The organism is Streptomyces sp. NBC_01591 (assembly GCF_035918155.1).
Classification (GTDB): domain Bacteria; phylum Actinomycetota; class Actinomycetes; order Streptomycetales; family Streptomycetaceae; genus Streptomyces.
This window is the reverse complement of the sequence record NZ_CP109327.1, coordinates 5775700-5833370: the sequence shown is the minus strand read 5'-3', so window position 1 is coordinate 5833370 and position 57671 is coordinate 5775700. Positions and strand designations below refer to the sequence as shown.

General features: G+C 71.6%; 51 protein-coding genes (2 of these 51 only partly in view). 19 read left to right on the top strand and 32 right to left on the bottom strand.

The features are described from left to right. The 5 genes from nudC to OG978_RS27040 form a co-directional block, all read right to left on the bottom strand. Positions 1-299, bottom strand: partial view of an NAD(+) diphosphatase gene (gene nudC / locus OG978_RS27060; protein WP_326767703.1) — the start only. The gene continues 649 nt to the left of window position 1, outside the view; 299 of the gene's 948 nt are visible here — the first part of the coding sequence; its start codon is at positions 297-299; its stop codon lies off the left edge, out of view. Positions 300-343: 44 nt separating this feature from the next. Then, positions 344-1738 carry a dipeptidase gene (locus tag OG978_RS27055; protein ID WP_326767702.1) on the bottom strand — a complete coding sequence of 465 codons (1395 nt, stop codon included), beginning with the start codon at positions 1736-1738 and terminating at the stop codon, positions 344-346. An 87-nt stretch (positions 1739-1825) separates the two neighbouring features. Further along, positions 1826-5278: a UvrD-helicase domain-containing protein gene (locus OG978_RS27050; protein WP_326767701.1), complete on the bottom strand. Its 3453-nt coding sequence runs from the start codon at positions 5276-5278 to the stop codon at positions 1826-1828. A 122-nt stretch (positions 5279-5400) separates the two neighbouring features. Beyond that, positions 5401-8805 carry an ATP-dependent helicase gene (locus OG978_RS27045; protein ID WP_326767700.1) on the bottom strand — a complete coding sequence of 1135 codons (3405 nt, stop codon included), beginning with the start codon at positions 8803-8805 and terminating at the stop codon, positions 5401-5403. A 338-nt stretch (positions 8806-9143) separates the two neighbouring features. Continuing rightward, the gene (locus OG978_RS27040; RefSeq protein WP_326767699.1) at positions 9144-9563 is read right to left on the bottom strand and encodes an MGMT family protein; all 420 of its coding nucleotides are present in this window, start codon (positions 9561-9563) and stop codon (positions 9144-9146) included. Positions 9564-9784: 221 nt separating this feature from the next. Between OG978_RS27040 and OG978_RS27035 the strand changes: the two genes are divergently transcribed. The 3 genes from OG978_RS27035 to OG978_RS27025 all read left to right on the top strand — a co-directional run bounded on the left by OG978_RS27035 (position 9785) and on the right by OG978_RS27025 (position 16043). Then, a complete protein-coding gene (locus OG978_RS27035; protein ID WP_326767698.1) occupies positions 9785-12628 on the top strand; it encodes a lysylphosphatidylglycerol synthase transmembrane domain-containing protein in 2844 nt (947 codons plus the stop codon). Positions 12629-12749: 121 nt separating this feature from the next. Further along, positions 12750-14354 (top strand): alpha/beta hydrolase, encoded by a 1605-nt coding sequence (locus tag OG978_RS27030; protein ID WP_326767697.1) that lies wholly within the window; start codon positions 12750-12752, stop codon positions 14352-14354. Between the two features lie 108 nt (positions 14355-14462). Continuing rightward, positions 14463-16043 carry an alpha/beta hydrolase gene (locus OG978_RS27025; protein WP_326767696.1) on the top strand — a complete coding sequence of 527 codons (1581 nt, stop codon included), beginning with the start codon at positions 14463-14465 and terminating at the stop codon, positions 16041-16043. A gap of 84 nt (positions 16044-16127) precedes the next feature. On the opposite strand, the gene moeZ is transcribed toward OG978_RS27025, so the two are convergent. From moeZ to OG978_RS26965, 12 genes are all read right to left on the bottom strand, one after another. Then, entirely contained in the window at positions 16128-17306 is a 1179-nt protein-coding gene (gene moeZ / locus OG978_RS27020; RefSeq protein ID WP_326767695.1) for an adenylyltransferase/sulfurtransferase MoeZ, read from the bottom strand. A gap of 85 nt (positions 17307-17391) precedes the next feature. Continuing rightward, positions 17392-18222 (bottom strand): spherulation-specific family 4 protein, encoded by an 831-nt coding sequence (locus tag OG978_RS27015; RefSeq protein ID WP_326767694.1) that lies wholly within the window; start codon positions 18220-18222, stop codon positions 17392-17394. Then, positions 18210-19175 carry an NAD-dependent epimerase/dehydratase family protein gene (locus OG978_RS27010; protein WP_326767693.1) on the bottom strand — a complete coding sequence of 322 codons (966 nt, stop codon included), beginning with the start codon at positions 19173-19175 and terminating at the stop codon, positions 18210-18212. Before OG978_RS27010 ends, OG978_RS27015 begins: the two co-directional genes overlap by 13 nt. 151 nt (positions 19176-19326) lie before the next feature. Beyond that, complete coding sequence (locus OG978_RS27005) at positions 19327-20787, bottom strand: hypothetical protein (protein WP_326770177.1); 1461 nt, start codon at positions 20785-20787, stop codon at positions 19327-19329. Positions 20788-20893: 106 nt separating this feature from the next. After that, entirely contained in the window at positions 20894-22747 is a 1854-nt protein-coding gene (locus OG978_RS27000) for a DUF3492 domain-containing protein (RefSeq protein ID WP_326770176.1), read from the bottom strand. A 190-nt stretch (positions 22748-22937) separates the two neighbouring features. Then, entirely contained in the window at positions 22938-24515 is a 1578-nt protein-coding gene (locus OG978_RS26995; protein ID WP_326767692.1) for an ABC transporter ATP-binding protein, read from the bottom strand. Beyond that, positions 24512-25501 (bottom strand): ABC transporter permease, encoded by a 990-nt coding sequence (locus OG978_RS26990; RefSeq protein ID WP_266414625.1) that lies wholly within the window; start codon positions 25499-25501, stop codon positions 24512-24514. The genes OG978_RS26995 and OG978_RS26990 overlap by 4 nt, the downstream gene beginning before the upstream one ends. Further along, positions 25498-26481 carry an ABC transporter permease gene (locus tag OG978_RS26985; RefSeq protein ID WP_326767691.1) on the bottom strand — a complete coding sequence of 328 codons (984 nt, stop codon included), beginning with the start codon at positions 26479-26481 and terminating at the stop codon, positions 25498-25500. The genes OG978_RS26990 and OG978_RS26985 overlap by 4 nt, the downstream gene beginning before the upstream one ends. Positions 26482-26483: 2 nt before the next feature. Further along, on the bottom strand, positions 26484-28208 hold the full coding sequence (locus OG978_RS26980; RefSeq protein ID WP_326767690.1) for an ABC transporter substrate-binding protein: 1725 nt from the start codon (positions 28206-28208) through the stop codon (positions 26484-26486). Between the two features lie 229 nt (positions 28209-28437). Further along, positions 28438-28533 carry an Ms4533A family Cys-rich leader peptide gene (locus tag OG978_RS26975; protein ID WP_326767689.1) on the bottom strand — a complete coding sequence of 32 codons (96 nt, stop codon included), beginning with the start codon at positions 28531-28533 and terminating at the stop codon, positions 28438-28440. 168 nt (positions 28534-28701) lie between these two features. Continuing rightward, positions 28702-30006, bottom strand: a complete 1305-nt coding sequence (locus OG978_RS26970; RefSeq protein ID WP_326767688.1) for a DUF3152 domain-containing protein — start codon at positions 30004-30006, stop codon at positions 28702-28704. An 8-nt stretch (positions 30007-30014) separates the two neighbouring features. Further along, entirely contained in the window at positions 30015-30980 is a 966-nt protein-coding gene (locus tag OG978_RS26965; RefSeq protein ID WP_326767687.1) for an alpha/beta fold hydrolase, read from the bottom strand. Positions 30981-31089: 109 nt separating this feature from the next. Between OG978_RS26965 and OG978_RS26960 the strand changes: the two genes are divergently transcribed. From OG978_RS26960 to OG978_RS26945, 4 genes are all read left to right on the top strand, one after another. Further along, positions 31090-31305 (top strand): hypothetical protein, encoded by a 216-nt coding sequence (locus OG978_RS26960; protein ID WP_326767686.1) that lies wholly within the window; start codon positions 31090-31092, stop codon positions 31303-31305. 167 nt (positions 31306-31472) lie between these two features. Continuing rightward, on the top strand, positions 31473-32114 hold the full coding sequence (locus tag OG978_RS26955; protein WP_030915445.1) for a TetR/AcrR family transcriptional regulator: 642 nt from the start codon (positions 31473-31475) through the stop codon (positions 32112-32114). Positions 32115-32256: 142 nt separating this feature from the next. Next, entirely contained in the window at positions 32257-32484 is a 228-nt protein-coding gene (locus tag OG978_RS26950) for a DUF3107 domain-containing protein (protein WP_218105578.1), read from the top strand. A gap of 168 nt (positions 32485-32652) precedes the next feature. Then, a complete protein-coding gene (locus tag OG978_RS26945) occupies positions 32653-32922 on the top strand; it encodes a hypothetical protein (protein ID WP_326767685.1) in 270 nt (89 codons plus the stop codon). A 33-nt stretch (positions 32923-32955) separates the two neighbouring features. On the opposite strand, the gene OG978_RS26940 is transcribed toward OG978_RS26945, so the two are convergent. Beyond that, complete coding sequence (locus OG978_RS26940) at positions 32956-33690, bottom strand: ferritin-like fold-containing protein (RefSeq protein ID WP_266414635.1); 735 nt, start codon at positions 33688-33690, stop codon at positions 32956-32958. Positions 33691-34173: 483 nt separating this feature from the next. Between OG978_RS26940 and OG978_RS26935 the strand changes: the two genes are divergently transcribed. After that, the gene (locus OG978_RS26935; protein WP_326767684.1) at positions 34174-36048 is read left to right on the top strand and encodes a DEAD/DEAH box helicase; all 1875 of its coding nucleotides are present in this window, start codon (positions 34174-34176) and stop codon (positions 36046-36048) included. A gap of 138 nt (positions 36049-36186) precedes the next feature. After that, the gene (locus tag OG978_RS26930) at positions 36187-37035 is read left to right on the top strand and encodes an alpha/beta fold hydrolase (protein ID WP_326767683.1); all 849 of its coding nucleotides are present in this window, start codon (positions 36187-36189) and stop codon (positions 37033-37035) included. A gap of 20 nt (positions 37036-37055) precedes the next feature. Here the strand turns inward: OG978_RS26930 and OG978_RS26925 are convergent, their stop codons facing one another. After that, the gene (locus OG978_RS26925) at positions 37056-37943 is read right to left on the bottom strand and encodes an NYN domain-containing protein (RefSeq protein ID WP_326767682.1); all 888 of its coding nucleotides are present in this window, start codon (positions 37941-37943) and stop codon (positions 37056-37058) included. 221 nt (positions 37944-38164) lie between these two features. On the opposite strand from OG978_RS26925, the gene OG978_RS26920 reads away from it, so the two are divergent. Further along, the gene (locus tag OG978_RS26920; RefSeq protein WP_177328023.1) at positions 38165-38317 is read left to right on the top strand and encodes a hypothetical protein; all 153 of its coding nucleotides are present in this window, start codon (positions 38165-38167) and stop codon (positions 38315-38317) included. Positions 38318-38392: 75 nt separating this feature from the next. Here OG978_RS26920 and OG978_RS26915 read toward each other — a convergent pair whose 3' ends face one another. The 3 genes from OG978_RS26915 to OG978_RS26905 all read right to left on the bottom strand — a co-directional run bounded on the left by OG978_RS26915 (position 38393) and on the right by OG978_RS26905 (position 40757). Then, positions 38393-38998 (bottom strand): MarC family protein, encoded by a 606-nt coding sequence (locus OG978_RS26915; RefSeq protein ID WP_326767681.1) that lies wholly within the window; start codon positions 38996-38998, stop codon positions 38393-38395. A 155-nt stretch (positions 38999-39153) separates the two neighbouring features. After that, positions 39154-40020, bottom strand: coding sequence for a PHP domain-containing protein (locus tag OG978_RS26910; RefSeq protein ID WP_326767680.1), 867 nt, complete (start codon positions 40018-40020; stop codon positions 39154-39156). 98 nt (positions 40021-40118) lie between these two features. Next, positions 40119-40757: a DUF6758 family protein gene (locus OG978_RS26905; RefSeq protein ID WP_326767679.1), complete on the bottom strand. Its 639-nt coding sequence runs from the start codon at positions 40755-40757 to the stop codon at positions 40119-40121. A gap of 156 nt (positions 40758-40913) precedes the next feature. On the opposite strand from OG978_RS26905, the gene OG978_RS26900 reads away from it, so the two are divergent. Further along, positions 40914-42146 (top strand): MFS transporter, encoded by a 1233-nt coding sequence (locus OG978_RS26900; RefSeq protein ID WP_326767678.1) that lies wholly within the window; start codon positions 40914-40916, stop codon positions 42144-42146. 87 nt (positions 42147-42233) lie between these two features. Here the strand turns inward: OG978_RS26900 and OG978_RS26895 are convergent, their stop codons facing one another. After that, a complete protein-coding gene (locus tag OG978_RS26895) occupies positions 42234-42818 on the bottom strand; it encodes a suppressor of fused domain protein (protein WP_326767677.1) in 585 nt (194 codons plus the stop codon). 416 nt (positions 42819-43234) lie between these two features. Between OG978_RS26895 and OG978_RS26890 the strand changes: the two genes are divergently transcribed. Further along, positions 43235-44350 carry a magnesium and cobalt transport protein CorA gene (locus OG978_RS26890; RefSeq protein ID WP_326767676.1) on the top strand — a complete coding sequence of 372 codons (1116 nt, stop codon included), beginning with the start codon at positions 43235-43237 and terminating at the stop codon, positions 44348-44350. A gap of 33 nt (positions 44351-44383) precedes the next feature. Further along, a complete protein-coding gene (locus OG978_RS26885; protein WP_326767675.1) occupies positions 44384-44911 on the top strand; it encodes a hypothetical protein in 528 nt (175 codons plus the stop codon). A gap of 30 nt (positions 44912-44941) precedes the next feature. Here OG978_RS26885 and OG978_RS26880 read toward each other — a convergent pair whose 3' ends face one another. Beyond that, complete coding sequence (locus OG978_RS26880) at positions 44942-45706, bottom strand: hypothetical protein (RefSeq protein WP_326767674.1); 765 nt, start codon at positions 45704-45706, stop codon at positions 44942-44944. A 203-nt stretch (positions 45707-45909) separates the two neighbouring features. On the opposite strand from OG978_RS26880, the gene OG978_RS26875 reads away from it, so the two are divergent. The 3 genes from OG978_RS26875 to OG978_RS26865 are packed head-to-tail and all read left to right on the top strand — an operon-like array spanning position 45910 to position 48910. After that, positions 45910-47184 carry a magnesium transporter MgtE N-terminal domain-containing protein gene (locus OG978_RS26875; RefSeq protein WP_326767673.1) on the top strand — a complete coding sequence of 425 codons (1275 nt, stop codon included), beginning with the start codon at positions 45910-45912 and terminating at the stop codon, positions 47182-47184. Next, positions 47174-47731: a DUF1003 domain-containing protein gene (locus tag OG978_RS26870; RefSeq protein ID WP_326767672.1), complete on the top strand. Its 558-nt coding sequence runs from the start codon at positions 47174-47176 to the stop codon at positions 47729-47731. Before OG978_RS26875 ends, OG978_RS26870 begins: the two co-directional genes overlap by 11 nt. Before the next feature lie 45 nt (positions 47732-47776). Further along, on the top strand, positions 47777-48910 hold the full coding sequence (locus OG978_RS26865) for an Mrp/NBP35 family ATP-binding protein (protein WP_326767671.1): 1134 nt from the start codon (positions 47777-47779) through the stop codon (positions 48908-48910). Between the two features lie 82 nt (positions 48911-48992). Here the strand turns inward: OG978_RS26865 and OG978_RS26860 are convergent, their stop codons facing one another. The 5 genes from OG978_RS26860 to sigE all read right to left on the bottom strand — a co-directional run bounded on the left by OG978_RS26860 (position 48993) and on the right by sigE (position 54035). After that, entirely contained in the window at positions 48993-49652 is a 660-nt protein-coding gene (locus tag OG978_RS26860; RefSeq protein ID WP_326767670.1) for a hypothetical protein, read from the bottom strand. 120 nt (positions 49653-49772) lie between these two features. After that, a complete protein-coding gene (locus OG978_RS26855; RefSeq protein ID WP_326767669.1) occupies positions 49773-50258 on the bottom strand; it encodes a sec-independent translocase in 486 nt (161 codons plus the stop codon). A 99-nt stretch (positions 50259-50357) separates the two neighbouring features. Then, positions 50358-52124: a S1C family serine protease gene (locus tag OG978_RS26850; RefSeq protein ID WP_326767668.1), complete on the bottom strand. Its 1767-nt coding sequence runs from the start codon at positions 52122-52124 to the stop codon at positions 50358-50360. A 109-nt stretch (positions 52125-52233) separates the two neighbouring features. Beyond that, complete coding sequence (locus OG978_RS26845; RefSeq protein WP_326767667.1) at positions 52234-53277, bottom strand: zf-HC2 domain-containing protein; 1044 nt, start codon at positions 53275-53277, stop codon at positions 52234-52236. Next, complete coding sequence (gene sigE, locus OG978_RS26840; RefSeq protein WP_326770175.1) at positions 53274-54035, bottom strand: RNA polymerase sigma factor SigE; 762 nt, start codon at positions 54033-54035, stop codon at positions 53274-53276. Before sigE ends, OG978_RS26845 begins: the two co-directional genes overlap by 4 nt. Positions 54036-54217: 182 nt before the next feature. Here sigE and OG978_RS26835 point away from each other — a divergent pair, with 182 nt between their 5' ends. After that, entirely contained in the window at positions 54218-54883 is a 666-nt protein-coding gene (locus OG978_RS26835; RefSeq protein WP_326770174.1) for an O-methyltransferase, read from the top strand. A 125-nt stretch (positions 54884-55008) separates the two neighbouring features. On the opposite strand, the gene OG978_RS26830 is transcribed toward OG978_RS26835, so the two are convergent. Continuing rightward, entirely contained in the window at positions 55009-55176 is a 168-nt protein-coding gene (locus OG978_RS26830; protein ID WP_003966491.1) for a DUF3117 domain-containing protein, read from the bottom strand. A gap of 313 nt (positions 55177-55489) precedes the next feature. Between OG978_RS26830 and OG978_RS26825 the strand changes: the two genes are divergently transcribed. Continuing rightward, complete coding sequence (locus OG978_RS26825; protein WP_326767666.1) at positions 55490-56302, top strand: enoyl-CoA hydratase/isomerase family protein; 813 nt, start codon at positions 55490-55492, stop codon at positions 56300-56302. An 8-nt stretch (positions 56303-56310) separates the two neighbouring features. Here OG978_RS26825 and OG978_RS26820 read toward each other — a convergent pair whose 3' ends face one another. Together OG978_RS26820 and OG978_RS26815 are read right to left on the bottom strand one after the other, a co-directional pair. Further along, entirely contained in the window at positions 56311-56898 is a 588-nt protein-coding gene (locus OG978_RS26820) for a DNA-3-methyladenine glycosylase I (RefSeq protein WP_326767665.1), read from the bottom strand. Next, positions 56895-57344 (bottom strand): DivIVA domain-containing protein, encoded by a 450-nt coding sequence (locus OG978_RS26815; RefSeq protein WP_326767664.1) that lies wholly within the window; start codon positions 57342-57344, stop codon positions 56895-56897. Before OG978_RS26815 ends, OG978_RS26820 begins: the two co-directional genes overlap by 4 nt. A gap of 187 nt (positions 57345-57531) precedes the next feature. On the opposite strand from OG978_RS26815, the gene folP reads away from it, so the two are divergent. Continuing rightward, on the top strand, positions 57532-57671 hold the start of the coding sequence (gene folP / locus OG978_RS26810) for a dihydropteroate synthase (protein WP_326767663.1). 733 nt of this gene lie beyond the right edge of the window; 140 of the gene's 873 nt are visible here — the first part of the coding sequence; it begins with the start codon at positions 57532-57534; its stop codon lies off the right edge, out of view.

The following is a 57671-nucleotide window of genomic DNA, read 5'->3' as shown; positions in this document are numbered from 1 at the left end:
AGGGAGTCCTTCTGGAGCGCGAAGTAGCTCACGCCGTCCTCGTCGGTGCCGAGGAAGTAGCGGTGGGTCTCGGTGACCGGGGCCTCGAAGGCCGGGGTCATGACGATCTCCGTACCGCCGTCGGCGGTGTCGTCGATCAGCACCTGGCCGCCGGAGACGACGAACACGCGGGTGGTCGGGTGGCTCCACGCGGCGGACAGCCATGCCTCGTCGAGGCGGTGGTGCGCCGCGCGGTCGATGCCGCTGGGCGCGGTGAGACCGATGGGCCGGTCTGCGGTGGCGTTGTCGAAGGTGCTCACAGGTGCTTCCTACTCCCCCGGGATGGTTCGGGTGTTCAGAGGATTCAGCGAAGTGCGGCGGCCAGTTCGCCCCACAGGTGCGCTGTTGTCTCCACGCCCTTGAGCAGAAGGTCGAGCTCGACCTTCTCGTTGGGGGCGTGCCAGCCGTCGGACGGTACGGAGATGCCCAGGAAGAGAACGGGTACGCCGAGCGCGTCCTGGAGGTCGGCGGCGGGTCCCGAGCCCCCTTCGCGGGTGAAGAGGATCTTCTGGCCGAAGGCCCGTCCCATGGCGCGGGCCACGGCCTGCAGGGCGGGGTGGTCCAGCGGGGTCAGGCAGGGGCGGGTGGCCGGAGCGAAGGTGATCCGGTGCCGGACACCGGCCGGGACCTGCGCCTCGGCCCAGGCCCGGACCACCTGCTGGATGCGGTCGGGGTCCTGGCCCGCGACCAGCCGGAAGCTGATCTTCACCAGGGCGGAGGACGGGATGATCGTCTTGCTTCCGGCGCCCTGGTAGCCGCCGCCGATGCCGTTGACCTCCGCGGTGGGGCGGGCCCAGATGCGTTCGAGCGTGGAGTAGCCGGCCTCGCCCGATGCCGCGCGGGACCTGGCGGTGCGCAGCCAGGTGGCCTCGTCGAAGGGCAGCTCGGCGAAGAGCGCGCGCTCGGTGTCGGTGAGTTCGGCCACACCGTCGTAGAAACCGGGGATCGCGACCCGGCCGTCCGCGTCGTGCAGTGCGGCGACGAGCCGGGCGACGGCGGTCGCCGGGTTGGGGACCGCGCCGCCGAACGAACCGGAGTGGATGTCCTGCTCGGGGCCGTACAGCTCGATCTCGCACTCGGCGAGGCCGCGCATGCCGGTGCAGACCGTGGGGGTCGTCTCGTCCCACATGCCGGTGTCGGAGACGATCACCGCGTCGGCGGCGAGCCGGGCGGCCCGCTCCTCGACCAGAGCGCGGAAGTTCGGCGAGCCGGACTCCTCCTCACCCTCGATCAGGAGCTTGAGGTTGACGGCGGGGGCAGTGCGGCCGGTGGTCGCGAGGTGCGCCCGGACGCCGAGGGTGTGGAAGAACACCTGCCCCTTGTCGTCGGCGGCGCCCCTGCCGTACATGCGGCCGTCGCGGATCACCGGCTCGAACGGGTCGGTGTCCCAGCCGTCCTCGCGGGCGGCGGGCTGTACGTCGTGGTGCCCGTAGACGAGGACGGTCGGGGCGTCCGGGTCGTCGGACGGCCAGTGGGCGAAGACCGCGGGGGCTCCGGGCGTCTCCCAGATCTCGGTGACCGGGAAGCCGGTCTCCTCGAGCTTGGCGGACAGCCACTCGGCGCTGCGTCGTACGTCCCCGTCGTGCTCCGGCTGAGCGGAAACGGACGGGATGCGCAGCCAGGCGGCGAGGTCGTCCAGGAAGGCTGTGCGGTGCTGCTCGGTGTACGTACGGACGGCGCTGTCCGGGGTGTCGCTCATGGCCTTGAGCCTAGTGCCTCGCCCGGCGGGGTCTTCCCGCCCCATGGTGGCCGGGGGCGGGTCCGGGCCTGATCCGCCGTACGGGCCCTACACCGTGGGCGGTGGCTCGTCCAGCAGGATCCGTTCCAGTTCCGCCCGGCCCGGGAGGCGGGTGGGGTGGACGGTCTCGCCGCTGCGCACGTACAGGAACGTGGCGGTGACGTCGGTGAGCGGCAGATCGTGCAGTTCCGCCCAGGCCAGTCGGTAGACCGCGAGCTGGAGGGGGTCGGCGGTGTTGGTGCGGGTGGTCTTCCAGTCGACGATCTCGTACGTGTCCCCGGTGCGGTACACCGCGTCGATGCGGCCCCGGATGACCCGGCCGGCCAGGGTGATCTGGAACGGCGTCTCGACGCGGTACGGGGTGCGGCGGGCGTACGGGGTGCGCTCGAAGGCCTCCTTGAGTGCGGCGAGGTCGCGCTCGTCGGCGATCTCGGCGTCGCTCCCGTCTCCGCCGGGCAGCTCGTCGGGCCCGAGCATGGGCAGCGGCAGCTCCTCGAAGCGGGACTCCACCCAGGCGTGGAAGCGGGTGCCCCGGCGGGCCGCCGGCTGCGGCGGCCGCGGCATGGGCCGGGCCAGCTCCTGGGCGAAGCCGTCGGGGTCGTCGGCCAGGCGCAGCAGCTGGGTGGCGGAGAGCGACGCGGGTACGAGGACGTCGCGCACGGTGGCGCGGGCGCGACGCAGTTCGCCGGTGAGGGCGTCGAGGTCGCGGTCCCAGGAGGCGAGGGTGCGGGCTTCCTCGGGGGTGAGGCGGCGCTCCCCGGGGGGTTCGGGAGTGCGGGCCGCGGGGACGTGCGGCGTGGAGGCGGGGGTCGGAGGGGGCTCCGTCGCCAGCACGTTCCAGTCGTCGGCCTCGTCGGGGAACGGGGCCTCGTCGGGGTACGCCTCGTCGTCCGGGAACGGGGCGTCGTAAGGGGCGTCGTACCCGTCGGCGTACGGCTCCGGGGCCTCGGGCAGCGACTCGTACGCATCCGGCACGCCCCCTGCCGTGGCCAGGGCCTCCAGGTGCGCCATCACCGTGTCCGCGGCGGCCCTGCGGCGGGTCAGCGCGGTGTCGTCGAGGGGAAGCGGCCACGCCTGGTCGGCGGCCTTCCGGTCGAGCGCCGGGTTCTTCTCGTCCTCGGCCGGTTCGTCGGCCCAGGCCTCGATCTCGCCGTGTCCGGCCGCGCAGTGCTCGTACAAGGCGTGCAGGAAGTCTGACGGGCCGCGCGGCTTCTTCTGGGACGGGCCCCACCAGTGGCCGGAGCCGAGCAGCAGGGTGCGGGGTCTGGTGAAGGTGACGTAGCCCAGGCGGAGCTCCTCGGTGTGCTGGTGCTCCTTCATCTCCTCCTTGAACGCCTTGAGCCCCTTGGCGTCCCAGGAGTGGACATCGGGGAGGGTCGCCCGGTCCCCGCGCAGGGCGTGCGGGAGGACCTTGGACTGGGCGGTCCAGGCGTCGCGGGACTGGCCGCTGGGGAACTGGCCGGTGACCAGGCCGGGCACGGCGACGACGTCCCACTCCAGGCCCTTGGACTTGTGGGCGGTGAGGACCTTGACGGTGTTCTCGCCGCCGGGCAGGGCGTTGTCCAGGCCCTTCTCGTACTGGACGGCGGTGCGCAGGAAGCCGAGGAAGGCGAGGAGGGTGGCCTCGCCGTCGACGGCGGCGAAGCGGGCCGCGACATCGAGGAAGTTGGCGAGGGTCTCGCGGCGGCGGGCGGCCAGGGCCTGCGGCGACGCGGAGAGCTCAACCTCCAGGCCGGTGGTGGCGAGGACCCGGTGCAGCACGTCCATCAACGGGTCGGCCAGCGAGCGGCGCAGGTCGCGCAGCTCGGCGGCGAGGCGGGCGAAGCGGATGCGGGCCTCGGTGGAGAACGGAAGGCCGTCGTCCTCCTTGCCGCCCGATTCGAGGAAGGTGTCCAGCGCGTCGGCGAGCGAGATCACCTCGGCCGGGTCGATGCCCTCGACGGCCTCGGCGAGGCGGCGGTCGGGGTCGAAGTCCTCGTCGTCGCCATGGGCGGCGCGGTGGACGAGGAGCCGGGCCCGGCGGCCGAGCAGGGCCAGGTCGCGGGGGCCGATCCGCCAGCGGGGGCCGGTGAGCAACCTGACCAGGGAGGCGTTGGCGCCCGGGTCCTGGAGCACCTCGCAGACGGCGACGAGGTCGGCGACCTCGGGAAGGTGGAGCAGCCCGGACAGGCCGACGACCTCGACCGGGATGTCGCGGGCCACCAGCGCGGCCTGGATCTCCGGGAAGTCCCCCGCGGTGCGGCACAGGACGGCGATCTCGCCGGGTGCCTTGCCGGTCCGCACCAGGTGGGCGATCGAGTCGGCGAGCCAGTCGATCTCCTCGGCGTGGGTACGGAGCAGCGCGCAGCGGACGATGCCGTCGCGCTCGGCGCCGGGGGCGGGGCGCAGCGCCTCGACGCCCTCGTGCATGGCGCGCAGCGGTGCGGCGAGGCCGTTGGCGAGGTGCAGGAGTCGGCCGCCGCTGCGACGGTTCTCGCTGAGGGAGTAGCGGGTGGCGGGGGTGCCGTCGGCGTGCGGGAAGTGGAGCGGGAAGTCGTCGAGGTTGGCGACGGAGGCGCCGCGCCAGCCGTAGATCGCCTGGCAGGGGTCGCCGACGGCGGTGACGGCATGCCCGGTCGTTCCCTCGGGGCCGCTGCCGAAGAGGGCGGAGAGCAGCAGGCGCTGGGCGACGGAGGTGTCCTGGTACTCGTCGAGCAGCACGACCCGGAATTCGTCGCGCAGGATCGTGCCGACCTCGGGGCGGGTGAGCGCCAGCTCGGCGGAGAGGGCGATCTGGTCGCCGAAGTCGAGGAGGTCGCGGCTCTTCTTGACCTCGCGGTAGCGCCGGGTCAGCTGGAGCAGCTCGCGGCGGGACTCGGCGGTCTCGGGGATCCTGCGCAGCTCGGCGTTGCTGAGCTTGGCGGTCTCCAGCGTACGGAGCAGCTCCGTGTCGTACCCGGCGAGCTGTTCGGGGCGTACGAGGTGTTCGGCGAGCTCGGCGTCGAGGGCCAGCAGGTCGCTGACGAGGGTGGGGAACGACCTGGTCAGGGCCGGGTAGGGGCCGGGGGCCTCGCGCAGTACGCGGGCGGCGAGCTGGTAGCGGGTGGCGTCGGCGAGGAGGCGGGTGGTGGGTTCGAGTCCGATGCGCAGCCCGTGTTCGGTGAGGAGCCGGCCGGCGAACGCGTGGTACGTGGAGATGCTGGGCTCGCCCGGGGGGTTGTCCGGGTCGATGGCGTCCGGATCGGTGACCCCGGCCGCGATCAGGGCCTTGCGGACGCGCTCGGCGAGCTCACCGGCCGCCTTGTTGGTGAACGTGAGCCCGAGGACCTGCTCCGGGGCGACCTGGCCGGTGCCCACCAGCCACACCACGCGGGCCGCCATCACCGTGGTCTTCCCGGACCCGGCTCCGGCCACGATCACCTGCGGGGCGGGCGGCGCGGTGATGCAGGCCGTCTGCTCCGGGGTGAACGGGATCCCGAGGAGCTCCTTGAGCTGCTCGGGATCGGTGATACGTGAGGACACCCCAGAAAGGCTAACCGGACGCACTGACAACGCATGGACGACGACGTGCGGGCCACCGGAACGGCGACGATGTGCGGGCCACCGGATGCCCGGCGCCCCGCTCGCTCCAGGAGGTGCCCCGCTCACTCCAGGATGTGGCGGCCCTCCGGCTGTGCGCTGCACGAGGCCCGGAAGGCGCAGTGCGTGCAGTGCTGGCCGGTCGTGGGGGTGAAGCGCTCGTCCAGGACCCGGCCGGCGGCGGTGGCCAGCAGGTCGGAGACCCATTCACCGGCAAGCGGTTCCTGCGCCTGCACCTTGGGGTGGGCATCGCCGCCCTCCTTCTTGGCGGCGGGCTGGCGCAGCTGTACGAGTTCGGCGCCGCCGGACTCGGGACGGCGGCCGTCGAAGACCTCGTCGACGGCGCCTTCCCGGACGGCCAGCTGGTACACGGCGAGCTGGGGGTGGCGGGCGACCTCGTCCTTGGTCGGGGACTGCTTGCCGGTCTTGAAGTCGACGACGTACGCCCGGCCCTCGGCGTCCTGTTCGACCCGGTCCATGGAGCCCCGGATGCGCACCTCGTACTCCCCCGCCTCCAGCGTCACGTCGAAGTCGTGCTCGCTCGCGGCGGGGGTGCGGCCGGTGCGGTCCATGACGTGCCAGCGCAGGAAGCGTTCGAGGGCGGCCCGTGCCTGTTCCTTCTCCTGCCGGGACTTCCAGGGGGCGTCGAAGACGAGCCCGTCCCAGACCGAGTCCAGCCGCTCCATCAGGACGGCGAGATCGGCGGGGGTACGTCCGGAGGCCACCTCGTCGGCGAGTACGTGGACGACGTTGCCGAAGCCCTGGGCCGCCGTCGCCGGGGCGTCCGCCTTCACCTCGCGGCCGAGGAACCACTGGAGCGCGCAGGTGTTGGCGAGCTGGTCGAGCGCGCTGCCGGAGAGGGTCACGGGCTGGTCCCGGTCGCGGAGCGGGACGGCGGAGCGGGTCGGTTCGTACAGGCCCCACCAGCGGTAGGGGTGGGCCGCGGGGACGAGCGGCTGGCCCTCGTCGTCGGTGAGCGCGGCGAGGCGGGCGAGGCGGCGGGCGGCCTCCTCGCGCAGGGCGTCGGAGGCTTCGGGGTCGACGGTGGTGGCGCGGAGTTCGGCGACGAGCGCGGCGACGGCGAGGGGACGGCGCGGCCGGCCGGTGACATCGCGCGGTTCGGCGCCGAGCTCGGTGAGGAAGCGGGACGGCTGGTCGCCGTCGTCGGCGGGCGCCTTCACCGCGGTGACGACCAGGTGTTCGCGGGCACGGGTCGCCGCGACGTAGAAGAGCCGGCGCTCCTCGGCGAGGAGGGCGCCGGGGGTGAGCGGTTCGGCCAGACCGTCGCGGCCGATCCGGTCCGCCTCCAGCAGCGAACCGCGGCGGCGCAGGTCCGGCCAGAGCCCCTCCTGCACACCTGCGACGACGACGAGGCGCCACTCCAGGCCCTTGGAACGGTGCGCGGTCATCAGCCGTACGGCGTCGGGGCGCACCGCCCGCCGGGAGAGGGTGTCGGCGGCGATGTCCTGGGCGTCGACCTCCTCCAGGAAGTTGAGCGCGCCGCGCCCGCCGGTGCGTTCCTCGGCGCGGGCCGCGGTGTCGAAGAGCGCGCAGACGGCGTCGAGGTCGCGGTCGGCGTTGCGTCCGCCCGCGCCGCCGCGCAGCGCGGCACGCTCCAGCCGGCCCGGCCACGGGGTGCCCGACCACAGCGCCCACAGCGCCTCCTCCGCGGTGCCGCCGCCTTCGAGCAGCTCGCGCGCCTTGCGCAGGAGCGCGCCGAGGCGCTGGGCACCGCGGGCGTACGCCGGATCGTGCGCGACGAGCCGTTCGGGCTCGGCGAGCGCTCGGGCCAGCAGGTCGCCGGAGGGTGCCGGTACGCGGTTCCCGGCGGCCCGCTCCTCGTCGCGCAGGGCGCGGCCGAGGCGGCGCAGGTCGGCCGCGTCCATGGAGCCGAGGGGGGAGGCGAGAAGGGCCAGGGCGGTCTCGGTGTCCAGCCAGGAGGGCGCCTCCGCGCCCTCGCCCGCCGCTTCCACACCTTCCGCCGCCTCCGGAGCCTCCCCCGCGCACGGCGTCTCCGGAGCCTCCTCCGCGCCCGGCGCACCCCGGCGCAGGGCCGCCGTGGCGACCGCGCGCAGAGCTGTCAGGAGCGGGGCCACCGCCGGTTCATGGCGCAGGGGAAGGTCGTCCCCGTCGACCTCCAGGGGCACGCCCGCCGACGTCAGGGCGCGGCGCAGCGAGGGGATCGTGCGGCCTCCGGCTCGTACGAGCACCGCCATCTCGTTCCACGGGACGCCGTCCTCCAGATGTGCCCGGCGCAGCAGATCGGCGATGTTGTCCAGCTCGGTGGAGGCGGTCGGGTAGGTGTACGCCTCCACGCTGCCGCCCTCGCGGACCGCGGCGAGCTCGCGGTGGGCGCGAACCTTCGCCGCGGGCAGCCGGGTCAGCGGCATCCGGCGGGTGAGCAGCCGGGTGGCGGCCAGCAGCTGTCCGCCGGAACGCCGCGAGGTGGTGAGCACGCCGACCGGGGCCGGAGCACCGTCCGCCCGCCGGAACGTCTCCGGGAAGTCGAGGATGCCGTTCACATCGGCGCCCCGGAACGCGTAGATCGACTGGTCCGGGTCGCCGAAGGCGATCAGGTCCCGGCCGCCCCCGGCGCCCGGGGCGCTCCCCCGGTTGCCGGCCAGCGCGTGCAGCAGCCGTACCTGCGCCGGGTCCGTGTCCTGGTACTCGTCCACGAACACCGCGTCGTACTGCCCCGCGAGCAGCGCCGACACCTCGGGGCGCTCCGCGAGCAGCACGGCCCGGTGCACCAGCTCCGCGTAGTCCAGCACTCCCTGCGCGTCCAGCACGTCCAGGTACTCGGCCAGGAACTCGGCGGCGGCGCCCCAGTCCGGCCGGCCGGTGCGGCGGGCGAAGGCGGCCAGCGCGTCCGGCCCCAGGCCCAGCTCACGGCTGCGGGCCAGCACCGCCCGTACCTCGTCGGCGAAGCCACGGGTGGTCAGGCAGGCCCGCAGCTCGTCGGGCCAGCGGATGTGCGCAAAGCCGTCCCGCTCCAGTTCGAGCTGGCCGGCGAGCAAATCGCGGACGGTGACGTCCTGCTCCGGCCCGGAGAGCAGCCGCATCGGTTCGGCGAAGAGGTCGGCGTCCTGGTGGGCGCGGACCAGTGCGTAACAGAAGGAGTGGAACGTGGTGGCCTGCGGGCCGCGGGCGGCGCCGAGGCGGGCGGCCATCCGGTCGCGCAGCTCCACGGCGGCCTGGCGGCTGAAGGTGAGCACCAGGACGCGGGCCGGGTCGCCGCCCCGCGCGATGCATGCGGCGACCGCCTCGACGAGGGTGGTCGTCTTGCCGGTGCCGGGTCCGGCGAGCACCAGGAGCGGGCCGCCGGGGTGATCAACCACCGCGCGTTGCGCTGCGTCCAGGAGAGGAGGGTCCACGGAGCCCGGCGGGGTGCGCACCAGTCGGTACGCGCCCGCGGCCCGCTGCCGTGTCTGACGGTGCGGACTGTGCCGGGTGAAGGAGGAGGAGCTCACGTGGATCGCCGGTCCTGGTGGGTGTACTGATGCTGAGGATGCGGTGCGTGCCGCGAACTTACGAAGCTACGCCAGCGGCGGCGCGATACGGGACGGGTGCGCTGCGTGCCTCGTCACGTTCCGGGGCGCGGACGCCGTTGCGTGTCTGGCCCGGCGCACGGCCGTGCTTTCCGTCACTCCGCGCGGCCACGATCCCGTCGCGTCACAGGCCACAGACCTGGTGGGTCACTTTCCGTGCACGCTTGATCACTTCCCGTAAGCCCTGGGTCTCTTCCCGGAAGTCGGGTACGTCGTACGGCCCCGGCGCCGCCCGCCGTGCCGCCGGATGGCGGAAGCTGTCAGTTGTGAGCACCTCCGCCCTTGTCCCGGTCCGCGCCCCTGCCCGCGGTGACGCCGTCCCACCGTGCCCGCTTCATGTCGAGGCGCGGCAGATGGCCCTCCGCGCCGCGCGACGCCTCGCGCAGCGGGGTGCTCTCCGCGCGGTAGTGGTCCAGCGCCCGCAGTTCGTGGCCGGGGAGCAGCGCCCCGTCCGCGCGCACCACGCGCCACCACGGCACCGCGGCCCCGTACAGCGACATGACCCGGCCGACCTGACGCGGGCCGCCGTCGCCCAGCCACTCGGCGACATCGCCGTACGTCATGACGCGGCCGGGCGGGATCAGCTCGGCGACATCGAGGACCCGCTCCGCGTACTCCGGCAGTGCGTGGCTCGTCGGGTCGCCGCTCGTCCCGTCGCCGCCCGTGCGGTGTTGGCTCATCCGGCCCATCCTGCCGTACGCCACCGACATCCCGGCCCGGTCCGTGTGCGTCCGGTCACAGAGCCTGCGGGCCGAAGCGAAGCGGCGTATCTTGCGCTTCCCATGTCCGTGCAGTGCACCCTGATGCCCCCCTGCGTCGCCGGGCCGTGCCACCATCGTGCGGGCGGTGACCGGTGATACGAGAACACGAAGACCAATCAGAGGCGACGAAGGAGCAGGGCGTGCAGCCACCGAAGGCGGCGGACGCCCCTGACGCCGAGCCGCAGCCGGACGCGTCCCACGCGCCCGCCGGAAAGCCCGGGAAGCCCGAAAAGCCCGGGAAGCCCGGGGAGCCTGGAAAGCCCGGTGCCGAGCGCGGCGAAGAAGTCCCCGGGCATCTGGCCGGCTCGACGCTCTCGACCGCCGCGGAGGAGCAGGCCGAGCGCGTCTCGGGCGACGAACCGCTGCTCCCCGCCCGGGTGCACCGCCCCTCCGACCTCATGCGGCTCCTCATCGGGGTCCTGGCGATCGTCGTCCTGTTCTCGATCGCCGCGTTCGCCCACGGCACGACCACCGGTCTCGAACAGGACATCAGCAAGGGCACCGGCCAGGCTCCCGACATCCTGATCAAGATCGCCGGTCTGGTCTCCAGCATCGCGGTGCTGCTCGTCCCGGTCGCCTTCGCCATCGAGCGGCTGATCAAACGCGACGGTCTGCGGATCGCCGACGGGGTGCTCGCCGCCGTGCTGGCACACGGCGTCACGCTCGCCGCCGACCTCTGGGTGGCCAATTCCGCCCCCGGCACCATCCAGGACGCCCTGACCCAGCCGCAGCCCGGTGACGCGCTCACCGATCCCGTACACGGCTATCTCGCGCCGGTGATCGCCTACATGACGGCGGTCGGCATGGCGAGACGGCCGCGCTGGCGGGTCGTGCTGTGGGTGGTGCTGCTGCTCGACGCGTTCGCCATGCTGGTGGGCGGCTACACGACCCCGTTCTCGATCGTCCTCACCGTGCTGATCGGCTGGACCGTCGCCTACGGCACGCTGTACGCGGTCGGCTCGCCGAACGTACGGCCGACCGGTCAGCACCTGATGGCCGGTCTGCGCCATGTCGGCTTCCGCCCGGTCAGCGCGATGCGCGCCGACGACGCCCCCGACTCGGGCGACCAGAGCGACCGGGGGCGCCGCTATCTGGTCTCCCTGGAGGACGGGCCACCGCTCGACGTCACGGTCGTCGACCGCGAGCAGCAGGCCCAGGGCTTCTTCTACCGGGTGTGGCGCAGGCTCACCCTGCGCGGCATCACCCAGCGCCGCTCCATCCAGTCGCTGCGCCAGGCCCTGGAACAGGAGGCGCTGCTCGCCTACGCGGCGATCGCCGCCGGGGCCAACGCGCCCAAGCTGATCGCCACGTCCGAGCTCGGACCCGACGCCGTGATGCTGGTCTACGAGCACATCGGCGGCTGTTCCCTGGACGCGCTGGAGGACTCGGAGATCACCGACGAGCTGCTGCACGGCGCCTGGCGTCAGGTGAAGGCGCTCCAGTCACGGCGGATCGCGCACCGCAGGCTCACCGGCGACGCCATCCTGGTAGATCGTTCCGGCAAGGTGTTCGTCACCGATCTGCGCGGCGGCGAGATCGCGGCCGGCGATCTGGTCCTGCGGATGGATGTCGCCCAGCTGCTGACCACGACGGGTCTGCGGGTGGGCGCCGAGCGGGCCGTCGCCGGGGCGCTGGAGGTGCTCGGTCCCGACGCCGTCGCCGACTGTCTGCCGCTGCTCCAGCCGATCGCGCTGAGCCGCTCCACCCGGGCGACCCTGCGCCGGCTCGCCCGGGAGCGCTCGCAGCGGGAGCGCGAGGCGGTGCTGGAGGCGTCGGACGCGGCCAAGCAAGCCAGGGCGCACGAACACGGAACGGAGTCCGAGGCGCCGGACGGAACGGCCGCCACCGGTGCAATCGCCGACCACAGGACCAGCGGCAAGACCGACCACAGGACCGGCCGCAAGGCGCTCCGCAACCAGAAGCAGGCCGAGAAGCGCGCCCTGGACGACGCCCTGGACGAGGCCCGTGAGGAGGATCTGCTCTCCCAGATGCGGCAGCAGGTGCTGCTGATCCGGCCGCAGGCACCGGTCGAGCCGGTACGTCTCGAACGCATCAAGGCCCGCACCCTGCTCAGCTGCATCGCCGGTGCGATCGCCGCGTACTTCCTCATCTCGCAGGTCACCCAGGCCGACTTCGGAGCCGTCATCGAGCAGGCGGAATGGGGCTGGGTGGCGGCCGCGGTCGCCTTCTCCGCCCTCAGCTACGTGGCGGCGGCGATGAGCCTGCTGGGCTTCGTGCCGGAGCGGGTGTCGTTCGGCAAGACGGTACTGGCCCAGGTCGCCGGCTCCTTCGTGAAGATCGTCGCCCCGGCAGCGGTCGGCGGTGTGGCGCTGAACACCCGCTTCCTGCAGCGGGCCGGGGTACGTCCGGGGCTCGCCGTGGCGAGCGTCGGCGCCTCGCAGCTGTTCGGCCTCGGCTGCCACATCCTGCTGCTGGCGGCCTTCGGCTATCTGACCGGTACCGAGAGGACGCCGTCCTCGCTCACCCCGTCCAGGACGGTGATCGCCGGACTGCTCACCGTTGCCGTGCTGGTGCTGGTGGTGACGGCGGTCCCGTTCCTGCGGAAGTTCGTGGTGACGCGGGTGCGGTCGCTGTTCGCCGGAGTCGTACCGCGCATGCTCGACGTGGTGCAGCGGCCGCAGAAGCTGCTGACCGGCATCGGCGGAATGCTGCTGCTGACCGGCCTGTTCGTGATGTGTCTGGACGCTTCGGTCCGGGCGTTCAGCGGTCCGGACGTGCCCCATCTCAGCTACGCCAGCATCGCGGTGGTCTTCCTCGCCGGCAACGCGCTGGGGTCGGCGGCGCCCACACCGGGCGGAATGGGAGCGGTCGAAGGCGCGCTGACGCTCGGTCTGATCGCGGTCGGCCTGCCGAAGGAGGTCGCGGCACCCGCCGTGCTGCTGTACCGCCTGCTGACGCTGTGGCTGCCGGTGCTTCCCGGCTGGCTCTGCTTCAACCATCTGACCCGCAAGGGCGAGCTCTGACGCCCCCTCAGCCGCCGGACGGGACTGCCCGCAAGGCCAGTCGGGCGACGGCGGGGCCGTCCGCCACCCGCTTGGACCGGTGTCCCGTGCAGCGGTCGGGTTCCCGCCGCACCATGGGCCCATGAGGACCTCCCCTGCCCTGCGTGCCGCCGCACTGGCCGCCGCCGTGACCGTGCTCCTGCCCATCACCGCCTGCTCGGACAGCGGCAACAAGGACGGCCCGGACGGGCCGCAGAGCTCGCCGCTCGCGGCGAACGCCGCCGAGGCGACCAGTTCCGGCGACCTCGCTTCCCAGAAGCTGACGTGGAAGCCGTGCCCCGCCCCGTCCCCGGCACAGGGCAGCGGAAAGGCGCCGTCCCCGCTGCCCGGCGGCACCCCCTGGGAGTGTGCGTTCATGAGGGCTCCGCTCGACTACGCGAAGCCCGAGGGCGCGACGATCCGGCTGGAACTGATCCGGGCCAGGGCCAAGAACCAGGACAAGCGGATCGGCTCCCTCATCTTCAACTTCGGCGGCCCCGGCGCCTCCGGTGTCGCCACCCTGCCCGCCTTCGGCGCCGACTACGACAAGCTCCGCGCCCGCTACGACCTGGTCAGCTTCGACCCGCGCGGCGTGGGCCGCAGCGACGGTGTGAAGTGCGAGACCGACAAACAGCTCGACGCACGCTACGAGAACGACGGCACCCCGGACACCAGCGCGGAGGTGAACACCTTCGTCAAGGACACCAAGGCGTTCGCGGCGGCCTGCGAGGAGAACTCCGGCAAGCAGCTCCCCTACGTCGGCACCACCGACGCCGCCCGCGACATGGATCTGATGCGTCAGGTGCTCGGCGACAAGAAGCTGTACTACTTCGGCATTTCGTACGGCACCGAACTGGGCGGCGTCTACGCCCACTTGTTCCCGAAGAACGTCGGCAGGTCGGTACTGGACGCGGTGGTCGACCCGACGCAGGACTCCGAACAGTCCTCGCTCGGCCAGGCCAAGGGCTTCCAGCTCGCGCTGGACAACTTCACCAAGGACTGTGCCGACCGCGGCGACGAATGCAAGCTTCCCGGCGCCTCCGCGCAGGAGGTCGAGCAGGGGATCGCCGATCTTCTCGCGAAGCTGGAGAAGCAGCCGATCCCGGGGATCGGTTCGCGCCGGCTGACGCAGACCCTGGCGACCACCGGCATCGCGGCCGCCCTCTACTCCAAGCAGACCTGGACGCTGCTGGAGCAGGGCCTCGACGAGGCCGACGGCGGCGACGGCGCGCTGCTCCTCGCCCTCGCCGACTCGCTGAACGGCCGTTCCGACAACGGCCACTACGACAACTCGATGGCCGCCAACACCGCCATCAACTGCGCCGACTCCAAGCAGCGGTTCACCGCGGACCAGACCGAGGCCAAGCTCCCCGAGTTCCGGTCCGCCTCGAAGATCTTCGGTGACTACCTGGGCTGGTCCCTGATGGCCTGCACCGGCTGGCCGGTGGCGGGCGCCTGGGACACCCCGGACGTCAGCGCCCCGGGCTCGGCCCCCATCCTCGTCGTCGGCAACACCGGCGACCCCGCGACGCCGTACAAGGGCGCGAAGGCGATGGCCGATGCGCTGGGCGAGGACGTCGGCGTGGAGATGACGTACGAGGGCCAGGGGCACGGCGCGTACAACAGCGGCAACGCCTGCGTGCAGCAGGAAGTGGGCGGCTACCTGCTGGACGGCAAGGTTCCGGCGGCCGGGACCGTCTGCAAGTAGGGCACGTGTCCCGGGCGGTCACCCCCTAGCATGGGCGGACTTTCTGTACGCCGTAGGTACAGGCACATCTGTACACCGCGAGTACAGGCACATCGGGAGGACGCACACGTGGTCGCACACGCACGCGCCGGGGCTCTGGCCGGCGCCGCACTTCTGCTGACGGGGCTGCTCGCGGGCTGCGGCGGGGGTACGGACGACAAGCCGGACGACCGGACGGACCGCGACGCCGCGTCCTCGGCCGGCCGGCCGTCCACCGAGCCGGGCGGGCAGCCGGGCACCCCCCGGCTGCCCGCGACCCTCACCTCCCAGCGGCTCGACTGGAAGCGCTGCGAGGCCCGTGCGGGCGAGAGCGCGCCCGGGTCCGAGTGGCGTTGTTCGACGGTCCGGGTACCGCTGGACTACACGAAGCCCGACGGCGAGACGATCGGGATCGCCCTGATCCGCAAGAAGGCCGGGAACTCGGGCCGGCGCCTCGGCTCGATGCTGTTCAACTTCGGTGGCCCCGGCGGTTCGGGGGTCTCGATACTGCCGCGCGCCGCCGGCTCGTACGACAACCTCAACTCCCGCTACGACCTGGTGGGCTTCGACCCGCGCGGGGTCGCGGGCAGCGAAGGGGTGAGCTGCCGCACCGACAAGGAGCAGGAGGACGCCTACCGCAAGACGGACATGACTCCGGACACGACGGCGGAGGAGGCGGCGTTCCTGAAGGACGGCGCGGACTTCGGCGCCGGCTGCGAGCGCCGCTCCGGCACGGTCCTGCCGTACGTCGGTACGACGAACGCCGCCCGGGACATGGACCTGATCCGTGAGGTGCTCGGCGACAAGAAGCTCACGTACTTCGGCATGTCGTACGGCACCGAGCTCGGCGGCACCTACGCGCACCTCTTCCCCGCGAACGTCGGACGCACCGTCCTGGACGCCGTCGTCGACCCGACCGCGGACGCGATCGGGCACGCCCGCAACCAGGCGACCGGCTTCCAGCGGGCGCTGGAGAACTACCTCAAGGACCGGGGCCAGGACCCGAAGACCGGCACGCAGCGGATCGCGCGGCTGCTGGAGCGGATCGACAAGAAGCCGCTGCCGACCCGTTCGGGCCGCGAGCTCAACGATTCGCTGGCCGTCACCGGCATCGTCATGCCGCTCTACTCCAAGAGCAACTGGCCGTTCCTGACGCAGGCGCTGGACGAGGCCGAGAAGACCGGCACCGGAAACATGCTGCTCCAGCTGGCCGACTCGTACAACGGCCGCGACGAGAAGGGGCACTACGACACCCAGAACCACTCGCAGCGCGCCATCTCCTGCGCGGACAGCAAGCTCCGGCCGACGGCGGACGAGGCCAGGGCGCTCCTGCCGGAGTTCCGGAAGCTGTCCCCGGTGTTCGGTCCGTTCCTGGCGTGGGACACGGCGGGCTGGTGCTCGCAGTGGCCGGTGGACGGTGAGCACGACAACCCGGAGGCGAGCGCTCCGGGCGCCGGTCCGGTCCTGGTCGTCGGCACGACCGGTGACCCGGCGACGCCGTACGAGGGTGCCCGGAAGATGGCGGACGAGCTGGGCAAGGGCGTGGGCATCCTGCTCACCAACAAGGGCGAGGGGCACGGCGCGTACGGCGGGAACGCCTGTGTGACATCGGCCGTGGACACGTACTTCCTCGACGGGAACGTCCCGGAGGACGGGAAGACCTGCTCGTAGGGCGGCTTCGGAGGTACGGCCAAGGGGCCGGTCCGTGCGGACCGGCCCCTTGGGACCCTTACCTGGTATTTCAGTGCACCGTGCTCAGTACACCGGCTTCTCGGGCTCGATCTGGTTGACCCAGCCGATCACGCCGCCGCCCACGTGCACCGCGTCGGCGAAGCCCGCCGACTTGAGGACCGCGAGGACCTCGGCGCTGCGGACACCCGTCTTGCAGTGCAGGACGATGCGCTTGTCCTGCGGGAGGTCCTGGAGGGCGTTGCCCATCAGGAACTCGTTCTTCGGGATCAGCTTCGCGCCGGGGATCGAGACGATCTCGAACTCGTTCGGCTCTCGGACGTCGATGATCTCGATCTTCTCGTCCGCGTCGATCCACTCCTTGAGCTGCTTGGGAGTGATCGTGGAGCCGAGCGCCGCCTCCTGTGCCTCCTCGGACACGACGCCGCAGAAGGCCTCGTAGTCGATGAGCTCGGTGACGGTGGGGTTCTCGCCGCACACCGCGCAGTCGGGGTCCTTGCGGACCTTGACCTGGCGGTACTGCATCTCCAGGGCGTCGTAGATCATCAGTCGGCCGACCAGCGGGTCGCCGATGCCGGCGAGCAGCTTGATGGCCTCGTTGACCTGGATGGAACCGATCGACGCGCAGAGCACCCCGAGCACGCCGCCCTCGGCGCAGGACGGGACCATGCCCGGCGGCGGCGGCTCCGGGTAGAGGCAGCGGTAGCAGGGGCCGTGCTCGGACCAGAAGACGGACGCCTGGCCGTCGAACCGGTAGATCGAGCCCCAGATGTACGGCTTGTTCAGCAGTACGGCCGCATCGTTGACCAGATAGCGGGTGGCGAAGTTGTCCGTGCCGTCCACGATCAGGTCGTACTGGGCGAAGATGTCCATCACGTTGTCGGCTTCGAGCCGCTCCTCGTGAAGGACCACATTCACATACGGGTTGATGCCCAGCACCGAGTCCTTGGCGGACTCGGCCTTGGAGCGCCCGATGTCGGACTGGCTGTGGATGATCTGGCGCTGCAGGTTCGACTCGTCGACCTCGTCGAATTCCACGATGCCGAGCGTGCCGACACCGGCCGCGGCCAGGTACATCAGGGCCGGCGAGCCGAGACCGCCGGCACCGACACAGAGCACCTTCGCGTTCTTCAGCCGCTTCTGTCCGTCCATCCCGACATCCGGGATGATCAGGTGGCGGGAGTACCTGCGGACCTCGTCGACGGTGAGCTCAGCAGCTGGCTCGACCAGGGGTGGCAGCGACACAGGAACCTCAACAATGCAGGTGGTCGGTTTCTACGTACTTCATCTACGTACGGTTGTTCTTGCCGTAACACTGCCACGCCCCTTCTCATTCCGAGACACCAGGTCCGATCCGCGAGACGATTTCGTCCCAGTACCTGGGCAGCGCCGCGAATGGGTCTATTTGGCCGTTTTGGCCGTCTCGGTCCGTGAAGAAGATCGTGCCCGCGCCCTGCCAGCGGGCGATGCGCATGGCCTCTTCGAGGTGGGTGCGCGGAACGCCGTGGACGAAGTGCGCGAACCGCTCCGGCGGGTAGGAAGCGGTCCACTCCGCCACCTGCGACCAGCGGTAGTCGGTCCACGGTCCGCAGAAGGTGACCAGTTGGTCGGCGGCCTCGGCATAGCCGGGGTACGGATGGGTGCCCAGCCCGAGCACCACCTTCCCGCTCCCCTCCCCGCACGGGCGGTCGCCGTCTTCGAGGAGCGTCGCGAGGGTGCTGGTGAGACGGCGTACCGCCGGGAGGTGGGCGCGCTCGGCCGGGCAGCGGCCGAGATAGAAGCCGTCGACGCGGTACCAGTCGAGGAACGACTGTGCGTCGGCGATCAGTTCCCCGAAGGGGCGGCTGCCGTGGGCCAGATCGAGATGGCCCAGCAGCCGGCCGCCCGCCGCCCGGACCGAGTCCTGCGGGTCCTCGCCGTGCACGGCCCGCTCCCGCGCGTTGCGGAGCCGGCCCGCGGCTTCCAGGCAGTGCGGATCGGGGCGGGCGCCGGGGCCGTTGTCGATGTTGAGGACGGCCCAGTGCAGCGGAGTGCCGGGGCGGGCCAGTTCGGCCCATTCGGCCGGTGCGAGCAGCGGATGCGCATAGCCCGGTACGCCGAAACCGAGCTGTTCGGCGCCGCTGGTCCGGCGGGCCGTTCCGGTGCTGGTCAGATACGGCATGCCGCCTCCATCCAGATGTCGGCGAGGGACTCCTCCAGGATGATCCGGGGGCGCCAGCCGAGCCGGTCCCTGGCGGTGCGGACGTCGGCCTGCTGCCAGGCGCCGCAGCCGTCCGGGTAGGGGGACGGGGTCGCCGAGAGGTGCTCGATGACCGACTCGGTCGAGGTGCGCGGGGCCCCGATGGGCAGCCGGGGCGGGGGCGCGTCGAGCTCGTGGAGTGCGCCCGCGTATCCGGCGACCCTGGCGAGGACGGCGGCCGCGTCCCGGAGCCGCACGGCGCGGCCGGTACCGATGTTGACGACGCCCTGGGCGGCGGAGAGCGAGGCGGCGTGCACGGCGCGCGCGACATCGCGTACGTCCACGAAGTCGCGCTGCACGCCGAGGCCGCTGAGCTTCAGCTCGCCGTCGCCGGACTGCATGGCCCGGCGCATCGCCTCGGCGAGCCTGCCGAGCGGGGAACCGGCCGGGGTGCCCGGACCGACCGGCGAGAAGACCCGCAGCACGACCGCGTCGAGGCCGGAGCCGAGGACGAGTTCGGTGGCGGCGAGTTTGCTGACGCCGTACGGGCCGCCGGGGCGCGGGATCGCGTCCTCGGCGGTGGACGAGCCGGGCTGGGAGGGCCCGTACTCCGACGAGCAGCCGACCTGGACGAGCCGGGCCGTGCAGCCGCTGCGCCGCATCGCCTCGCAGACCGTGGCGACGGCGACGGTGTTGTGGCGGGTCAGATCGCGGGCCCCGCCGCGGGTGGCGCCCGCGCAGTTGACGACCACTCCGGGGTGGACGGCGTCCAGGAATCGGGTCAGCGCGCCGGGGCTGCCGCTGGCAAGGTCGAACCGTACGTCGGCGTCGTCGCCGCGGCCGAGCGCCGTGAGGTGCACGGCGGGGTCGGCGAGCAGGCGGTCGGCCACGAACCGGCCGAGGAATCCGTTGGCTCCGAGCAGCAGCACCCTCATCGCGCGCCCCCTCGGCGCCGACGGCGAGCTGCCGGTGAAGGGGATTGGGGGGTCATGTCCGGTGTCTCCTTGAGGAAGTGAGATGTAGTTGCGGGCAATGACCCGCGGCGTCGGCTCCGCGGGGCGTGCGATGGCAGTGGTACGTCTGTGGTTACGCGACGGCCGGGCCTTCATCGACCGGCCGGGCGGTGTTGTGGGCGGACGCCCGGGAGAGGACGACCGTGGCGGCGACCAGCAGTCCGAGCGCGGCGGCACCGCACGCGAGGGCGGGTACGGATCCGGTGCCGGACGTCCTGACGAGGACATCGACGGGACGGGCGAGGAAATGCAGACCGGGCAGCCGCCCGGCCAGCACCAGCGCGGGTGCCAGGGCCTCGACCGCGCAGGCGACGGCCAGTCCGCCGGCGGCGAGCTCGGGAAACCCGTGCACGGTCAGCAGTCGGGCCAGCAGGAGCAGCACCCCGAGCGCGGCCGCCCCTGCGAACGCCCCGCCGCCCCCGCACCCCAGGTGCGCGAGGTACAGCAGCCCGGCGAGGGCGCACAGGTGGAGCGCGACGGCGCCGAACAGCAGGGGGCGCACACCCGCGGCGAACTCCTCCAGTGCGCGGCTGCCGATGAGTTTGCGGTGTGCGTGCACGGAGAAGAGGTGGGCGCACCAGGTGGCCGGGGCGAGCGAGAGGGCCAGGCCCAGCAGCGGTGCGGGGGTGATCGCCCAGGGGCCCTCGGGGCCGCCGCTGAGCACCTGGTCGAGCAGCGGTTCGCCGTACAGGACATAGCCGAGGAGCCAGCAGCCGTAGACGTTGGCCACGCCCGAGGAGCGGCCCTCGGCGTGCAGGGGGCCGCTGCGCAGACTGAGGGCGAGCCCGATGAGTGCGACGAGCGCTCCGGCGAGGGCGATCGTGAGCCGTGCCCGGCCGTCGAGCACTCCCTCGGTGAGCCCGAGTGCGCCGGCGGTCGCGATGCAGGCCGCGCCCGGCAGCAGTGCGCGGAGCGTCCAGGCGGCGCGTGTCGCGATGTCACGCCCCGGCGCATCGGGCCCTGTCGTGGACTCCGCCGCCACGCCGGGTACCCGTGCGAAGAGTTCCTCGGCGAGCGAGAAGACGTCGCGGTGCCGGTAGCGGGCTGCGGTGCGGTCGGTGACGCCATGGGCTTCGAGCCCGGCGGCGACCTCCAGCGGGTCGACGGCCCGCTCGCACAGCTCGCGGTGCTGGTGCATCAGCGACTTCACGGGGTCGGCGGGGCCGCGGCGCGAGGCATTGAGCCGACGCGCCGGAGTGGGGCGCGCGATCTCGGGGGCGCGGGAGGGCCCGGAGGACTCGGACGGCCCGTGCGTCTCAGACGGCTCGTACGTCTCGGAGGACTCGGAGGACTCGGAGGGCTCGGAGGACTCGGACGGCCCGTGCGCCCCGGACGGCTCGTGCGTCTCAGGCGGCCCCTGCGCCCGGGACGGCTCGTGCGTCTCAGGCGCCCCATGTATCTCAGGCGTCTCGGAGGGCTCGGACAGCTCGGGCGTCCCGGGCGGCTCGGAGACCAGGGCCCGGGAGCGGAGGTCCCAGCTTCCGCCGGCGGTCGGTGCGGCGGGTGCGTCGGACACCTCGGTCGGGCCGCCCATGGTGATTCCTCCGTGATCGTCGCCGGCTGCGTCGGGCCGTGCCGGTCCGCCGCGACCCGGTCCGGCCGTCTCCTGCTCCTGCTCCTGCTCCTGCTCCTGCTCCTGCTCACACATCGCCGCCACCCGCTCCCCGCGCTCCCGCGCAGACGGCCCAGCTGGGCTTGCGGCCGGCCGTGGCCGCGAGGGCGGGGCCCGAGGCCGTCCACGGGCCCAGGACATGCGCCTCCGGCGGGGTGGCGAACGGGCGCGGTTCGCCGTCGGCATCCACCTCTTCGGCCGCCCTGCGCACCGGGGCGTGCGAGATCAGCTCCAGGTAAATGCCGCGAAAGGCCGCGAGGTTCTGTTCGACGGTGAAGAGTTCGAGCGCGCGGGCGCGCGCCGCCGCTCCGAGCCGTGCACGCCTCTCGGGATCCCGCAGCAGCGCGAGACAGGCATCGGCCAGCGCCCTGGGGTTGCGCGGGGGCACCACGAGCCCGGTGCCGCCGATGACCTCGACGACCGCGCCGACATCCGTCGACACCGTGGCCCTGCCGCAGAACATCGCCTCGACGAGACCGATCGGAAAGCCCTCGACCACGCTGGAGAGGACGACGACCCCGCCCGCCGCATAGGCGTCCGGCAGGTCGGGCACCTCGGCTCCGCCGATGTCCTCAAAGGAGACCGGGTTGTCGCCGACGGCATGCGCGTCCGTGGCCTCGTCGGGGAACAGCTGGGCGGCGAGCGCCCGGCAGTGCGCGAGATAGGTGGCGCCCTCCGGGCCCCGCGCCGGGGCGCCGATGATCCGCAGCCGGGCGCCCGGCTCGGCCTTCCGTACCTCCGCGAAGGCGTGCAGCAGCGCTATCAGGTCCTTGGCGGGCTCGATCCGGCCGACCCAGACCAGGGTGTCGTCGGGGCCGCTGTCGCCGCTCTCCCCCAGCGCCGTGAAGCGGTCGGACTCCATGCCGGGGTAGATGGTGCGCAGCTTCTCGCGTCCGGCGCCGCACCGCTCCTGCCAGCGGCGGGCGTGGGTGTTGCCGGGGGTGACGATCGCGGCCTGCCGGTACACCTCGGTGGCGAGCCGCCCGTGGAAGCCGGCGAGCAGGGCGCGCACCGGCGCACTCAGCGGGGTGCCGGTCGCCGCGAGGTAGTGCGCCCGCAGCTGCACGCCGTGCTCGGTGACCAGCAGCGGCACCCCGAAGAGTCGTTTGGCCAGCAGCCCCGGCAGGGCGGCTCCACCGCCGGACGTCGCGTGACAGAGGTCGACCGCCCCGAGGCCCTCCTCGTCGTACCAGTCGAACGAGAGCGGGCGGAGCACCAGGTCGAGCTCTCGGGCGAAGGCGAGGAGGTCGAGGACGGTGGCGGCCTGGACGGTGCGCCCGGTGCCCGGGGCGCGGCAGGCGGCTTCGAGTACGCGCACGGCGGTCTCGGAGCGCAGGGCAGCGCTGAGTCCGCCGTGCTCGCGGGCCAGTTCGGCGAGTCCGTACAGGCCGTCCCTGAACTGCGCGTCCGCGGCGGCGGCGGTCGTACGCCCGTCGATGAACTGCGCGTCCGCGGCGGTCGTACGCCCGTCGGCGCCCGGTTCACCGGCACCCGCGCCCCCGCCGGCGGACTCGTCCTCACCGTTCGCCACGCCCGCCGCGCAGACCGAGGCCGCGAGAGCCGTGAGGTGCGCCGTGAAGCGCTGTCGTTCGCGCCGCCCGTACGAGCGGGCGCCCCCGCCCGTCACTATCCGGGCGAGCAGCCCCTTGGGGGCCCGGATGCCCAGGACGTCCTCGTCGGCCGTCCACAGCGGTGCCGTCCGCACCCGGCTGACCTGTATGGGGAGCTGGACCCAGCCCTGGGCTTCCTGTTCGGCGGAACGGCTGAGCGCGAAGAGATCGAACTCGTGCTGCGCGAGCCCGCGTACCAGACGGTCGCACCAGAGCCTGGACTCACCGGTCGCATACGGATAACCACCGTCGGTGAGGAGTCCGATCCGCACGAGCACACCCCCGATCTCCCTTGTGGGCGGCCGCCGTTGGAATGGCGGCTCACAGCGGGACGACCGTAAGCGGATACGCCGGTGGCGCGACGGACGGTTGTCCGTCGCGCCACCGAAAGGGGTGAACCGTCGTAACTTTCCCGCCCCGACAGCGTTCTGTCGCGCTATGGGAGCGGTCGGTCACGCAGGGTCAGGCGGCGGCCAGCTCCTTGCGGGCCGCGCGGCGCACCGCCGCGAGCGCCGGATCGAGCGCGGGAACGGCCGCCAGCAGCTGCTTGGTGTACGGGTCCCGGGGGTCTCCGTACACCTGGTCCACCGCGCCCTCCTCGACGATCCGGCCCTGTCGCATGACGGCGACCCGGTCGCTGACCTGCCGTACGACGGCGAGGTCGTGCGCGATGAAGACCAGGGCGAGCCCCAGTTCCCGCTGCAGTTCCGCCAGCAGGGCGGTCACCTGGGCCTGGGTCGTCACATCGAGCGCGGAGACGGCCTCGTCGCAGACGATCAGCTCCGGCTCGGCGGCCAGCGCCCGTGCGATCCCGACGCGCTGGCGCTGTCCGCCGCTGAACTCGTGCGGATAGCGGTCGTAGCTCTCCGGGGCGAGCCCGACCCGCGTCAGCAGATCCCGTACCCGCGCCCTGATCACCACCTCGTCGCGCTCCCCCGAGGCCCGCAGCGGGTCGGCGACCGACTCACCGATCGAGCGGCGCGGGTTGAGGGAGGAGACGGGGTCCTGGAAGACCATCTGCACCCGGGCGTCGCGGGTGAGCCGCCCCGAGGTGGGTTCCAGCAGTCCGACGAGCATCCGCCCGAGGGTGGTCTTGCCGCTGCCGCTCTCACCGACGATGCCGAGGGTCTCGCCGCGCCGGACGGTGAGGGAGACCCCGTCGACGGCGGCGAGGGCGGTCTTCCCCCTGCCGAACACCTGCCGGACGTCGGCGGCTTCGACGAGTACCTCGCCGTCGTCCGCCGCCGGGCCGGCCGGAACGCGCGGCTCCGTCACCCGGGGCACCGCCGACAGCAGCGCCTTCGTGTACGGCTCGCGCGGCGCCACGAGCACCTCGCCCACCGGCCCCCGTTCCACCGCCCGACCCGACTGCATGACCAGCACCTCGTCGACCGACTCCGCCGCCACGCCCACGTCGTGCGTGACCAGCAGCAGCCCCATGCCCGTCTCGCGGCGCAGATCGTGGAGCAGGTCCAGGATCTGGGCCTGGACGGTGACGTCGAGGGCGGTCGTCGGCTCGTCGGCGATGAGCAGCTGGGGCTCGCAGGCCAGGGCCATCGCGATCAGCGCCCGCTGCCGCATCCCGCCGGAGAACTCGTGCGGCCGGGACCGGGACCGCCGTACCGCGTCGGGGATCCCGACCCGGTCCAGCACCTCCACCGCCCGCGCCCGCGCCGCCCGGCGGGAAGCCCGGTTGTGGACCCGGTATACCTCGGCGATCTGGTCGCCCACCGCGTAGTACGGGTCCAGCGAGGACAGCGGGTCCTGGAAGACCATCGCGGCCTTCGCGCCCCGCAGGGCCCGCAGTTCCGCGTCGTCCGCCGCCGTCACGTCCACCCCGGCGACCCGGATCGAGCCGCCGACCTTCGCACCGGTCCCCCGGTGCAGTCCGAGCAGGGCGTACGCCGAGGCGCTCTTGCCGGAGCCGGACTCGCCGACGACACCGAGCGCGCCCCCGGGCTCCAGCGAGAACGACAGCCCGTCCACCGCCCGCACGTCGCCGAACGAGATCGAGAGATCGGAGACTTCGACCAGGCTCATGCCAGCACCACCCGTCGGTCGGCCATCGCCTGCAGGATGTCGGCGACGGCATTGGCGAGGACGACGAAGAATCCGGTGACGAGCACCAGACCGACGACCACCGGAAGGTCCACGTGCTTCACGGCGTCGACGAGTTCACGGCCGACCCCCGGAATCCCGAAGAGCGATTCGGTGAGGACGGCGCCGCCGAACATCGAGCCGATGTCCAGTGCGCCGAGCGCGATCACCGGCGCCAGCGCACCGCGCAGCGCGTGCCGCCCGACGAGCGCCCGTTCGCCGACCCCGTACGCCCTGAAGGTGCGCACATGGTCCTCGGCCAGGGTCTCCAGCATCGAGGCCCGGGTCATCCGGGCGTACGGTGCCGCCGACACCAGGGCCAGCGAGATCCAGGGCAGCAACAGGTTCCAGGCCCACTGCTCCGGGTCCTCGGTGAGCGGTACATAGTCCGGGAACGGCAGGATCTGGAGCGCCGTGACCAGGATGATGATCAGCAGCAGACCGATGACGAACACCGGGGTCGCCATGCCGGCCAGGGTGATCCAGGTGAGGACGCGCTCGGTCGGCCGGCCGCGCCGCCACACCGAGAGCAGTCCGGTGCCGACCCCGAGCAGCATCCACAGCACGAAGGCGCCGACGGCGAGCGAGGCGGTGGCCGGGAGCTTGGCCAGGATCAGCTCGGTGACCTGCTGGTCGCTCTGGTACGAGAGCCCCAGGCAGGGCGCCTGGCAGTGCAGCACGCCGGTCCCGGTCGAGTAGTCGCGGCCGACGAAGAGACCCTGGAGGAAGTGCGCGTACTGCACGTACAACGGGTCGCCCAGGTGCAGCTGTTCGCTGACCTGCGCCACCTGTGCGGGCGAGCAGCGCGGACCGCAGGCGATCTGCGCGACGTTGCCGGGGGCGACGTAGAAGGCCGCGTAGACGACGACGCTGAGGGCGAGCAGCACGAAGAGTGCCCCGCCGAGGCGCCTGAGCAGGAACCACTTCACGCGTCGGCCTCCTTCTTCCGTCCGGTGCCGATCCGCAGCCGGGACTCGGCGCGCGGGTCGAGCGCGGTGCGTACGCCCTCGCCGAGGACCGTCAGCGCCAGCACGGTGACGAAGAGCAGCAGGGCGGGGATCAGCAGATAGGTGGGCGCCGCCTGGTACCAGGTGTCGGCGTCGCTGAGCATCTGTCCCCAGGACGGCGTGGGCGGCTTGATGCCCACGCCGAGGAAGGACAGGGCCGCTTCGACGACGATGTTCGACGGGAAGAGCAGCACCGCGTAGGTGATGACGGGGGCGGCCAGCGCGGGCAGCAGTTCGCGCTTGGCGATCTGCCAGGAGCCCCAGCCGCTGAGCCGGGCGGCGGCGACGTGGTCGCGCGATTTCAGCGAGAGCGTCTGGGCGCGCACGATCTTCGAGATTCCGGACCAGCCGACGAGGCCGATGATCACGGCGATCAGGACCGGGCGGGGGAAGCTCGTGGGTACGACGGCGAGCGCGCCGAGCGCGATCACCATGACGGGCAGCGCGACCACGACGTCGGTGACCCGGCTGAGCGCCTGGTCGACGAAGCGGTTGCCGAGCCCGGCCGCGAGCCCGATGCCGACCCCGATGATCACCTGGAGCAGGGTGGCGGCGAGCGCGACGCCGAGCGAGACCCGTGCCCCGTGGACGACACGGGCGAACAGGTCGCGCCCGGTGAGCGGTTCGACGCCGAGCCAGTGCTCGGCGCTGATCCCGCCGAAGGAGCCGACCGGCACCCCGCCGGTGGCGGAGTCGACGAGCTCCGGGTGGTACGTGGTGGGGTCCTGGCCCTCGATGCCCGCGAGCAGCGGTGCGGCGAGCGCGACCAGGACCAGCAGGGCGACGATCGCGGCCGCCACGAGGGCCGCGCGCCGGGCGCGCAGCCGCCGCCAGAACGGATTGGCCCCGGAGGCGGGGACCTTCGCGGCCCCCGCCTCCTCGACCAGAGTTGCCTCTGCCATGGCTACTTGACCGCGACCTGCGAGATGTCGAGCACGCCGGTCCAGTCGCTGATCACGACGTTCTTGACGGACTCGCCGTACAGGCGCTTGTAGACCGGGTGGAACAGCGGCACGGTCAGCGCCTGCTCACCGACCTTCTTGTCGAGCGCGCCCCAGCGCTTCGCGGCGGCGCCCAGGTCGGTCAGCTTGTTGATCTCGTCGATCTCCTTGTTGACCGCGGGGTCGTTCAGCTGGCCGGAGTTGAAGTTGTAGCCGGACTTGACGATCTGGCGCCCGTCGAAGATCGGCGCGAAGAACGGGCCGCCGGACGGCCAGTCGGCGCCCCAGCCGCCGAGGAAGAAGCCGGGCTCGCTCTTCACGTTGTAGACCGTGTCGGAGTAGTCGTTGCTCTCCAGGCCCTGGAGCTTGACGGTGATTCCGGCCTTCTTCAGCGCCTCCTGGAGCGCGGTGGCGATCTCCGGGCTGGTGGCGAAGTCCTTGTCGTTGGAGTGCGTGAGGGTGACGGTCAGCCCCTTGGGGTAGCCGGCCCCCTTCAGCAGCTCCTTGGCCTTGGCCGCGTTGCCGGTCTTCCCGGCCGGGAAGTGGTCGTACGGCGTGTAGCCGAAGGCCGCCTGGTCGGGCAGGAAGGTGGTGGCGGGCTCGGCGAGCGAGGAGCCGCCGGCCGCGTTGACCACGGAGGAGCGGTCGACGGCGTACGAGATCGCCTGACGCACCTTCGGGTTGTCGAACGGCTTCACCTTCGGGTTGAAGGCGATGTAGTTGGTGTAGCCGAAGTGGCCGGTGCCGACGCGGGCGGCCAGCTTCTTGTCGCCGGTGACCTTGGCGAGCTCGGCCGGGCCCAGGTTGGTGTCGGTGGTGACGGCGGCGGCGTCGGCGCCCTGCGATGCGGACAGGCGCTGGTTGATGACGGCGGAGTCGAGCCCGGAGCGCACGTCGATCCGGTCGGGGTAGGCCTTGCGCTCCTCGTCGGTCGCTTCCGACCAGTGCGGGTTGCGCTCCAGGGTCAGGCGCTCGCCGTCGCCCTCGTTCTTGACGACCTTGTACGGGCCCGAGGAGAGCGGGTGCACCTCGTACTTGGTGCCCTTGTCCTTGGCCTCGGGCACCGGGGTCGTCTGGGTCTGCGTGGCCAGGAAGGGGAATTCGCCCTCCGGCTTGTTGAGGTGGAAGACGATCGTCTTCGCGTCGGGCGTCTCGATCGAGTCGAGGCCCTTCTTGTCCTTGTACGGGCCCTGGTAGTCGGCGCCGCCGATCAGCCAGTCGCGCAGGTAGGGCGCGCCGCCGGAGAGTTCGGCGGCGAAGGAGCGCTCGATGCCGTACTTGATGTCGGCACTGGTGATCGCGGTGCCGTCCTCGTACTTCAGGTCGTCCTTGAGGGTGTACGTCCACACGGTGGCGTTCTTGCTGGGCGTGCCCAGGTCGGTCGCGAGGTCGGGGACGACCTTCGCGCCGGCCGCGCCGTCCTCCCGGTTGCGGGTGGTGAGCGTACGGAAGACCAGGGACGGGATGTTGCCGCCGCCGGAGGTGTAGAGCCGCGCGGGGTCGAAGTCCTCCTGCGGCTTGCTGTTGAGGACGGTGAGCGTGCCGCCCTTCTCCGGCTTGCCCGCCGCGCCGGAGCTGCCGTCGCCGCCCTTGTTGTCCTTGGGCCCGCAGGCCGCGGCACCCGCGGCCACGACGAGTACTGCGGTGGCCGCTGCCACGCGGCGCGATATGACGGACGGTTGACGCATCGGAAGGTGACCTCTCGGGTGTACTGCCTGAAGAAAAGGGACGGAAGGAATTCCGTGCAGGCAGCGACGAGAGCGAGTGCACACAGCCGGTCGACGGTTGGAGAGATCGACCGGAAACACCGAAGCTGCCGCGCCTGCGGGCGGAATACGCCCGGGCGCGGCGGTCATGCGTGGCGGTCCTGGCCCGTTCAGGGCTCGGACAGCGGGCGGACGCGCGCTCGGGCAGGCGTCAGCAACAGTCGATGTCGGCGACACTGTGCCCGGTCACACCGATGAGCGCCAGCTCTATGGCTGCGCAATCGGGGAGGACGGGGCCGTGTGACATGCCGAGAAATATGGATCACCGTCCAGGGGATGTCAACGCGAATTGAGACAGCGATCTCATCATATGGACGAGGTGTGGGCATGCGTACGCCGGTTCCGCATACGGCCACGGGGCCCGGCATGCCGAAGGGGCGGGCCCGTCGCACTCGCGGGCCCGCCCCTTCCCGGATCAACTGGGCGGATACACCCAGGCGTTGGGACGGCACTTGATCCCGTCGATGTTCAGCGACTTGGTCTGCTGCTGCATCACCGGAGCGAGGGCTCCGGCCGTGCCGCAACTCACATGGTTGTGGCCCAGCCGGTGACCGACCTCATGGTTGATCAGCATCTGGCGGTAGGCGAAGAGTTTGTCCGGACCGAAGGTCGACGACCCCTGTGCCCAGCGATAGGCGTTGATCATCACGCGCTCGGTCGCCGCGGAGTCGCAGGAGACGTTGTCCTCAGTGGTGTCCAGTCCGGACTTCTTGCACCATTCGCCGGTGGTGCCGGGGCTGGCCAAAGTGATCACGAAATCGGGGTCGTCGGTGGAGACCCGCTCGAACGTCATCGCCCCGTCGTGCGCCCAGCTGCGGTCGTCGTTGAGCGTCTCCTGGACGGCCCTGGCGAAGAGCGCGGCGTCGAGACCGAGGCCCTTCTCCACGTCGATCCGGTACTGGTACTTGTGCCCCCGGCCCGGCGCCTTCGCCGTCCCCGGAACCGTCTCGAACTTTCCGGACGCCGTCAGTTCCGGGGCGAGCGGATAGGCCTTGGCCATCTTCTGGGCGTACGAGAGGGGCTTGGGCTTGGCCCGCACCGCCTCGGGGGTCGCCCGGTCGTCCGAGCGGGAGGCGCCGTCGGGGCCACGCCGGTCGACGCCCGAGGGCTGCGCGGCGGTGGTCCCGCCGCCGTTGTCCTGGGCGACCTGCCCGGCCACGACCACCGCGAGCACGGTGGTCACCGCGGCGGCCGCGATCCCGGTGAAGGTGCGGCCCCTGGCGCTCTTGCCGTCCTTGGCCGGCGTCGGGTCGTCGGTGCCACCGGGCGGCTGCTCGTCCCACTCGCCGACCGAGGCGTACGGATCGGCGGGGCGGGCCGGCGGGACGGAAGGCCCGTGCGGTGCGGGCGGTGCGTCGAACGCCTCGACGAACTCGCGCCGCGGTCCCGGTATCAGCGGCCGGGTACCGTCCGGCGGCTGCCGCCGGGGCGCCGTCTGCCGCGCTCCGGGCCGGTGGTCGTCCGCCCGGTAGCGCTGCTGGGGCCCGGTTCCCCAGCCGCCGCCTGGTTCGTGCTGTTCGGGGTGGCCGCCGCGGACGTGTCCGGACTGCTGGAACGGGGCGTGCGCGTCGGAGCCCGCCGCTGCGTCCGCCGCCCTTCGGCGCCGCCCGGTACCGGCACCCGATGGCCGGATGCCCTCGCGCTCGCCGCCCGCGTTCGCGGTGGCGGCCTCGATGTCGGGCCCCGAGGGTTTGGGGCCCTTTCGGCTATGTCGTCCCACGCCCCGGATCAGCTCCCGCCGCGTTCGTCGAGCAGTTCCCGGAAGGCCTGGGCGACCGCCTCCGGGTACTCCATCATCGCCACGTGCCCCGCGTCGGGCAGTGTCAGCAGCCGCGAATCACGGAAGGCCGCGGACGCCTTGCGCGCCATCCGGTACGAGACGAGCTGGTCCCGGCCGCCGTACACGAGCTGGGTCGGTGCGAGCACCCGCTCGGCCTGGCGCCACAGTCCGTGCTGACCGCCGAGCGTGTACGCATCGACAATGCCACGTGCCGAGCGTGCCATCGCGTCCCAGAAGTACGGCAGCACCATCCGTCGCTCCAATTCGGCCACCGCTTCGCGGAAGCCCGCCTCGGAGACGCGCGCCGGATCGCCGTAACAGAGTGCCATCACCCCGCGCGTGCGCTCCTCCGCGGACCAGCCCCTGGTCATCCGGGCGAACAGGCCGGCGACACCGGGCACCGCGAGCAGCCCCGTCGGCATGGCGGACCGCTGCACCCGGATCTCGGGGAGCGCGGGCGAGACGAGGGTGAGGGTGCGCACCAGGTCGGGTCGGACCGCGGCGACCCGGGTGGCCACGGCACCACCGAGCGAATTGCCGAACAGATGTACCGGCCCGCGCTCCCCGGCGTCGAGGAACCGGATCACGGCACGGGCGTGCCCGGTGACCGAGTAGTTCCCGTCGTCCGGCGGCGGCGAGTCGCCGAAGCCGGGCAGGTCGACCGCCTCGCCGTCCACCACGTCCTGGAGCAGCGGCATCAGCGCCGACCAGTTCTGCGAGGAGCCGCCGAGCCCGTGCACGTAGAGCGCGGGCGGCAGTCCGGTCCGCTCCGGCGGCCGGGACCGGATGGTCAGCGTCAGCCCGGGCAGCGCGACGGAGCGCAGCTCCTCCCCCTCCGCGACCCTGACGGTGCTCACCGCGGGGGCTACCGCGGCGGCGACGGCACGGACTCCCGGCAGCTCGGTCGAAGACATGCGGCAATGTTACGAGACGATCACACCCCGATTCATGTGTTCGCCGTCACAGACCGCGTAGCGGCCCACGGGGGTAGCTCCTACGCTCGAAGCAAGGAAGGGAGTCACCATGACGGTCGACCCCAGCGACCCGGAGACCTTCGAGGACATCCAGCCGGACGAACCGGACCAGGAGACGCCCCGGGCCGACGCTGCCGAGCAGCGGGCCGATCTCCAGCAGCGGCGCGACGAACCGCTCACGGACATCGACCGGGACAGCGCCAACGAGGCGGATGCGGCGGAGCAGGCCCGCGTAGTCACACAGGATGAGGACGATTACCGCTGATACAACCCGCTTTGTCCCGATGGCCGAGGAATCTGTGGCTACCGCAGCCGTCCGGTCCATGAAATTCTGCGTCCGCGCCGCGCACACCCGGGTTACCCAAAAGTACGATGGCTGTACGGCGCAGCGTGCACGGAAAGCTGTGTCCGATCACAAATTTGGGAGGCGGCGTGACAGCCATCGAGCAGACCGAGGCGGCGCGCCCGCGAGGCACTCGCCTACCTCGCCGCGCCCGACGCAATCAGCTGCTGGGCGCCGCGCAGGAAGTCTTTGTGGCGCAGGGCTACCACTCCGCCGCGATGGACGACATCGCCGAGCGGGCCGGGGTCAGCAAGCCAGTGCTCTATCAGCACTTCCCGGGCAAGCTGGAGCTCTATCTGGCCCTTCTCGACCAGCACTGCGAATCGCTTCTCCAGGCGGTCCGTACGGCACTGGCGTCGACCACCGACAACAAGCTGCGGGTCGCCGCGACGATGGACGCGTACTTCGCGTACGTGGAGGACGAGGGCGGTGCCTTCCGTCTGGTCTTCGAATCCGACCTGACCAACGAGCCCGCGGTGCGCGAGCGCGTCGACCGAGTGTCGTTGCAGTGCGCGGAGGCGATCTCCGACGTCATCGCCGGTGACACGGGACTGTCCAAGGACGAGTCCATGCTGCTCGCGGTCGGCCTGGGCGGCGTCTCCCAGGTGGTCGCCCGCTACTGGCTCTCCAGCCAGTCCGCCATTCCGCGCGACACGGCGGTCCAGCTGCTCACGTCGCTGGCCTGGCGGGGTATCGCGGGCTTCCCGCTGCACGGTATCGATCAGCACTGACGCGGGCCACCCGGTGCGGCCGCCGCCCGTGTTCGCTGCGGGCGTTGCCCACCGGCCACTGGCGGCCCCCCTCAGCGGGCTAATGTGTGCTGCGTACGGCGCGGCTCACCGCGCAGGGACTGACCGTCGGAGGGACATAGCCGTGGAGGTCAAGATCGGGGTGCAGCACACGCCCCGGGAGATCGTTCTGGAGAGCGGGCTTTCCGCCGAAGAGGTCGAGAGCACCGTCGCCGAGGCTCTCACCGGTAAGGCGCAGCTGCTCAGCCTCACGGACGAGAAGGGCCGCAAGGTCCTGGTGCCGGCCGACCGGATCGCTTACGTGGAGATCGGCGAGCCCAGCACGCGTCGCGTGGGGTTCGGCGCGCTGTAGGCAGCACGCTCTCAGCAGTGACCGTGGCAGCGGCCCGGTGGGATTCCCCACCGGGCCGCTGCCCGTTCCGGTCCACGCCTTCGCCCGATGAGGGTTGCGTTCCGCAACCCACGGGTAGTACTGCTAACGACCGATTTACCCGCCCCGCAACTCGCGAGGTGATCATCTGTGATCCTGGAACCACTCGGCTCCGTCGTGCTCGGACTCGCCCTCGCCTGGATGGCGCTCCGCTTCCTGCCCGACCGGCTCCCGTCCCGCCGTGCCGTCTTCACCACCGGCGCCCTGGGAGCCCTGTTCGGCGTGTATCTCATGCACTCGGTGCTGGGTCCGGGCCACGTCGTGGCCACGCTGATCGGCACGGCGCTGATCGGGGCCGTGACGCTCTCCCTGCTGGTCCGCCCCCGGAGCCGCCGGCTGAGCCGATCAGCGGCGGCCTGAGGCCGGCCCGGCGGGCCGGCCCCGATGAACCGACTACGCGGCCAGACCCAGCGCGGCCATCCGCTTGGTGTGCGCCTCGGTGATCCGCGAGAACATCCGCCCGACCTCCGCCAGGTCGAAGCCGTCCGCCACGCCACCGACGAGCATCGTCGACAGCGCGTCGCGGTCGGCCACCACCCGCTGTGCCTGGGAGAGCGCCTCGCCCATCAGCCGGCGCGCCCACAGCGCGAGCCGGCCGCCGACCCGTGGGTCCGCCTCGATCGCGGCGCGCACCTTCTCGACGGCGAAGTTCCCGTGCCCGGTGTCGTCGAGCACGGCGAGGACCAGGGAGCGGGTGTCCGAGTCGAGCCGGACCGCGACCTCCCGGTAGAAGTCGCTGGCGATCGAGTCGCCGACGTACGCCTTGACCAGGCCCTCCAGCCAGTCCGACGGCGCGGTCTGGCGGTGGAAGTCGTCGAGCGCCTTGGCGAAGGGCTCCATCGCGCCGGTCGGCTCCACCTCGATCGCGGTCAGCCGGTCGGTGAGCCGCTCGAAGTGATGGAATTCGGCGGAGGCCATCTTCGCCAGCTCCGCCTTGTCGGCCAGCGTCGGCGCGAGTTTGGCATCCTCGGCGAGCCGCTCGAAGGCTGCCAGCTCCCCGTAGGCAAGTGCTCCCAGCAGGTCCACGACCGCTGCCCGGTACTGCGGCTCCACGGACGCGGTGGCCCAGTCCTGGGCGGCGATTCCGGTGGGTTCGGGGGTTTCAGTGGCGTTGTCAGGCGTCTCCATGAAGCGCAGAATAGCCCGCCCGGCGGGGGACGGAAGGGCCTGGCCGACCAGTGACATCACACCGTTCCAATGAATTCGCCCAACACACATGCGCGAATCCGGGGTACAGTGGTATTGCGCCTACTGAGTATTTTGGTCGTACCGGTGGCGTGAAAATGGTGAAAACGAATGAGGATGCCCGGTCGGTGGCCCGATCGGCTCCGACCCGACAGCCCTCCACGCGGGGCGTACGACACGTACGACCGCAGATGAGGGGCCCCCTCAGCGGCACGAGCGCTCGAGCGACGGCAGTGGTCCCGCGCCACCCGGCCATCCACGGCCGGATGACCAACCCCGGCACGGTACGACCCCCAGCGTTCGCCTCGGACCGCGTCTCACAGAAGAGGCAGCACCCTGACTACGTTTCGCGAACTCGGGATTCTTTCCGAGACGGCCGAGGCCCTTGAGGCCGTCGGCATTGTGTCCCCGTTCCCCATCCAGGAGATGACGCTCCCCGTCGCGCTCTCCGGCTCCGATGTCATCGGCCAGGCCAAGACCGGCACCGGCAAGACCCTCGGTTTCGGTCTGCCGCTGCTGGAGCGCGTCACCGTCCCCGCGGACGTCGAGGCCGGCCGGGCCGAGCCCGAGGAGCTGACCGAGGCGCCGCAGGCGCTCGTCGTCGTCCCCACCCGTGAGCTCTGCCAGCAGGTCACCAACGACCTGCTGACCGCCGGCAAGGTGCGCAACGTCCGCGTCCTCGCGATCTACGGCGGCCGCGCCTACGAGCCGCAGGTCGAGGCCCTCAAGAAGGGCGTCGACGTGATCGTCGGCACCCCGGGCCGCCTGCTCGACCTGGCCGGACAGCGCAAGCTCGACCTCTCGCACGTCCGCGCGCTGGTGCTCGACGAGGCCGACGAGATGCTCGACCTGGGCTTCCTGCCCGACGTCGAGAAGATCATCACGATGCTCCCGGCGAAGCGGCAGACGATGCTGTTCTCGGCGACCATGCCGGGCGCCGTCATCGGCCTCGCGCGCCGCTACATGTCGCAGCCGACGCACATCCGCGCCACCTCGCCCGACGACGAGGGCGCGACCGTCGCGAACATCTCGCAGCATGTCTTCCGGGCCCACTCGATGGACAAGCCTGAGATGGTCTCCCGCATCCTGCAGGCCAACGGCCGCGGACTCGCGATGATCTTCTGCCGTACGAAGCGCACGGCGGCCGACATCGCCGAGCAGCTGGAGAAGCGCGGCTTCGCGTCCGGCGCGGTCCACGGCGACCTCGGCCAGGGCGCCCGCGAGCAGGCGCTGCGCGCGTTCCGCAACGGCAAGGTGGACGTGCTCGTCTGCACCGATGTCGCGGCCCGCGGTATCGATGTCGAGGGCGTGACCCACGTCATCAACTATCAGTCGCCGGAGGAAGAGAAGACGTACCTCCACCGCATCGGCCGGACCGGCCGTGCGGGTGCCAAGGGCATCGCGATCACGCTGGTCGACTGGGACGACATCCCGCGCTGGCAGCTGATCAACAAGGCGCTCGACCTGAAGTTCAACGACCCGGTCGAGACCTACTCCACCTCGCCGCACCTCTTCGAGGAGCTCGACATCCCGGCCGGCACCAAGGGTGTCCTGCCGCGCGCCGAGCGGACCCGTGCGGGTCTGCGGGCCGAGGAGATCGAGGACCTCGGCGAGACGGGCGGCCGCGGCCGCAGGTCCGCCGCGGCTTCGGCGCCCGCCGTCCGCGAGGAGCGCGCGCCGCGTACGCCGCGTCAGCGTCGTCGCACCCGGGGCGGCTCCGCCGTCCAGGAGGCGCCCGCCACCACCGCCACGGTGCCGGCACCGGCCCCGGAGGCCGCTGACGCCCCGGCGGAGCCGCGTACGCCGCGTCGCCGCCGCCGTACCCGCGTCGGCGCTCCGGACGCCGCGGCCGAGGCCGTGGTGAGCGCGACCGAGGCCGTGGTGAGCACGGTGGCGGCCGTGGTCGAGGTCGAGGTGGAGCCGAAGGCTGCCAAGGCCCCGGTCGAGGCCGAGCCCGCCGTGGCCGAGACCAAGCCGCGCCGCCGCCGTGCCCGCGTGGTCAAGCCGGTCGAGGACGAGGTCGACTTCCAGATCGCCCCGATCTCCGAGCCGATGGCGGAGACGAAGACGGTGACCAAGGCGCGTCGCCGTCCCCGTGTCGTCAAGCCGGTCGAGGACGAGGTCGACTTCCAGATCGCGCCTATCTCCGAGCCCACCCCGGAGACCAAGCCGCGCCGCCGCACCCGTGCAGCCGCCAAGCCGAAGACCGAGGCCGTGGCCGAGGCCCCGGTCGCCGAGGGCGAGGCGAAGCCGCGCAGGCGTCGGGCGCCGCGCGCGACCGCCGCCAAGGCCGAGGGCTGAGCGGCCACCGCTCAGAAGCTTGATCCGCCGGACGGGCCCGAGGACATCCTCGGGCCCGTCCGGCGTTTCTCGGGCCCGTCCGGCGTTCGGGGACATCCTCGGCTGCCCGTCCGGCGTTCCACGGCATAACCTCGTCCCATGAGCCGGCCGCACACCTTCACCCCGCCCCCCTGCGCCCACGCCCACCAGCTGCGCACGTCGCGCGGCGACTTCGCCGTGCTGGACGCCTCGCCGCCCGGTGCCGTGCGCGGCACCGCTCTCCTGCTGCCCGGATACATGGGCAGCAAGGAGGACTTCATGGCGCTCCTCGAACCGCTCTCGGCCGCCGGGTACCGGATCGTCGCCGTGGACGGCCGCGGACAGTACGAGACCGACGGGACGGACCGTCAGGAGTCCTACGCACAGGGCGAATTGGCCCTCGACGTGCTCGCGCAGGCCACTGCTCTCGACGCCGGCGGCGAAGGCGCCGTGCATCTTCTGGGGCACTCGCTCGGCGGGCAGATCGCCCGTGCCGCCGCGCTGCTCGACGCCTCGCCGTTCCGTTCGCTGACGCTCATGTCGTCGGGGCCCGCCGAGGTCGTCGAGGTCCAGCAGCTCAAGGTGAAGGTGCTCAGCGACGCGCTCGCGACGATGAGCATGGCCAGGGTGTGGGAGGCGATGCGCTCCCTCGACCCGCCGGAGGACGCGGCGACGGACGGCGAGGCCCTGCGCCGGCGCTGGCTGCGCCACCGGCCCGCCCAGCTGATCGCCACCGGCCGCCAACTGGTGACCGAGCCGGACCGGGTGGCCGAACTCGCCGCCGTACAGCTGCCGTTCCATGTGCTCTCCGGTGAGCGCGACGACACCTGGCCGGTGCCGCTGCTCGACCGGATGGCGCAGCGGCTCGGCGCACACCGCACCCGGATCGCGGGCGCCGAGCACTCTCCCAACACGGACCGCCCGGAGCAGACGGCGGCGGCGCTCGCCGCGTTCTGGGACAGCCTGTAGGCGGCGGGCGCCGAGCGGGGTCAGTACTGCGACTGCAGGTGCTGCCAGAAGCCGTCGCGCAGGGCCCGCCGCAGATGTGCGTGGCCGCGCAGCGAGTGCTGCAGCAGCCGTTCGGCCTCGACCAGCAGGTCCTGGTCGACGGAGCCCGGCAGGTACGGGTGTCCGGGCAGCAGATCGGCGAGGGACTCGCGGCCCCGGGCGGCCAGCCAGGCCGCGGCGATCTGCGCACCGACGAAGCGGACGTCGTCGCGCGCGGGCGCGGGGGTGTCGTCCTCGTAGGTGGTGACGGGGCGTCTGGTGACGTACGGACGGCAGAAGTCCAGGTCGAAGGTGCGCTGGCTGTCGACCTCCCAGAGCAGCGGTTCGGCCTGGTTGCGCCCCTCCCCCGCCTCGATGCCCCACAGGTGCACCCGGGCCCCGTACCCCTGGGCCGCCTCCACCGCGGAGACCAGGTCCTCGTCGCCGCCGACCAGTGCCGCGTCGCTGATGGCGCGGTGCCGGGCGAGTGATTCGAGGTCGGTGCGGATGAGTGAGTCGACGCCCTTCTGCTGGTTGTTGGCGTTGAGGTTGCCGAGTCGGACCTTGACGTCGGGGAGTTCGGCGATGGACTGCTGCTCGACGGTGTGGATGCGTCGCCTGGCTCCGTCGTACCAGTACACGCGCAGCAGCCTGCTGTCCGCGAAGATCGTCCGGGCCTTGTCGATGAAGGCCTCGATCAGGCCTTCCGCGTCGAGGTCGAAGGAGCGGCGGTCCTCGGTGCCGGTGACGAGCAGTCCGGCCGCGGCGTACACATAGCCCGCGTCCACGAAGATCGCGTGGGTCGAAGGGGTCTTCGACACCTCGGCGAGCATGCGCTGGAGCAGTTCGTTGGTGCGGTCCAGGCGCTCGTGGATCTCTGCCTCGTTCATTCGGGCCTCGTCGTGGACCTCGTCGCCCGCGCATGCTCGGTGACCTGCTGATACTTAGACATCCAAAAAATTTCCTTAGCGTAGGGAATGTTTGCAGGAAGCAAGCCGTTGTACATCTCGTGGAGCGCAGGACAGTGATGTCCGGTGCTCTCATCCTTGCGGACGGATCATCCGTCCTCCCAGTAGTTCTCCAGCAGGAGGATCAGACGAAGGGAAGCCCTATGCGCTTCGAGATCATGCGACTCGACGATGTCGACGGTACCGCCGTGGACAGCACCGTCGTGGACGCCGCCTCCGTCAACCGGATCGTGCAGCAGGCCGCAGCCATAGGCCAGCGCATCTACATCCGCCCGGCCGAGACCTCGGCTTCGTAACGCACGACGACGTACAAAGACGAAGCGCCCCCGTACGGAAGGTCCGTACGGGGGCGCTGTGGTGTCCGGGCACCGTCAGGCGTTCTGGATGACCTGGGTGACGCCGTTGATGATCTGCTGTACGGCGATGGCGGACAGCATCATTCCGGCGAGCCTGGTCACCAGCACGACGCCGCCGTCCTTGATGACCCGGATGATCAGCAGCGAGTAACGCATGGTCAGCCAGAGGACGATGTGCATGGCGACGATCGCCGACCAGACCGAGATCTGACTGCCCACGCTGTCGGCGTGCTGCACCGCCAGGATCACCGACACGATCGCACCGGGCCCGGCGAGCAGCGGCATGCCCAGCGGTACGAGCGCCACATTGACGTCCTTGGTCTGCGTCGGCTCGTCGGTCTTGCCGGTCAGCAGGTCGAGTGCGATCAGCAGCAGGAGCAGTCCGCCCGCGATCATCAGGGCGGGCACGGAGACATGCAGATAGTCGAGGATCTGCTGACCGAGCAGACCGAAGACGGCGATAACGCCGAAGGCGACGGCGACCGCCTGCAGCGCCATCCTGCGCTGCATCTTGGCGGGGCGGCCCGCGGTGAGCGCGAGGAAGATCGGGGTGATCCCGGGGGGATCCATAATCACAAAAAGCGTGAGAAAAAGGGATCCGAAGACAGCGACGTCGAACACAGTGAGCCTTGCGAGAAGAGAGAAACGGCCTGAAGGAGCGCACCCCGAAGCCATGACGGCGGCCTGACGGCCGGGTGCGAGGAAGTGGAACGCGGAGGTGGGACGGACGGCGGTACGCGTACGGGGTCCGTGCTCCGGCCCCGACGCGTGCGTCGTTACGAGGGGCGGGGCCCGCCGGCTCCCGGCACCGGGAAGGCTCCCGTGGCGCGCCGGGTGATCTCGCCGTAGATCTCGGGGTCGGTGGTGTACTCGCCGAGTCCGACGGTCTTGCGGCTGCCGTGGTAGTCGCTGGACCCGGTCGTCAGCAGCCCCAGGTCGCGGGCGAGCCCGCGCAGCCTGGCCCTGGTCGGCTCGTCGTGGTCCATGTGGTCGACCTCGATGCCGTCGAGGCCCGCCGCGGCGAGCCGCGCTATCGAGGACTCGGGCACCACCTCGCCGCGCTTGACGGCGGCCGGGTGGGCGAAGACGGTGACGCCACCGGCGGCCTTGACCAGCCGGATCGCGTCGAAGGGGTCGAGTTCGTGCTTCTCGGCGTAGGCGCGTCCGCCGTTGGCGAGCCATTCGGGCGTGAAGGCGTCGGAGACGGTCTCGACGACGCCGAGCTCGACGAGCGCGGTGGCAATGTGCGGCCTGCCGACCGATCCGTCCCCGGCGATCCTCGCGACCTGCTCCCACTCGACGGGCACGCCGAGCTCCTGGAGCTTGCGCACCATGGTCCGGGCGCGCGGCACCCGGTCGTCCCGTACGAGTTCGCGTTCGCGCGCCAGCTCGGGCTCGTCGGGGTCGAAGAGATACGCCAGCATGTGCAGGCCCACGCCGTCGGTCCGACAGGAGAGCTCGGCGCCGGTGACGAGGGTGAGCCCCTCGGGAAGGGCGGCGATCGCCTCGGCGTGACCGCGCACGGTGTCGTGGTCGGTGAGCGCGACGACGTCCAGGCCCGCGGCGGCGGCGCTCAGCACCAGCCCGGCGGGGGTGTCCGTGCCGTCCGAGGCGGTGGAGTGGGTGTGCAGGTCGATGCGCACGACGCGTACTCCAGTGCTCGGGGCCGGACAAGGGGACATCCAAGGATAACCGGCGTTCGAGCGGCGCCCGGCCGGGCACGGAGGGCCCGGGACAGCTCTCAGCCGAGCAGGCGGGGTGTGAGCGCCCCGCACGGCACGAGGTCCATCTCCTCCCCGGCCTCGCGCAGATCGGCGAGCACCAGCTCCTCGTACATCAGGAGCCCCGACTGCTCGGGCCAGACGATCGCCCAGAGCCAGAGCCCGCGCGCCTCGCCCGCGAAGACCGCCCGGTCCTCGGGGGCCCCCTTGACGCTCCACAGCGGTGTGGGGCGTCCGGCGGCGAGCATCTTGACGTCCGGCGGGCCCTCGACGTCCAGCAGCGGGCCGGGGTCGGGGCCGTCGATCCCGGCATAGTGCGCGCCGAGGCCGACGCCGAGCTCCTCGGTGACGAGCAGCAGTTCGCCGATGCCGCCGACGGGGCCGGGGCCGGAACAGGCGACGACGGTGGCCCGGCCGCCACTGCGGTCGTCACCCGCGCTCGCCACACCGGTGAACAGCCAGCCCACCGGCAGCGGCCAGGGCATCCATACCGGGACATGGGCGCGGCGCACCACCACTTCCAGCGCTTCGACGCTGGGCGGGACGACGGGCTGCAGCGGTTGCACGCCGCCGTGCACGGCACACTGCCAGGTGTCGGCGAACAGACCGGGCGCTCTGACCCGGCCTCCGCACTTCGGGCAACTGGGTTCGCCCCTCATAGCGACCAACGGTCCTCCAGGACCGTCGCCGCGTCAAGCAAGATCACCCGTCCGCAGCGTGGCCCCACCTGCGAAATTAGATGTAACTTGCATTCATTAGATTGTCTAACTTATTCTATGCATATCGCAACTATCTAGTGGAGAGCGAGAAGACCCATGCAGGGAGAGGATCCGTTCGATCAGGGCACGGGCAGCATCCTGCGCCAGCCGAAGGCCGTCTGGGCCACGGCGGGCGCCTCTGTTGTCGCGTTCATGGGAATCGGCCTGGTGGACCCGATTCTGCCGTCCATCGCCAAGGGACTGGAGGCGACACCGAGCCAGGTGTCCCTGCTCTTCACCTCGTACTTCCTCATCACCGCTGTGGCGATGCTCGTCACCGGCTTCGTGTCCAGCCGGATCGGCGGCCGCAAGACGCTCCTGGCCGGCCTCGCGCTCGTCGTCGTCTTCGCCGCACTCTCCGGCACCTCGTCGTCGGTCGGCGAACTCGTCGGCTTCCGGGCCGGCTGGGGGCTCGGCAACGCGCTCTTCGTGTCGACCGCGCTGGCCGTGATCGTCGGTGCGGCGGCCGGCGGCAGCTCGGCGGCGATCCTGCTCTACGAGTCGGCACTCGGCCTCGGCATGGCCTGCGGACCCCTGGTCGGCGCCCTGCTCGGTGACGCCAGCTGGCGCTACCCGTTCTTCGGCACAGCCGCACTGATGGCCATCGGCTTCATCTGCATCACGGCGTTCCTGAAGGAACAGCCCAGGCCCGCCCGGAAGACCTCGCTGCTCGACCCGGTCAAGGCGCTCGGCCACGGCGGTCTGGCCTCGGTGGCGGCCTCGGCGTTCTTCTACAACTACTCGTTCTTCACGATCCTGGCGTTCACCCCGTTCGTGCTGAACATGACGCCGTACAAGTCGGGCGCGGTGTTCTTCGCCTGGGGCCTGCTGCTCGCGGTCTTCTCGGTGCTGGTCGCCCCGCGGCTGCAGGAGCGCTTCGGATCGCTGAAGGTGCTCGGCGCCTCGCTGGTGCTGCTCGCCGCCGACCTCCTGGTCCTGGGATACGGCAACCACACCACCGCCATCGTCTGCACGATCGTCTCCGGCGCCTTCATCGGCATGAACAACACCGTCTACACGGAGCTGGCGCTCGGCGTCTCGGACGCACCGCGCCCGGTGGCGAGCGCGGGTTACAACTTCGTCCGCTGGTTCGCCGCGGCCGCCGCCCCGTACCTCGCCCCGAAGATCGAGGAGTGGAGCAACATCCACATCCCGTTCGTGGTCGCCGCGGTCACGGCCGTGGTCGGTGCGATCGTCGTCTGGATCCGGCGTTCGGCGCTGACCCACGAGGCGGCGGAGCTGGAGCCGAAGCACGCCACCGAGGACAGCGTCACGGTCTTCGCCGACTGACCTCTCCACCCGTCCCCGTACCGCCCCGCCCGCGGCTCTCCCTCCTGGCCGCGAGGCGGGGCTTTCCCATGCCTCCGGTGGCGGGGATCAGTCCAGGGTTACGGAGCCACGCAGCGGATCGCGCAGGTCCGTACCGTTCGAGAGCCACCGCTCCTGGAGCTCCTGCGCACCCCTGACCCGCTTCCACGCGGCCTCGTTGTGCGTCATCGGCAGCAGCGGCAGGAACCGCACCGGATCCATCGGGTCGTCCAGCTCCAGGTCCTCCACCAGGCCCCCCGGCTCGGCGACCAGCACGGAGCTGAACGGCGCCCCGGGCCACAGCGGCTCGCCGACGTCCAGCGAGGCCCCCGGCGCCACGATCACCCCCTCGACCTGCGGGGTGGCCGCCAGCACGGCGAGCGGGCGCAGCACCTTGTCGGTGTCGGCGAGTCCGGCGCGCACGGAGAGGACCAGTTCGGCGCGCGGGCCCTTCACCGGGTCGACGAGTGCCACGGTCGGGTCGGCCATCGGCTGGGCCGACATACCGAGCGTGGCGTAGCGCACCACATCGCCGTCGACGAAGCGGAGCACTTCGATCCGGTCCGTACCCAGAAACGTCACTGCGGCGCGCGCGTCCGGTTCACCGAGGGCCGTGAGCAGCCGGGCCTCGACCAGAGCAAGAATTTCTCCCATCCCGCGAGCATAGGACGCGTATGGAACGGGCAAAGTAAGGGATTGGCCGTCAGTCGGCTGATAGTCTTGGCCGCTGGTCGGGGCAGCACGCAGAAGCGTCGCTCTCAGCCCCGACGACACGTCATCCCCCAAGGGGGACCGGCTGGAGGAGGTGGGGCTGCAATGGATCGAAGTCGATCGTGCAGTACCAACCGCTCTTCCGCCCTCCACCTTTCCTGGTGATCTGAAGCCTCCCGAGCCTCCCGGTCGAGGCCCATGGCTTTGCGCACGACGGAAGAGCACTCCTTTTTTGCCTGTCTGTAGCGAACGCCGTCATCGCGCCGCCGCGGTGCCGCCCGCTTTGCGGACGTGAGCACACGTCCCCATTCCGGGCTGTTCCACGTGCCCGACGACGGCCCTCCGTGAAGGAGCCAGCCATGTCGATGATCCGCGACCTGCGCGCCGCCGTGCGCCCGTCCCTGCGCAAGGGCAACGCCCTGCACAACAGTTACGACGCCACCCGTGACCCCTCCGCCTCCAGCGCGGTCGTCGACTGCGCGGTCTACCGCGACGGCCGGCGCCTGGAGAGCGGCACCTGCCGCACGCCGCACGAGGCGATGCTCCAGGTGCGGGAGGAGGGCGGCTTCGCCTGGATCGGCCTGCACGAGCCGACCGAGGAGGAATTCGCCGGTATCGCCCGGGAGTTCGGGCTGCACCCGCTGGCCGTCGAGGACGCGGTCCACGCCCACCAGCGGCCGAAGCTGGAGCGGTACGACGACACGCTCTTCACCGTCTTCAAGACCATCCACTACGTCGAGCACACCGAACTCACCGCCACCAGCGAGGTGGTGGAGACCGGCGAGGTGATGTGCTTCACCGGCCGGGACTTCGTCATCACCGTGCGGCACGGCGGCCACGGCTCGCTGCGCGCGCTGCGGCACCGGCTGCAGGACGACCCCGAGCTGCTCGCCAAGGGCCCGTCCGCGGTGCTGCACTCCATCGCCGACCACGTCGTGGACGGCTACATCGCGGTGGCCGGGGCCGTCCAGGACGACATCGACGAGGTGGAGATCGAGGTCTTCTCCGCCCCGGCGAAGGGCAGCTCGCGCGGCTCGGAAGCGGGCCGGATCTACCAGCTGAAGCGTGAGGTCCTGGAGTTCAAGCGGGCGGTGTCGCCGCTGCTGCGGCCGATGCAGCTGCTGAGCGAGCGGCCCATGCGGCTGATCGACCCCGACATCCAGAAGTACTTCCGTGACGTCGCCGACCACCTGGCGCGGGTGCACGAGGAGGTCGTCGGCTTCGACGAGCTGCTGAACTCGATCCTCCAGGCCAACCTGGCGCAGGCGACGGTCGCGCAGAACGAGGACATGCGCAAGATCACGTCCTGGGCGGCGATCGTCGCCGTACCGACGATGATCTGCGGCGTCTACGGCATGAACTTCAAGCACATGCCCGAGCTGGGCTGGCGGTACGGCTACCCGATGGTGCTGGGCGTCATCGGCGTGGTCTGCTTCTCCATCCACCGCACGCTCAAGCGCAACGGCTGGCTCTGACGCCCTCCCCGGCCGGTCCAATAGAGTTCGGGCATGACTGCTGCTGCCGCTGACGTGCCACTGGGCCTGGCTCTCGTCGAGGAGGCCACCAAGAAGTCCGGCCTCATCTGGGTGCGGGGCACCGGGCCCGCGCGGGCGCTGTGGCACGTATGGCACGAGGGCGCGGCTCATCTGGTCGGGGACGGCCCCGGCGAGCAGCCGTTCCCGGCCGGGCTCACCGACGGGTCCGCCGCCGAGGTGACCGTGCGCAGCAAGGACAAGGGCGGTCGGCTGGTCGCCTGGACGGCCGCCGTGACGGAGCTCGCGCCGCATTCCGAGGAATGGGAGGCCGCGGTCGCCGAGCTCAAGGGCAAGCGGCTGAACGCTCCGGACGCCGAGCGGATGACGGAGCGGTGGGCGCGCGAGTGCCGGGTGCTGCGGCTGACGCCCGGTGAGTTCCGTACCGAGCTGCCGGACGGCTCCCTGGCCGCGGCGCCCCTGCCGACGTCCGCGACCACACGGCGGCCGGTGCCCGCGGGGCTGCCGCGGCTGCTGAAGCAGGGGCGCAAGAACAAAGGCTGACCGGGCGGGGCCAAGCGGCGCGGTCCGCGCTCAGGACGACGTCCTGGGCAGCTGCTTCCCGTAATCGACCGTGTCCACCTGCGGCGGCGCCTCCAGGGCGAAGTCCTTGCCCCAGTCCGACAGGGTGACGGTGCCCCCGCCGCCACCGCGCGCGAATCGCAGGGGATACGCCTTGCCCTCCAGCGAGACGTCGAGCGTGCCGCCCTCGCCCTTGCCGCCCATGATCTGGACGGTCCGGGTCGCGCCGACCTCCTCCCGGTCGCCCTTGTTGAGGGTGCCGTGGAGCGTGAGCATCCCGTCGAGCAGGGTCTTCTTGTCCGTGAAGCCGCGCAGCTGCTTGTACGTGGGGTCGTCCTGGGGCACCTTGACGTACTTGTTCTGGAGCTTGTCCGCGGCCGCGCCGCCCGCCGCGCTGTCGGCGCCGGACTCCTCCTCGTGGTTCCAGAACCCGGAGTCCGCCTTCAGATAGAGCTCGTCACCGATCCGCAGCAGCTCGAAGGTGCTGTCCTTCGAGACGACGGAGCCGGTGCCGCCCTTCTCCTTGAGCTGCATGTTGAGCTTGTACGTGCCGCCCTTGCTGACCAGCGTCCCGGCGAGGCGCACCGCGTCGGCGGAGTCCGCCGCGCCCTGTGCCTTCTTCTCGATCTCCGTGGCGTCCAGCTTGCCGACGCCGTTGGTCCCCTTGTCCGGATCCTCGCCGCCGCACGCCGTGAGGGCTGTGACCAGCCCCGCACAGAGCAGGGTGACGAGAGCGGTCCGGCGTCGGGCCCGGACGGGCGGAACGGAAGAGGTCACGGGCGCACTGCCTCTCATCTGCATCGCGGGGGGTGGCAGACGGCAGCGTACCTGTGCCGTACACGCCTTCCGGCAGGGACCGTACGGACGGCTTCGCCGGGGCAACCCGGAGCGGTACGGGCTAGCCTGATCCCGTCATAACGGTTGATTGACTGCCAAACGGACCAGCCGGATAAGTCGTACACGGAAGAAGGAGGCGCACGATGGCGGCAGGCGCCCCCCGGGTGTTCGTCTCCCACCTCGCCGGCGTCCCGGTCTTCGACCCCAACGGCGACCAGGTGGGCCGTGTCCGCGATCTGGTCGCGATGCTCCGGGTCGGCGGCAGGCCGCCGCGGCTGCTCGGGCTCGTCGTCGAAGTGCTCAGCCGCCGCCGGATCTTCCTCCCGATGACCCGGGTCACCGGGATCGAGTCCGGCCAGGTCATCACCACCGGCGTGGTCAACATGCGGCGCTTCGAACAGCGGCCCACCGAACGCCTGGTGCTCGGCGAATTCCTCGACCGGCGGGTCCGCCTCGTGGAGACCGGCGAGGAGGTCACCGTCCTCGACGTCTCCATCCACCAGCTCCCGGCCCGCCGCGACTGGGAGATCGACAAGTGCTTCGTACGCAAGGGCAAGGGCGGGGCGCTGCGCCGCAAGGGCGAGACCCTGACGGTCGAGTGGTCGGCGGTCAGCGGGTTCTCGCTGGAGGAGGTCGGGCAGGGCGCCGAGACCCTGGTCGCCACGTTCGAGCGGCTGCGCCCGACGGACGTGGCCAACGCGCTGCACCACCTGTCACCGAAACGACGGGCCGAGGTCGCCGCCGCGCTCGACGACGACCGGCTCGCCGACGTCCTGGAGGAGCTGCCCGAGGACGACCAGGTGGAGATCATCGGCAAGCTCCAGGAGGAACGCGCCGCCGATGTCCTGGAGGCGATGGACCCGGACGACGCGGCCGACCTGCTGTCCGAGCTCCCCGAAGAGGACAAGGAGCGGCTGCTGACGCTGATGCGGCCGGACGAGGCGGCCGATGTGCGGCGCCTCATGTCGTACGAGGAGCGGACCGCGGGCGGCCTGATGACCACCGAGCCGATCATCCTGCGGCCGGACGCGACGGTCGCCGACGCGCTCGCCCGGGTCCGGCAGGCCGACCTGTCCCCGGCGCTCGCCGCCCAGGTGTACGTGTGCCGGTCGCCCGACGAGACACCGACCGGCAAGTACCTGGGCACCGTGCACTTCCAGCGGCTGCTGCGGGATCCGCCGTACGCCCTGGTCAGCTCGATCGTCGACAGCGATCTCGTCCCCCTCACGCCGGACACCCCGCTGCGGGCCGTGACGAGCTATCTGGCCGCGTACAACCTGGTCTCGGCACCCGTCGTGGACGAGAGCGGGTCGCTGCTCGGCGCGGTGACGGTCGACGACGTGCTCGACCACCTGCTGCCCGAGGACTGGCGGGAGACGGACTTCCACAGCGAGGAGGGGGTGGCCGATGGTCGCTGAGGACCGCTCGAAGGCGGCGCCGGTGGGGGCCTCGGGCATCGCGCGCCCGCCCCGTTCCCGGCTGGACCAGCCGAAGGCCCCGCGGCGGCGGCTGCTGCCCGAGTACGACCCCGAGACGTTCGGCCGGTTCTCCGAGCGGATCGCCCGCTTCCTGGGCACCTGGCGCTTCATCTCCTGGATGACGCTGGTCATCATCGTCTGGGTGCTGTGGAACATCTTTGCGCCGATGGCATGGCGGTACGACCAGTACCCGTTCATCTTCCTGACGCTGATGCTCTCGCTCCAGGCCTCGTACGCGGCCCCGCTGATCCTGCTCGCGCAGAACCGGCAGGCCGACCGCGACCGGGTCACCTACGAGCAGGACCGCAAGCAGAACGAGCGCTCCATCGCGGACACCGAGTACCTCACCCGCGAGATCGCGGCACTGCGGATGGGGCTCGGCGAGGTCGCCACCCGCGACTGGATCCGCTCCGAGCTCGAGGACCTCGTGAAGGACCTCGACGACCGGCACGCCCTGGTCCCGGCCGAGAGTGACGAAGACCGCTGACGGGTGCTACTCGCGCGTAGCAGCAGGCGCCGTAACATCGTCGGTATGGCTACGGAAGACGCGGTGCTTGAGGCACTGGCGACAGTGAACGACCCGGAGATCCACCGCCCGATCACCGAACTCGGCATGGTGAAATCGGTCGAGATCGATGCTGACGGTGCGGTCGCTGTCACGGTCTATCTCACGGTCTCAGGCTGCCCGATGCGCGAGACGATCACCAAGAACGTGACGGACGCGGTCGCCCGCGTCGAGGGCGTCTCGCGGGTCGACGTCACGCTCGACGTGATGAGCGACGAACAGCGCAAGGAGCTCGCGTCCTCGCTGCGCGGCGGCACGGCGGAGCGCGAGGTGCCCTTCGCCAAGCCCGGCTCGCTGACCCGGGTCTACGCGGTCGCGTCCGGCAAGGGCGGCGTCGGCAAGTCGTCCGTGACGGTGAACCTGGCGGCGGCGATGGCGGCCGACGGCCTCAAGGTCGGTGTCGTGGACGCGGACATCTACGGGCACAGCGTGCCGCGGATGCTCGGCGCGGACGGCAAGCCGACCCAGGTCGAGAACATGATCATGCCGCCGTCGGCGCACGGTGTGAAGGTCATCTCCATCGGCATGTTCACCCCGGGCAACGCCCCGGTGGTGTGGCGCGGGCCGATGCTGCACCGCGCACTGCAGCAGTTCCTCGCCGATGTGTACTGGGGCGACCTCGACGTCCTCCTGCTCGACCTGCCGCCGGGCACCGGCGACATCGCGATCTCGGTGGCGCAGCTCGTGCCGAACGCCGAGATCCTGGTCGTCACGACCCCGCAGCAGGCGGCGGCCGAGGTCGCCGAGCGGGCCGGTTCGATCGCCGTACAGACCCACCAGAAGATCGTCGGCGTCGTCGAGAACATGTCGGGCATGCCGTGCCCGCACTGCGACGAGATGGTCGATGTGTTCGGTACCGGTGGTGGCCGGAAGGTCGCCGAGGGCCTGACGAAGACGGTCGGCGCGGAGGTACCGGTGCTCGGCTCCATCCCGATCGACGTACGGCTGCGCGAGGGCGGCGACGAGGGCAAGCCGGTCGTCCTGTCCGACCCCGACTCCCCGGCCGGCAAGGCGCTGCGCACCATCGCGGACAAGCTGGGCGGCCGTCAGCGCGGCCTGTCCGGCATGTCGCTGGGCATCACCCCGCGCAACAAGTTCTGAAACGGCGGGCGGTGACCGGCCCCGGCCGGTCACCGCTGCGCACTGCGCGCTTGTATCCCAGTACTACGCGTACGTCTGTGTCCTACGCGTACGTCGTGATGTCGCCGATCACCGAGAACCCCAGCCCGTACGCGCTCATCCCACGCCCGTACGCCCCGATGTGCACCCCGCCGTGCGTCGATCCCGCCAGTACCCAGCCGAATTCGGACTCGCGGTAGTGGAACGGCACGGGGACACCGTCCACCGGCAGTGACAGCACCGACCACGCGGGGCCGTCCAGGTCGTCGGCGAGTTCGAACGCCGTCTCCGTCTGCTGGTCCAGCCAGTCGTCGCGCAGCGCGTGGTCCATCTGCGGCGGCCACGTACAGGCGAGCAGGCCGGACCCTGCCAGCCAGGCCGCGGAGGACACCGTGGTCGCGTCCAGCACTCCTGTGCCGTCACCGCTGTGCCGCACCGGGCTGCTGGCCATCGACACGACGACGGCGAACCGTTGCTTCTCGGCGCCCGCGTCGGCCCGGGCCGACGGTTCGTCACCGTGCCCGATGGAACCGTGCTGCACCGTGCCGTCCGCCGCGGTGCCCACCTGCATCAGCCGGCGCGGCCCGGTGAAGGCCTCGTCCAGTCCGTACCAGGGAAACGTGGCTGCCAGATAGCCGTCGACAGTACGCCGGGCCGTCGGCACCCCCTCTGCGGTGACTGTGCCCGGCGCATCTTCCGCGCCCACCCGACTTGTCGTCTCCATCTGCCCGGCCGCCTCCTCGATCCGTTGGGTCCGAAGCGGCCCGCCCCCCAACGGGCGTACTCACAACCGGACAGATGGAGAATAGCCATACCGTCCGGACGAGCCGGGATTGGCGGGGGGTCAGGTGGCGTCGGCGTCGAACGGCGGCCGATCGTCCTTGCCGGGCTGGTCACGCTTCTTGAGCAGGTCCGGAGCACCGGCGGAGCCGTTGGCCGCGGTGATCGCCGAGGCGCCCGACACGCTGCTCCTGGAGTCCGCGGACTCCAGGTCCTTGCTCTCCCGGCCGTTCACCGCGTCGGTGACCTCGGCCAGGTCCTTGCGGAGGTCGAAGCTCTCGCGGATCTCCTTCAGCCCCAGGTCGTCGTTGCCGTCCATGAGCTGTTTGCGGACGAACGTCTTGGGGTTGAGGTCCTCGAACTCGAAGTCCTTGAACTCCGGACCGAGCTCCGTGCGGATGTCCTCCTTGGCACTCTCCGAGAATTCACGGATCTTACGGATGAAGCGCGAGGCGTCCTGGATAACCTTCGGCAGCTTGTCCGGGCCGAAGATCAGCACGCCCAGAATCGCGAGCGTCACCAGCTCGAGTGCGCCTATGTCATTGAACACCTTGTCGCTCCTCGTGTTCTCCGAGACCATGTCGGTCGAGGTCCGGACCCGGCCCACGGTACCCGTCGAAACTGCCCGCGCGGTAGCGTCCCGGGGCTGTCACGTGCCGCTTGCCGAGCCGAGCGTCAAAGAGATGGACAGGTCTTTACCACCGCGGGTCAGCTCGAGGTCCAGACGGTCTCCCGGGCGGTGCGCGCGGATCTTCACGATCAGCTCCTCGCCGCTGTGCACGCGATGGCCGTCGACCTCGGTGATGACGTCCCCGGGCCTGATACCGGCCTTGGCCCCGGGCCCGCCCGGGGTGACCGCGGGCTTGCCGGCCGCGCCCTTCGCCCCGACCCTGGCGCCGTCCCCGGCGTACTTCATGTCCAGCGTGACACCGATCACCGGGTGGGTGGCCTTCCCGGTGTTGATCAGCTCCTCGGCGACCCGCTTGCCCTGGTTGATCGGGATGGCGAAGCCGAGGCCGATGGAGCCCGCCTGTCCGCCGCCCTCCTCGGCCGAGCCGCTGTCGGCGGCACGGATGGCGCTGTTGATGCCTATGACATGGGCGTCGGTGTCGACGAGCGGACCGCCGGAGTTGCCCGGGTTGATCGGCGCGTCGGTCTGAAGCGCGTCGACGTAGCTGATGTCACTGCCGTCGCCCTTCTCGCCGCCCGCGGTGATCGGCCGGTCCTTGGCGCTGATGATGCCGGAGGTCACGGTGTTGGACAGGTCGAAGGGGGCGCCGATGGCCACCACGGGGTCGCCGACCCGCACATTGTCGGAGTTGCCCAGCGGCAGCGGCTTGAGGCCGGAGACACCGGTGACCTTGACCACGGCCAGGTCGTAACCGCTGTCCTTGCCGACGATCTCGCCGCGCGCGGTCTCCCCGCCGCTGAACGTGACGGTGATCTCGCCGGCCTGACCGGCCGGGGCGACGACATGGTTGTTGGTGAGGATGTGGCCGGAGTCGTCGAGGACGAAGCCGGTGCCGGTGCCGGACTCGGTGGAGCCGCTGACGTGGAGGGTGACCACGCTGGGCAGGGCGCTGGCGGCGATACCGGCGACGCTGTCGGGGGCGCGGCCGCCGCTGCTGCGGCCGGCCTGCGGGAGCTCGACCTGGGTGAGGCCGCCGTTGCGCTCGATGTAGGACCCGATGCCGCCGCCGATGCCGCCCGCCACCAGCGCGAGCAGTACCGCGCCGACCAGGAGCGAGCCGCGCCGGTCCTTCTTGCGGCCGGTGTCGGACCCGAGCGGCGGGCCCGGGTTGGTGAGCGGCTGCCTGGGCGCGCCCCAGGGGTCGTACTGGAGCCACTGCGTCGACGCCCCCTGGGGCTGCGACTGAGGCTGGGGTTGAAGCTGGGGCTGGGGCTGCGGTTGGGGCCGCTGAGGTGTGTGGGGCGGGGGCGCGGGGGCGGGCGAGGCGGGAGCGGGCGGCGTGGCGGCGGGCGGTGCGGTCATGCCCGCGCCGTTCGTCCCCGCGTACTGCGGGGGTACGTGGGTGCCGTGCGCCGGGGTCGGGACCGGCCGCTGTACGGGTGGTGCGGGGGCCCAGGGGCCGGGTCCGCCGTAGGGCGGGGTGCTGTACTGGTCGGGCTCGTGCAGTGGCGTCACGGGCTGCGCGGCCGGTACGGCGGCCACCGGTCCGGGAACCGGGGATTGGGGCGGCGCGTCGGCCGGGTGCGTTTCCGGAGCCTTCATGCCGCTCTCGCGGTCACCGGCAACCGTCGGGTCCGTCGCCGCTGGCGCCGTGGCCGTCGGGTCGGCCGCGGGCGCCGTGCCCTCGACGGGGGACGGCTCGTCAGACGCTGCGGGGGTGGTGCGTCCCGACGTGGGCCGACTCCACCACTTCGCCTTAGGCCCGGTGGACTTCCCGTCTTCCATGCTCTCCCCGCAACTGCCGCAACTGGCCTCTGCACGCCCCGGCAGGGGCGTCCTCCCGGAACTGCTCCCGGAATTCAACCAGGTTTGCGAATGCTTGCGCAGACCCCGGTCAGCGCCGGGAGGAAAGCCGGGAGGAAAGCGGCAGACCACGATCGGCGGGGGTGGGAAGGGCCGAGGCCGACGACCGCGCCCAGGGCGATGGCGACGACTGCGTCCCGGACGGGGGCGCGGAGGGCGTCGGGGACTGCGGGGCGAGCCGCCCGAACACCTCGGCGAAGAGCGGGGTGGTACCCGTCGGACGTATCAGCGGTGGCGGGGACACATTGGTCAGGACCTGAGCGGCGAAGGGGTTTCCCGCGAGGCTCGCGGTGGAGAGCACCGCGGGACTGGCGGAGGGCGCCGCCGGTACGACGCTCGGCGCGGCCGACGGCGCGGCGGCGATCGAGCGGTCGCCCGCCCCCCTCGCGGCGAGCGTGCCGTGGCTGCCACCGCCGCGGCGGCCGACCGGGCTGCCGCTCTCGCCGCGTGAAGGGACATCGAGCGGGGTCACCGTGTTCCCGGCACCCGTGGCGCGGGCCGCGGGGCTGGGACTCGCACCCGTCGGCAGGGCACCGCCGAGGGCGATGGCCGCCAGCGAGACGGCGCTCGCCGCCGCGAAGGCGAATCTGCGGCCGCGCCAGGGCGACCGCTCGCCGTCGCGTCCCACCTCGTGGATCCGGAAGCCGGAACGGGAGGAGCCGCCCGGCAGTACGGCGGTCGAGCCGTGCTGGGTGGGGAGGAAACCGAAGCCGCCGAGCGACCGGTTCCCCGACGAGTCCGGGCGGCTGCCGGACGGCTGGATCACGGGGAAGAGCCCGTCGGCGAAGCGCCCGGAGCCGCCGAATGGTCTGTCCTGGCCGTCGTCGTCACCCCCAGGCCCCCCGGGAAGGCCCTGCAGCCGGGCGAGGAACCCCTCGGACGGCGACGGCGGGGCGGACTGGGCGAAGACGCTCTTCAGGCGCCGCTGCGCCGCGGCCTCGGCCTTGCACTTGGCACAGGTCGCGAGGTGGGCGAGCACCCGCTCACGGGCGTCGTGTTTCAGCTCGCCGTCGACAAGCGCGGCGAGGCGGTCCCCCAGGTGTTGTTCCGCGGGGGTCGGACCTGTGCCACTCACGCCGTTCCGCCCTCCCCTGCCAGGATCGCGCCCGCCAGCGAGCGCTGCTCGGCACGGGCCTCGGGCGAACGGTGCTGCAACGCCTTGCGCAGATGCGAGCGACCGCGGTGGATACGGCTGCGCACGGTGCCGAGCTTCACGCCCAGCGTCGCGGCGATCTCCTCGTACGAAAGACCCTCGATGTCGCAGAGCACGACGGCGGCACGGAATTCGGGCGCGAGGGTGTCCAGCGCCTGCTGCACGTCCGCGTCGAAGTGGGTGTCGTTGAAGACCTGCTGCGGGGACGGCTCACGGCTCGGCAGCCGCTCGGCGGCGTCGTCGCCGAGGGAGTCGAAGCGGATCCGCTGCTTACGACGGACCATGTCCAGGAACAGGTTGGTCGTGATGCGGTGCAGCCAGCCTTCGAAAGTGCCCGGCGTGTAGGTCGACAGCGACCGGAACACGCGGACGAAGACTTCCTGGGTGAGGTCCTCGGCATCGTGCTGGTTGCCCGTCAGCCGGTAGGCGAGGCGGTAGACCCGGCCGCTGTGCGTGCTGACGATCTCTTCCCATGAGGGCGGCGTCCACGCCTGGGATTCCGCATCTGAGGCGAAGGTCGCGGTCGGTGCGGAGTCGTTGGAAGAACGGTCAGCAATGTTGGTCACGGATTTCGGCTCACCCGCCGACCTGAGGAAGCGCCGCAGCACTCCTCTCCGATCCACAGGCGCAGCCGCACCTCCCCTATCGGCTCTGGTGGTGTCCAGTGGAGCCCCTACCATAGCGACCTCGCCCGTTAGCTCCGGATAAGCCTTTTTCCTGTTGGGGCCGGGGATCGCCCCGGAAACCGCCGGCCCGTGGCTCCCGGACCCGATCTGCGGGCCGATTCCACAGGCTCTCCCCTGTCCCTCCATAACGCCCGGTCCCATCTGCGGGTTCCCGGGTGCAGCGGATACAGTCACCGTTGCGCCAACTACGGGGACAGGAGAGGGTCATTACCGCCAACCGGCAGACGAGCTGGGCGTTCGCCGACGCCTTTGTCGCCGAGGACGAAGCACTGCGCTGGGCCCGGGACCGGGCCCGGGAGGCGGGGCTCCGCTCGGTGTCGCCAGGTACCGGCGCCGCGCTGCGCTTGCTCGCTGCCACGACGGACGCCAAAGCGGTGGCCGAAATCGGCACCGGGACCGGCGTGTCCGGCCTCTATCTGCTGCACGGAATGCGGCCCGACGGCGTGCTGACCACCGTCGACCCGGAGCCCGAGCGCCAGCAGTTCGCCCGCGAGGCCTTCCGGGCCGCGGGGTACGCCGCCAACCGGGCCCGCTTCATTCCCGGCCGTGCTCTGGACGTACTGCCCCGGCTCGCTGACGGCGGATACGACCTCGTGTTCTGCGACGGCGACCGGCTGGAGAGCCTGGACTGTCTCGCTGAATCGTTGCGCCTGCTGCGCCCCGGCGGCCTGGTCTGTTTCGAGGGCGTCTTCGCGAACGGCCGTACGGTCGACTCCGCGGCACAGCCCGCGGAGGTACTGCGGCTGCGGGAGCTGCTGCGTGCGGTGCGGGAGAGCCAGGAGCTGATGGCGACGCTGCTGCCGGTGGGCGACGGGCTGCTGTGCGCGGTGCGCAGGGGCTGACGGCCGCGGCTACGGGGCCGGGGCTCGCCCGCGCCCCGGGCAGGCCGGTAAGAATCTTCGTGGACGCAGCACTGCCCCGGCACAGACATCGTGCCGGGGCAGTGCTGAAGTGTGGGCGCCTCTGCTCAGCCGACGACCTTCTTGAGGGCATCGCCGAGTGCATCGGCCTCGTCCGGAGTCAGCTCCACGACAAGCCGACCGCCGCCTTCGAGCGGAACGCGCATGACGATGCCCCGCCCCTCCTTTGTCACCTCGAGCGGGCCGTCGCCCGTCCGCGGCTTCATGGCCGCCATGCTCGTTCCCCTTCCTGAAACCAGCTCATCGCAACCGGCGGCCCCATGACAGGCGCTGTGTCACCGGCATCGAACACATTGCTTCCAGGCCATTATCCCGCATCACAGACCCCGATGACCAACATCGGTCTGCATCGCTTGCGCAACGCGCTCTCTCAAAACCACCCAATTCGGGGATCGGCCTGCGATACTCCGCCGCCTGCACCCCCGCATCGGGGCTCAATTGTTAGACGCAGGTCACATGTCGGCTGCCGCCGGAGTCGGCCATGCTTGCCTGGACAAGCATTGCCCGAGGTGCGAAGGGGACAACGAAATGGCCGACCACATGGCGGACAGCGTGCGCTACGAAGTGAGCGACGGACTCGCGACGATCACGATCAACCGTCCCGACGCGATGAACGCCATGAACACCGCGGCCAAGGTGGCACTCCGGGACGCACTGAGGTCCGCAGCGGCCGACACCGCCGTACGCGCCGTTCTGCTCACCGCGACCGGGCGGGCGTTCTGCGTCGGCCAGGACCTGAAGGAGCATGTGGCCACGCTCGAAAGCACCCGCGAGTCGGGCAGCGGCAACGCGCTGAGCACTGTGCAGGAGCACTACAACCCGATCGTGCGGGCCATCACCGAGATGCCCAAGCCGGTCGTCGCCGGGGTCAACGGGGTCGCCGCCGGTGCCGGTTTCGGCTTCGCGCTGGCCTGCGACTACCGGGTGGTCGCCGACACCGCCTCGTTCAACACCTCCTTCGCCGGTGTGGCCCTCACCGCCGACTCGGGCGTCTCCTGGACGCTGCCGCGCCTGATCGGGCAGAGCCGCGCCGCGGATCTGCTGCTCTTCCCGCGCTCGATCTCGGCGCAGGACGCCCATGAGCTGGGCATCGTGAACAAGCTGGTGCCCGCCGCCGACCTGGCCGCCGAGGCCGCCGCCGTGGCCCGCACCCTGGCGTCCGGCCCCACGGTGGCGTACGCGGCGCTGAAGGAGTCCCTGGCGTACGGCGCCGGGCACACGCTGAGCGAGGCGCTGGAGAAGGAGGACGAGCTCCAGACCCGGGCGGGCGCGTCGGAGGACCACACGATCGCGGTGCAGGCGTTCCTGAACAAGGAGAAGCCGAAGTACCTCGGCCGATAGCTCCTGGGCTACGCCCCGGGGCCGCGCGCCACGCAGTCGGCCAGGTGGTCGTCGACCAGGCCGCATGCCTGCATCAGGGCGTAGGCCGTGGTGGGTCCGACGAAGCGCAGGCCGCGCTTCTTGAGGTCCTTGGCCAGCGCGGTGGACTCCGGTGTGACCGCGAGAACGTCCCCGATGGTGCGCGGGGCCGGGCGGCCCGCCGGGTCGGGGGCGTGGGACCAGATCAGTCCGTCCAGCTCGCCGGCGTCCCAGCCGGCCAGCACCCTGGCGTTGGCGAGGGTCGCCTCGATCTTCGCGCGGTTGCGGATGATGCCGGCGTCGGCGAGGAGGCGCTCCTTGTCGGCGTCGGTGAACTCGGCCACCGCGGGGATCTTGAACCCGGCGAAGGCGGAGCGGAAGCCCTCGCGGCGGCGCAGGATCGTCAGCCAGGAGAGGCCCGACTGGAAGGCTTCCAGGCAGAGCCGTTCGAAGAGGGCGTCGTCGCCGTGGACGGGCCGGCCCCATTCGGTGTCGTGGTACGCGAGGTAGTCCTCGGTGGAGAGCCCCCAGGGACAGCGCAGTCCGCCGTCCGGGGCCGCTTCCGCGCCGCCGCTCATCGCCGGGGCTCCTCTCCGGGGTGCCCGGTCCCCCGCGGCTCCTCCCCGGGCGCCTCCCACGGCGCCTTCGGGCGGTCCTCGGGCGCCTCCCACGCCTGCTGCGGCTGTTCCTGCGGCGGCTCGACGAGGCCGGGGCCGCCGACCGCGGTCGCCTGCGCACCGGCCAGCGCCGACTCCAGCTCCGCGATCCGCGCGTCCCGCTCGGCGAGCTCGGCACCGAGCCGGTCGAGCGCCTCGTCGACATCCGTCATGCGGTAGCCGCGCACGGCCACCGGCAGCCGCAGCGCGTCGACATCCGCGCGGCCGACCGGTCTCGTCGCGGGCAGCGGGTCGGTCAGCTGCTCGGGCGCCACGTCCTGCAGGACGGCGCTCTCCCCCCCACCGACCACCGCAAGGGTGACCGCGGCCACGACCACGACCATCGTCACCAGCAAGAACCAGAACACGCGCATCTCCCCGGGAGCGGAAACCTGTCCGGGTCCGATCGTGCCATGCGCCACCGACAGCCGGTGCCCGCCGGGCGAGGCACTAGGGTCTGTCCGGCGGATCAGGGTCTGTCCGGCCCTGATCCGCCGGACAGACCCCAGGGTCGCAGGCGACTCACGGGGCGATCTACCAGAGGAGAAACGCGGTATGCGAAGCGGTGCGCTCAGGCTGGGGCGGCGCGAATTCGGTGCGCACGAGCCGGTGATCATGGCGATCGTGAACCGTACCCCCGACTCCTTCTACGACCAGGGTGCGACCTTCCGGGACGAACCGGCGCTCGCCCGGGT

Bases quoted from the DNA above. Each gene is read 5' to 3' on its own strand.
- OG978_RS27055 (WP_326767702.1), bottom strand. From the start codon at position 1,738: ATGAGCGACACCCCGGACAGCGCCGTCCGTACGTACACCGAGCAGCAC.
- OG978_RS27040 (WP_326767699.1), bottom strand. From the start codon at position 9,563: ATGAGCCAACACCGCACGGGCGGCGACGGGACGAGCGGCGACCCGACG.
- OG978_RS27030 (WP_326767697.1), top strand. From the start codon at position 12,750: ATGAGGACCTCCCCTGCCCTGCGTGCCGCCGCACTGGCCGCCGCCGTG.
- OG978_RS27015 (WP_326767694.1), bottom strand. From the start codon at position 18,222: ATGCCGTATCTGACCAGCACCGGAACGGCCCGCCGGACCAGCGGCGCC.
- OG978_RS27010 (WP_326767693.1), bottom strand. From the start codon at position 19,175: ATGAGGGTGCTGCTGCTCGGAGCCAACGGATTCCTCGGCCGGTTCGTG.
- OG978_RS27005 (WP_326770177.1), bottom strand. From the start codon at position 20,787: ATGGGCGGCCCGACCGAGGTGTCCGACGCACCCGCCGCACCGACCGCC.
- OG978_RS26995 (WP_326767692.1), bottom strand. From the start codon at position 24,515: ATGAGCCTGGTCGAAGTCTCCGATCTCTCGATCTCGTTCGGCGACGTG.
- OG978_RS26985 (WP_326767691.1), bottom strand. From the start codon at position 26,481: ATGGCAGAGGCAACTCTGGTCGAGGAGGCGGGGGCCGCGAAGGTCCCC.
- OG978_RS26980 (WP_326767690.1), bottom strand. From the start codon at position 28,208: ATGCGTCAACCGTCCGTCATATCGCGCCGCGTGGCAGCGGCCACCGCA.
- OG978_RS26975 (WP_326767689.1), bottom strand. From the start codon at position 28,533: ATGTCACACGGCCCCGTCCTCCCCGATTGCGCAGCCATAGAGCTGGCG.
- OG978_RS26965 (WP_326767687.1), bottom strand. From the start codon at position 30,980: ATGTCTTCGACCGAGCTGCCGGGAGTCCGTGCCGTCGCCGCCGCGGTA.
- OG978_RS26960 (WP_326767686.1), top strand. From the start codon at position 31,090: ATGACGGTCGACCCCAGCGACCCGGAGACCTTCGAGGACATCCAGCCG.
- OG978_RS26940 (WP_266414635.1), bottom strand. From the start codon at position 33,690: ATGGAGACGCCTGACAACGCCACTGAAACCCCCGAACCCACCGGAATC.
- OG978_RS26935 (WP_326767684.1), top strand. From the start codon at position 34,174: ATGACGCTCCCCGTCGCGCTCTCCGGCTCCGATGTCATCGGCCAGGCC.
- OG978_RS26930 (WP_326767683.1), top strand. From the start codon at position 36,187: ATGAGCCGGCCGCACACCTTCACCCCGCCCCCCTGCGCCCACGCCCAC.
- OG978_RS26925 (WP_326767682.1), bottom strand. From the start codon at position 37,943: ATGAACGAGGCAGAGATCCACGAGCGCCTGGACCGCACCAACGAACTG.
- OG978_RS26920 (WP_177328023.1), top strand. From the start codon at position 38,165: ATGCGCTTCGAGATCATGCGACTCGACGATGTCGACGGTACCGCCGTG.
- OG978_RS26905 (WP_326767679.1), bottom strand. From the start codon at position 40,757: ATGAGGGGCGAACCCAGTTGCCCGAAGTGCGGAGGCCGGGTCAGAGCG.
- OG978_RS26900 (WP_326767678.1), top strand. From the start codon at position 40,914: ATGCAGGGAGAGGATCCGTTCGATCAGGGCACGGGCAGCATCCTGCGC.
- OG978_RS26895 (WP_326767677.1), bottom strand. From the start codon at position 42,818: ATGGGAGAAATTCTTGCTCTGGTCGAGGCCCGGCTGCTCACGGCCCTC.
- OG978_RS26890 (WP_326767676.1), top strand. From the start codon at position 43,235: ATGTCGATGATCCGCGACCTGCGCGCCGCCGTGCGCCCGTCCCTGCGC.
- OG978_RS26885 (WP_326767675.1), top strand. From the start codon at position 44,384: ATGACTGCTGCTGCCGCTGACGTGCCACTGGGCCTGGCTCTCGTCGAG.
- OG978_RS26875 (WP_326767673.1), top strand. From the start codon at position 45,910: ATGGCGGCAGGCGCCCCCCGGGTGTTCGTCTCCCACCTCGCCGGCGTC.
- OG978_RS26870 (WP_326767672.1), top strand. From the start codon at position 47,174: ATGGTCGCTGAGGACCGCTCGAAGGCGGCGCCGGTGGGGGCCTCGGGC.
- OG978_RS26865 (WP_326767671.1), top strand. From the start codon at position 47,777: ATGGCTACGGAAGACGCGGTGCTTGAGGCACTGGCGACAGTGAACGAC.
- OG978_RS26860 (WP_326767670.1), bottom strand. From the start codon at position 49,652: ATGGAGACGACAAGTCGGGTGGGCGCGGAAGATGCGCCGGGCACAGTC.
- OG978_RS26850 (WP_326767668.1), bottom strand. From the start codon at position 52,124: ATGGAAGACGGGAAGTCCACCGGGCCTAAGGCGAAGTGGTGGAGTCGG.
- sigE (WP_326770175.1), bottom strand. From the start codon at position 54,035: ATGGTAGGGGCTCCACTGGACACCACCAGAGCCGATAGGGGAGGTGCG.
- OG978_RS26830 (WP_003966491.1), bottom strand. From the start codon at position 55,176: ATGGCGGCCATGAAGCCGCGGACGGGCGACGGCCCGCTCGAGGTGACA.
- OG978_RS26825 (WP_326767666.1), top strand. From the start codon at position 55,490: ATGGCCGACCACATGGCGGACAGCGTGCGCTACGAAGTGAGCGACGGA.
- OG978_RS26820 (WP_326767665.1), bottom strand. From the start codon at position 56,898: ATGAGCGGCGGCGCGGAAGCGGCCCCGGACGGCGGACTGCGCTGTCCC.